General features: G+C 65.2%; 46 protein-coding genes and 7 pseudogenes (1 of these 53 running past the window's edge). 40 read left to right on the top strand and 13 right to left on the bottom strand.

Annotation, left to right across the window (positions count from 1 at the left end; translation table 11 throughout):
* From M4578_RS15765 to M4578_RS15735, 7 genes and pseudogenes are all read left to right on the top strand, one after another.
* On the top strand, positions 1-1,027 hold a 1,027-nt coding region (locus M4578_RS15765), incomplete at its 5' end, for a HipA domain-containing protein (protein ID WP_258094244.1).
* Positions 1,028-1,292: 265 nt separating this feature from the next.
* On the top strand, positions 1,293-2,507 hold the full coding sequence (repA, locus tag M4578_RS15760) for a plasmid partitioning protein RepA (protein WP_258094243.1): 1,215 nt from the start codon (positions 1,293-1,295) through the stop codon (positions 2,505-2,507).
* Complete coding sequence (repB, locus tag M4578_RS15755; protein ID WP_258094242.1) at positions 2,504-3,511, top strand: plasmid partitioning protein RepB; 1,008 nt, start codon at positions 2,504-2,506, stop codon at positions 3,509-3,511. The genes repA and repB overlap by 4 nt, the downstream gene beginning before the upstream one ends.
* Before the next feature lie 179 nt (positions 3,512-3,690).
* Entirely contained in the window at positions 3,691-4,917 is a 1,227-nt protein-coding gene (repC, locus tag M4578_RS15750; RefSeq protein ID WP_258094241.1) for a plasmid replication protein RepC, read from the top strand.
* Between the two features lie 651 nt (positions 4,918-5,568).
* Positions 5,569-5,928 (top strand): DUF1403 family protein, encoded by a 360-nt coding sequence (locus M4578_RS15745; protein WP_258094240.1) that lies wholly within the window; start codon positions 5,569-5,571, stop codon positions 5,926-5,928.
* A gap of 97 nt (positions 5,929-6,025) precedes the next feature.
* Positions 6,026-6,328, top strand: a complete 303-nt coding sequence (locus M4578_RS15740) for a DUF1403 family protein (protein WP_258094239.1) — start codon at positions 6,026-6,028, stop codon at positions 6,326-6,328.
* Between the two features lie 30 nt (positions 6,329-6,358).
* Positions 6,359-6,586 (top strand): annotated as a pseudogene (locus M4578_RS15735) (SMC-Scp complex subunit ScpB); the annotation flags it as partial.
* Here M4578_RS15735 and M4578_RS15730 read toward each other — a convergent pair.
* A pseudogene (locus M4578_RS15730) lies at positions 6,574-7,588 on the bottom strand (IS3 family transposase); the annotation flags it as partial. The pseudogenes M4578_RS15735 and M4578_RS15730 sit on opposite strands and share 13 nt — an antisense overlap.
* 94 nt (positions 7,589-7,682) lie before the next feature.
* On the opposite strand from M4578_RS15730, the pseudogene M4578_RS25805 reads away from it, so the two are divergent.
* Positions 7,683-7,787, top strand: a pseudogene (locus M4578_RS25805) (helix-turn-helix domain-containing protein); the annotation flags it as partial.
* Here M4578_RS25805 and M4578_RS15725 read toward each other — a convergent pair.
* The 3 genes and pseudogenes from M4578_RS15725 to M4578_RS15720 form a co-directional block, all read right to left on the bottom strand.
* A pseudogene (locus M4578_RS15725) lies at positions 7,770-8,021 on the bottom strand (transposase); the annotation flags it as partial. The pseudogenes M4578_RS25805 and M4578_RS15725 sit on opposite strands and share 18 nt — an antisense overlap.
* Positions 7,988-8,338 (bottom strand): annotated as a pseudogene (locus M4578_RS25800) (ISL3 family transposase); the annotation flags it as partial. The pseudogenes M4578_RS15725 and M4578_RS25800, both read right to left, overlap by 34 nt.
* A 454-nt stretch (positions 8,339-8,792) precedes the next feature.
* The gene (locus M4578_RS15720) at positions 8,793-9,485 is read right to left on the bottom strand and encodes a TetR/AcrR family transcriptional regulator (protein WP_258094238.1); all 693 of its coding nucleotides are present in this window, start codon (positions 9,483-9,485) and stop codon (positions 8,793-8,795) included.
* 182 nt (positions 9,486-9,667) lie between these two features.
* Here M4578_RS15720 and M4578_RS15715 point away from each other — a divergent pair, with 182 nt between their 5' ends.
* From M4578_RS15715 to M4578_RS15575, 29 genes and pseudogenes are all read left to right on the top strand, one after another.
* Positions 9,668-11,767 carry a hydantoinase/oxoprolinase family protein gene (locus tag M4578_RS15715; protein WP_258094237.1) on the top strand — a complete coding sequence of 700 codons (2,100 nt, stop codon included), beginning with the start codon at positions 9,668-9,670 and terminating at the stop codon, positions 11,765-11,767.
* Positions 11,764-13,374, top strand: coding sequence for a hydantoinase B/oxoprolinase family protein (locus M4578_RS15710; protein ID WP_258094236.1), 1,611 nt, complete (start codon positions 11,764-11,766; stop codon positions 13,372-13,374). The genes M4578_RS15715 and M4578_RS15710 overlap by 4 nt, the downstream gene beginning before the upstream one ends.
* A gap of 72 nt (positions 13,375-13,446) precedes the next feature.
* Positions 13,447-14,463, top strand: a complete 1,017-nt coding sequence (locus M4578_RS15705) for a TRAP transporter substrate-binding protein (protein ID WP_258094235.1) — start codon at positions 13,447-13,449, stop codon at positions 14,461-14,463.
* A gap of 9 nt (positions 14,464-14,472) precedes the next feature.
* A complete protein-coding gene (locus M4578_RS15700; RefSeq protein ID WP_258094234.1) occupies positions 14,473-15,027 on the top strand; it encodes a TRAP transporter small permease in 555 nt (184 codons plus the stop codon).
* Positions 15,021-16,313, top strand: a complete 1,293-nt coding sequence (locus M4578_RS15695) for a TRAP transporter large permease (RefSeq protein WP_258094233.1) — start codon at positions 15,021-15,023, stop codon at positions 16,311-16,313. Before M4578_RS15700 ends, M4578_RS15695 begins: the two co-directional genes overlap by 7 nt.
* 3 nt (positions 16,314-16,316) lie before the next feature.
* Positions 16,317-18,455 (top strand): hydantoinase/oxoprolinase family protein, encoded by a 2,139-nt coding sequence (locus tag M4578_RS15690; protein ID WP_258094232.1) that lies wholly within the window; start codon positions 16,317-16,319, stop codon positions 18,453-18,455.
* On the top strand, positions 18,452-20,119 hold the full coding sequence (locus M4578_RS15685) for a hydantoinase B/oxoprolinase family protein (protein WP_258094231.1): 1,668 nt from the start codon (positions 18,452-18,454) through the stop codon (positions 20,117-20,119). Before M4578_RS15690 ends, M4578_RS15685 begins: the two co-directional genes overlap by 4 nt.
* 994 nt (positions 20,120-21,113) lie before the next feature.
* A complete protein-coding gene (locus M4578_RS15680) occupies positions 21,114-22,286 on the top strand; it encodes a transporter substrate-binding domain-containing protein (protein WP_258094230.1) in 1,173 nt (390 codons plus the stop codon).
* Positions 22,286-22,894, top strand: coding sequence for an ANTAR domain-containing response regulator (locus M4578_RS15675; protein ID WP_258094229.1), 609 nt, complete (start codon positions 22,286-22,288; stop codon positions 22,892-22,894). Before M4578_RS15680 ends, M4578_RS15675 begins: the two co-directional genes overlap by 1 nt.
* 309 nt (positions 22,895-23,203) lie before the next feature.
* Positions 23,204-23,761 carry an urease accessory protein UreE gene (ureE, locus tag M4578_RS15670; RefSeq protein ID WP_338054566.1) on the top strand — a complete coding sequence of 186 codons (558 nt, stop codon included), beginning with the start codon at positions 23,204-23,206 and terminating at the stop codon, positions 23,759-23,761.
* A complete protein-coding gene (locus M4578_RS15665; protein WP_258094228.1) occupies positions 23,758-24,441 on the top strand; it encodes an urease accessory protein UreF in 684 nt (227 codons plus the stop codon). Before ureE ends, M4578_RS15665 begins: the two co-directional genes overlap by 4 nt.
* Before the next feature lie 15 nt (positions 24,442-24,456).
* Positions 24,457-25,152 carry an urease subunit beta gene (locus M4578_RS15660; protein ID WP_258094227.1) on the top strand — a complete coding sequence of 232 codons (696 nt, stop codon included), beginning with the start codon at positions 24,457-24,459 and terminating at the stop codon, positions 25,150-25,152.
* A gap of 3 nt (positions 25,153-25,155) precedes the next feature.
* The gene (ureC, locus tag M4578_RS15655; RefSeq protein ID WP_258094226.1) at positions 25,156-26,868 is read left to right on the top strand and encodes an urease subunit alpha; all 1,713 of its coding nucleotides are present in this window, start codon (positions 25,156-25,158) and stop codon (positions 26,866-26,868) included.
* Entirely contained in the window at positions 26,865-27,524 is a 660-nt protein-coding gene (gene ureG / locus M4578_RS15650; RefSeq protein ID WP_258094225.1) for an urease accessory protein UreG, read from the top strand. Before ureC ends, ureG begins: the two co-directional genes overlap by 4 nt.
* A gap of 2 nt (positions 27,525-27,526) precedes the next feature.
* Positions 27,527-28,351 (top strand): urease accessory protein UreD, encoded by an 825-nt coding sequence (locus M4578_RS15645; protein WP_258094248.1) that lies wholly within the window; start codon positions 27,527-27,529, stop codon positions 28,349-28,351.
* 49 nt (positions 28,352-28,400) lie between these two features.
* Positions 28,401-29,444, top strand: a complete 1,044-nt coding sequence (locus tag M4578_RS15640) for an aliphatic amidase (RefSeq protein WP_258094224.1) — start codon at positions 28,401-28,403, stop codon at positions 29,442-29,444.
* Between the two features lie 59 nt (positions 29,445-29,503).
* Positions 29,504-30,301: a CbbQ/NirQ/NorQ/GpvN family protein gene (locus M4578_RS15635; protein ID WP_258094223.1), complete on the top strand. Its 798-nt coding sequence runs from the start codon at positions 29,504-29,506 to the stop codon at positions 30,299-30,301.
* Entirely contained in the window at positions 30,288-32,495 is a 2,208-nt protein-coding gene (locus M4578_RS15630) for a nitric oxide reductase activation protein NorD (protein WP_258094222.1), read from the top strand. The genes M4578_RS15635 and M4578_RS15630 overlap by 14 nt, the downstream gene beginning before the upstream one ends.
* A gap of 386 nt (positions 32,496-32,881) precedes the next feature.
* The gene (locus M4578_RS15625) at positions 32,882-34,189 is read left to right on the top strand and encodes a transporter substrate-binding domain-containing protein (protein ID WP_258094221.1); all 1,308 of its coding nucleotides are present in this window, start codon (positions 32,882-32,884) and stop codon (positions 34,187-34,189) included.
* A 71-nt stretch (positions 34,190-34,260) separates the two neighbouring features.
* On the top strand, positions 34,261-35,142 hold the full coding sequence (gene urtB / locus M4578_RS15620; RefSeq protein ID WP_258094220.1) for an urea ABC transporter permease subunit UrtB: 882 nt from the start codon (positions 34,261-34,263) through the stop codon (positions 35,140-35,142).
* A 40-nt stretch (positions 35,143-35,182) separates the two neighbouring features.
* A complete protein-coding gene (locus tag M4578_RS15615; protein ID WP_258094219.1) occupies positions 35,183-36,286 on the top strand; it encodes an ABC transporter permease subunit in 1,104 nt (367 codons plus the stop codon).
* On the top strand, positions 36,283-37,044 hold the full coding sequence (urtD, locus tag M4578_RS15610; protein ID WP_258094218.1) for an urea ABC transporter ATP-binding protein UrtD: 762 nt from the start codon (positions 36,283-36,285) through the stop codon (positions 37,042-37,044). The genes M4578_RS15615 and urtD overlap by 4 nt, the downstream gene beginning before the upstream one ends.
* A complete protein-coding gene (urtE, locus tag M4578_RS15605; RefSeq protein WP_258094217.1) occupies positions 37,044-37,742 on the top strand; it encodes an urea ABC transporter ATP-binding subunit UrtE in 699 nt (232 codons plus the stop codon). Before urtD ends, urtE begins: the two co-directional genes overlap by 1 nt.
* Before the next feature lie 36 nt (positions 37,743-37,778).
* Positions 37,779-38,219, top strand: a complete 441-nt coding sequence (locus tag M4578_RS15600; RefSeq protein WP_258094216.1) for a N,N-dimethylformamidase alpha subunit family protein — start codon at positions 37,779-37,781, stop codon at positions 38,217-38,219.
* A gap of 112 nt (positions 38,220-38,331) precedes the next feature.
* Entirely contained in the window at positions 38,332-40,737 is a 2,406-nt protein-coding gene (locus M4578_RS15595; RefSeq protein WP_258094215.1) for a LamG domain-containing protein, read from the top strand.
* Positions 40,738-40,877: 140 nt separating this feature from the next.
* Positions 40,878-41,981, top strand: a complete 1,104-nt coding sequence (locus tag M4578_RS15590; protein ID WP_258094214.1) for an aromatic ring-hydroxylating oxygenase subunit alpha — start codon at positions 40,878-40,880, stop codon at positions 41,979-41,981.
* Positions 41,978-42,676, top strand: a complete 699-nt coding sequence (locus M4578_RS15585) for a tetratricopeptide repeat protein (RefSeq protein WP_258094213.1) — start codon at positions 41,978-41,980, stop codon at positions 42,674-42,676. The genes M4578_RS15590 and M4578_RS15585 overlap by 4 nt, the downstream gene beginning before the upstream one ends.
* Positions 42,677-42,692: 16 nt before the next feature.
* Positions 42,693-43,064: a hypothetical protein gene (locus tag M4578_RS15580; RefSeq protein ID WP_258094212.1), complete on the top strand. Its 372-nt coding sequence runs from the start codon at positions 42,693-42,695 to the stop codon at positions 43,062-43,064.
* A gap of 152 nt (positions 43,065-43,216) precedes the next feature.
* Positions 43,217-43,360: pseudogene (locus M4578_RS15575) on the top strand (IS30 family transposase); the annotation flags it as partial.
* Positions 43,361-43,485: 125 nt separating this feature from the next.
* Here the strand turns inward: M4578_RS15575 and M4578_RS15570 are convergent.
* The 8 genes from M4578_RS15570 to M4578_RS15535 all read right to left on the bottom strand — a co-directional run bounded on the left by M4578_RS15570 (position 43,486) and on the right by M4578_RS15535 (position 52,490).
* Positions 43,486-45,096 carry a GMC family oxidoreductase gene (locus M4578_RS15570; protein ID WP_258094211.1) on the bottom strand — a complete coding sequence of 537 codons (1,611 nt, stop codon included), beginning with the start codon at positions 45,094-45,096 and terminating at the stop codon, positions 43,486-43,488.
* Positions 45,097-45,309: 213 nt separating this feature from the next.
* Entirely contained in the window at positions 45,310-46,350 is a 1,041-nt protein-coding gene (locus M4578_RS15565) for a TRAP transporter substrate-binding protein (protein ID WP_258094210.1), read from the bottom strand.
* An 86-nt stretch (positions 46,351-46,436) separates the two neighbouring features.
* A complete protein-coding gene (locus tag M4578_RS15560; RefSeq protein ID WP_258094209.1) occupies positions 46,437-47,870 on the bottom strand; it encodes an aldehyde dehydrogenase family protein in 1,434 nt (477 codons plus the stop codon).
* A gap of 62 nt (positions 47,871-47,932) precedes the next feature.
* On the bottom strand, positions 47,933-49,216 hold the full coding sequence (locus M4578_RS15555) for a TRAP transporter large permease (RefSeq protein WP_258094208.1): 1,284 nt from the start codon (positions 49,214-49,216) through the stop codon (positions 47,933-47,935).
* Between the two features lies 1 nt (position 49,217).
* Positions 49,218-49,835, bottom strand: a complete 618-nt coding sequence (locus M4578_RS15550; protein ID WP_258094207.1) for a TRAP transporter small permease subunit — start codon at positions 49,833-49,835, stop codon at positions 49,218-49,220.
* 87 nt (positions 49,836-49,922) lie between these two features.
* A complete protein-coding gene (locus M4578_RS15545; RefSeq protein WP_258094206.1) occupies positions 49,923-50,702 on the bottom strand; it encodes an SDR family NAD(P)-dependent oxidoreductase in 780 nt (259 codons plus the stop codon).
* 37 nt (positions 50,703-50,739) lie between these two features.
* On the bottom strand, positions 50,740-51,591 hold the full coding sequence (locus M4578_RS15540) for an SDR family NAD(P)-dependent oxidoreductase (RefSeq protein ID WP_258094205.1): 852 nt from the start codon (positions 51,589-51,591) through the stop codon (positions 50,740-50,742).
* Positions 51,592-51,608: 17 nt separating this feature from the next.
* The gene (locus M4578_RS15535) at positions 51,609-52,490 is read right to left on the bottom strand and encodes an enoyl-CoA hydratase/isomerase family protein (protein ID WP_258094204.1); all 882 of its coding nucleotides are present in this window, start codon (positions 52,488-52,490) and stop codon (positions 51,609-51,611) included.
* Between the two features lie 594 nt (positions 52,491-53,084).
* Between M4578_RS15535 and M4578_RS15530 the strand changes: the two genes are divergently transcribed.
* On the top strand, positions 53,085-53,870 hold the full coding sequence (locus M4578_RS15530; RefSeq protein WP_258094203.1) for a GntR family transcriptional regulator: 786 nt from the start codon (positions 53,085-53,087) through the stop codon (positions 53,868-53,870).
* A gap of 106 nt (positions 53,871-53,976) precedes the next feature.
* Here the strand turns inward: M4578_RS15530 and M4578_RS15525 are convergent.
* Positions 53,977-54,605 (bottom strand): annotated as a pseudogene (locus M4578_RS15525) (transposase); the annotation flags it as partial.
* 23 nt (positions 54,606-54,628) lie between these two features.
* On the opposite strand from M4578_RS15525, the gene M4578_RS15520 reads away from it, so the two are divergent.
* A complete protein-coding gene (locus M4578_RS15520; RefSeq protein ID WP_420854816.1) occupies positions 54,629-55,474 on the top strand; it encodes an HAD-IC family P-type ATPase in 846 nt (281 codons plus the stop codon).
* Positions 55,475-55,671: 197 nt separating this feature from the next.
* On the top strand, positions 55,672-55,865 hold the 5' portion of the coding sequence (locus M4578_RS15515; RefSeq protein WP_258094202.1) for a hypothetical protein. 130 nt of this gene lie beyond the right edge of the window; 194 of the gene's 324 nt are visible here — the first part of the coding sequence; its start codon is at positions 55,672-55,674; its stop codon lies beyond the right edge, outside the window.

Below are 55,865 nucleotides of genomic sequence, written 5' to 3'. Positions count from 1 at the left end.
CGGCGCGCCGCCCGACCCCGAGCGCTGGTCTTACGTTCCGCTGACTGCGTTCTATGACGACCCCGACCCGCAACGCGCCCTGGCCCGTCATTTCGACGATCTCGAACAGCGCCCCTTCCTCGCCGGTGAAGAGGGCGTGCGCCTGTCGCTGGCCGGCGGGCAGAAAAAGACCGCGCTGGCGGTTCTGGCGCCGGACGGCACCCCCGTTCTGCGGCTGCCCCGCGAGGGCGACGCGCTGGCCGTTCCCCTGAACGGCGCGCCCTCGACCGTCATCCTCAAGCCCGACAATCCGCGCCTGCCGGGCCTCACCGAAAACGAAACCTACTGCCTGCATCTCGCCACAGCCATCGGCATCGACACCGCACGCGCCTGCATCCTTTCGGCGCAGGACCGCGCCGCGATCTGCGTGCTGCGCTATGATCGCGCCCTCACGGCCGCAGGCGGCATCCGCCGCGTGCATCAGGAGGATTTCGCCCAGGCCAACGGCCTGCCGCCGGGGCGCAAATACGAACGCGGCAGCCTGCCGGGACTGACCCTCGCGCAGCTCTTTGCCACGCGGCACAGGCTGGCGCAGCCCATTGGCGATGCGCTTCTCGATCAGGTGCTGTTCAACGTCCTGGTCGCCAATACCGACGCCCACGCCAAGAATTACAGCCTGCTCTTTCCGCTGAACGCACTGCCCGGGCTGGCCCCGCTTTACGATGTCTCGACCGTCCTGCCCTGGGACGGGCGCGGCGGCGGGCCCAGGGTCGTCCAGACCTATGCCCAAAAGCTGGCGGGCAAGGCACGGCGGCCCGGCGATCTCGCCCCGCGCCACTGGGAACGGATCGCCGGAGATGCGGGCATGCGCGCCAGCGTACTCAGAAACCGCATCGTGGATATGGTCGACCGGATGGTCGCCGCCCGGATCGCCACGACCGGCACCGTCGCGCAGATGCAAGGCGCGGCCTCCGGCTATGTCGCCGAGGCGGCGGAGGCGCTGGAAGGCAATGCGCTGCGCATCCTCGGTCGGCTGACCGCAGACTGACACAAAGACACCCTTCCCGGCGCATGCGCCGTCAGCTGGGTGCGCGCAAGCCCCCATCCCTGGCAGGGGCTGCAGACTCTATCCACCGAATATTGTGGAAAACTCTTGCACGAATCCGGCGATTTCGCCAATAGTCACGGAAAAGCGTCCGAACACGCCAATTTCCGTGAACACGAAGCGGTGACACAACCGACCGTTCCGGAACCCGGCGTGATGAAACGACAAGACACACACGCGCGCAAGACGCGAGAGGCGGCAGGAGCAGATGGAAGATTTCTTCGTTCAGGAAGACCTCAATACCGTTATCCGTGAGCATTCCGAAATGCTCGCCACCCAGCTCCACGCGCAGGGAGAGAGCCTGTTTCCCCCCGATGCGTCGAAAACCATGCGCAAGTTCACCTCCGGCGAGGCGGCGGCGATGCTGGGCGTCAACGACAGCTATCTGCGCAAGCTCCATCTCGAAGGCCGCGGCCCCTCGCCCGAGCTGACGCCGGGCAATCGCAGGCTCTATTCCGTCCAGGACATCAAAGAGCTCCGCGAGCTTCTCGAGAAAACCGCCCGCAAGCCCGGGGATTACCTGCCCGGACGGCGCCTCGCCCCGGAAGGGAGCGACCAGAAATATATCGACCGCATGCAGGTCATCGGCGTGATGAACTTCAAGGGCGGATCGGGCAAGACCACCAGTTCTGCACATCTGGCGCAGCGGCTGGCTCTGCTCGGCTACCGCGTTCTGGCCATCGACCTCGATCCGCAGGCCTCGCTCACCGCCCTGCACGGCGTGCAGCCGGAATACGACCTGACCGACGGCGGCACGCTCTATGACGCCATCCGCTACGACGATCCGGCGCCGATCTCCACCGTCATCCGCAAGACCTATATCCCCGGGCTCGACCTGATCCCCGGCAATCTCGAACTGATGGAATTCGAGCACGAGACCCCGCGCGCGCTGGCGCAGGGCAATGCCGGGCTGTTCTTTTTCCGGGTGAAAGAGGCTCTGTCCCAGGTCGATTCCGACTATGACGTGGTGGTGATCGACTGCCCGCCGCAGCTCGGTTTTCTCACCATGTCGGCGCTCTCCGCCGCCACTGGAGTGCTGGTAACCATCCACCCCGAGATGCTCGACGTGATGTCGATGTCGCAATTCCTGCGCATGACCGCCGACCTCATGGACGTGATCGCCGAATCCGGCGCCGACATGAAGCACGACTGGATGCGCTATCTGCTAACGCGGTATGAACCCACCGACGCCCCTCAAAACCGGATCGTCGCCTTTCTGCGGACCATGTATGGCGAGAAGGTGCTGAACGCGCCGATGCTGAAATCCACCGCGATCTCGGATGCCGGGCTGACCAAACAGACACTCTACGAGGTCGAACGCTCGGCCTTCACCCGGTCCACCTATGACCGCGCCATCGAAAGCCTGAATGCGGTCAACGATGAGATCGCCGCGCTGATTCAGGCGACATGGGGACGCAAATGACCGATACCCGCAAGAAACGTATGTCCATGCTCGACAGTCTCGCCGCCGCCGGAGCCGGCAGCGCCGCGCCGTCGATGATGTCCACCAACCGCGCCCTGCGCTCGGCGCGCAACGCGGTTGACAGCCACCATGTCTGGGAGCTCGACCCCGGCGCCATCGAAGACGACCGCCTGCGCGACCGGCTCGACCCGGCGGATGTGCTCGACCTCCGCCACGCCATCGAGCAGAACGGCCAGACCGTGCCGATCCTGGTGCGCCGCCACCCGAGCGAGCCCGACCGCTATCAGCTGGTCTATGGCCGCCGCCGGCTCGAGGCGATCCGCCAGTCCGACAGCGTGACCAAGGTCCGCGCGCTGGTGGCCAGTCTCGACGACAGCGCCGCGATGCAGGCGCAGATCTCCGAGAACATGGCCCGGCGCGATCTCTCCTATATCGAAAAGGCGCTCTTCGCGCAGGAGCTGGTGGAATCGGGCTTCGGCAACCAGGCCCGCGTCGCCGAGGTTCTGACGGTGACGAAATCCTCCGTCTCCATGGCCATGGCCATCGCCGGCAGCGTCGGGCGCGAGCTGATCGAGGCGATCGGCGCCGCACATGGCATCGGGCGCCCGCGCTGGGAGGCCCTGTCGCGCGCCATCGACGACACCGGCGCCGACCGCGCCGAACTCGCCGCTCTGGCCGAGCGCGTGCATACCGATGCGGAAACCGCCCTGGTGCGGCAGGAGCCCGTGCCCGAGGATGTCTCCGTCGCCGCCTTCGAGGCGGTGCTGAAAGCGGTGAGCGCCTCCCCTGCCCCGCGCCGGAGCGCCGTGCAGAGCACGGGCAAATCCGCGCCCGCAAAACATCCGATCACCATCGGTGGCCGCAAGGCTGGCAGCGTCAAACGCACCGCCAAGGGCCTCGCCATCGACTTGGACGAACCCGGCTTTGCCGACTGGCTCGAAGCCGAGGCGCAAGAGGTGATCGAAGAGCTTCACGCCCGCTGGAGAACCCGGGCGGAAGACTGAGGAAGAGCAGCAAAACCAAAAAAGGAGGCACGGCACAGGCAAAAGAAAAGGTCCCGCAAAGACGGCGCTTCACGAGACCCAGACTTGTTTTTCGCACTCTCAAGCTAGTGGTCGGCAACGCTCCCCGCAAGTCCAAAGTGATTCGCGGACCGGGATTTTTTTGTCTTCGTGATAAATTCATGGACTATCGACCCATCACGCCTTTCGGGCGGACGCTCGAGGCTGGCCAATTGCAGGCCAGCCTCCGGCACCGCGACGCGGAAACCACCCCCTGCCCCGCCATCGACAAATGGCAGGCCCTGCGCAGCCTTTCCGCCGCGCGCGAACTCTACGGTCTCTCGGATCGCGACCTCGCGGTGTTGCAGGCGCTTATCAGCTTTCACCCCGAGACCCGGCTCGACCCGAGCGCCGGCGCCCCGGTGGTCTACCCGTCCAACGCCTCGATCTGCGAGCGGCTGAACGGCATGCCCTGCTCGACCATGCGACGCCATCTCGGCCATCTCGTCGCCGCCGGCATCCTCCTGCGCCGCGACAGCCCGAACGGCAAACGCTACGCCCGCCGCCTCGCCGGAACCAAGGTCGCCTACGGGTTCGACCTGACCCCGCTCGCGCATCGCTTTGCCGAGTTCCAGGACGCCGCCGACCGGCTGAAGGCCCGCGATGCCCGGCTCCGGCATCTGCGCGAGATCGTCAGCCTGATGCGCCGCGACCTTGCCGCCCTCACCGAGTTCGGAGCCTTGGAACACCCCGGCGCCGCGCCCTGGGACGCTTATGACGATCTGGCCCGGCTCACCGCCCGAGCCCTGCGGCGCAAGCTCGACGAAGACAAGCTGACAGCGATTCAGACGGCACTGAACGACGCATTGACCGCCGCGCAACGCGCCCTCGGTCTCGTGAAAACAGAAGATCTGAGCAGCAATGACGACCAGATTGAGCAGCACTATCAGAATTCAAATAAAGACTCTTTTGAATCTGAAAAGAGCAATGAAGATGATCCGATTTCGTCTGAGGACAGCCCCGCGCCTCGAGATACGCAAAGAAAGGTCGTGACATCGGGAACGGTCGTTCCGTTGCCAAAGCAACGCACGCCTCCTTTACGAATGGTTCTATCTGTTTGCGCAGAATTCCAGAGCTACAGCCCCGAACCCATTCGCGACTGGCCCGATATGATTGCCGCCGCACAGCGCCTCTACCCGATGATGGGCATCTCGACCGCCTGTTGGGAGGAGGCCGTACTGAAAATGGGCCGAGACCAAGCCTCCATCGCGTTGGCCGCGATGCTGGAGCGCTTTTCCGAGATCCGCTCACCGGGCGCATATCTGCGACATCTCGCAAAGATGGCCTCGGAGGGCCGGTTCTCCACCGGTCCAATGGTGACAGCCCTTTGCCGCAAATCCGCCGCCTGACCAAGTTCACAGGTGTGAACATGCGCAAAGGTTCACACCTGTGAACGTCACGGGGTCTGAGTGATGCAGGGTGAAGTCAGCCCTTTCAACCCGCGTTCAATCACAGCGACCCAACGGAAAGGGAAGGGGCCCAAAAGCCAGATTGGTGAGATCAAGACCAAGTAAGGCGCCACGTCGCGAGCCTCATCCACCCGCTGGCGGAATGTGCCGAAACCGGCGAGTCAGGATCGCACACTGATAGGCTCGTCACCGAGGCAAGATCACTTTCGTTGTCCTGTTGAACAACGACTTGTTTGACACCTTATCGCACGATTTCTAGTTGCTTTCAGACGTGTCGTGGAGCCTGACCATATATGCCGGTTAAGAGGCCTTATTGGACATAGAAATGAGCGGCAGGGTGGGGCGGTTTGTGCATCATGCCGTAGTCGAAAGCGCCGCGAGGGGTTAGTCTTGCGGCATGATATACCAGCCCGCCATGATCTCCGACGACCTGCTGCCCAGCCTACCGAAGTTACCCGGCTGGGTCACCTACGGGCGCGAGGAAACCCTTGAAACTGTGGCATTTAGGTCCGGGGTGGCGCTGACATTGCTCGACCAGCTAATCAACGATGAGCGGCATGGCTGCCGGTCAAACTGCTTGCGAACCGGCTCGTGCTGAGCTCGGCAAATGCGACGTCGAAACTGGAAGGGCGGCTGGCGCGGGAAGCAGATATCCGCGATGCCTACGATCTGACGCCGCCGAGCGAGGCGCGGGGACCCGATGGCCATCTGCCGGCGTTCTGGCGCGACACGGTGCGGCTTCGGCTGAACAGACCCGGCGAAATCGCAAACCTGATCGGGCCCGATCGCTCGGAGGATGTGGCTTGCTGGCTAGACGCCGGGCAAGAACGTGCACGAACCCTAGGGTCGCTGGCTGGCGGCTCGGCGGGCCTGCGCCCTGTGCTCGACGTGGACAACCGGGCGGAGCGGGTCGCCTGCCTGCTGTCGGACATCATCCTGGCTCGGGGCTGAACTGGAAGACCGTGTTGCCTGTCACTGCTCAGCGTTTGACAAAGACGGCGCTGCGCGACCTAGACTGCAAGTTAAGGGGCCCCAGCTTGCAGTCTAGGTGCGGATTCTCGAATCCATCGAAGAGACGATCCGGTTGGCACGAGATCTTGCCCGCCATGCGGAAGCGCTTCGAGCCATTGCGCCAAAGCTCCGCGCGAAAGGATCGGATGCTGCGGTCGATTTGTTCCTGACCGAAGATACCGTGGCACCTGCGTCGATGCTGTCACCGTGCATACGCGGCACCATCATTCCGATGACGGACCGTGCTGCGCGGCGGTTCTGCGATCGACTGGTCGAGATGGGTGTCGCGCGGGAGCTGACCGGGCGGCCGACCTTCCGTCTCTACGGGATCGGGCCATGACAACGGCGACTCGAAAACGTAAGCCGGCGGATTGAGGGCGCCGCCGCCATTGATCGAGAACTTGAAGACCTCCCGCAAGAACTACGTTGGCGCGAATGGATGGGACGGATCGAGGCGGTGCTCTTCGCCAGTGCCTTGCCGGTCGGTCGCTAGGATCTGGGCCGCGTGGTGGGGCAGGGGGCCTCGGTCGAGATGCTGATCGAGGACATTCAGGTCGAGTTGGCCGGTCGCCCTTACGAGCTGGTCCAGGCGACCGGCCAGATCAGTTCCGACTTGATGGTCTTGAAGAACGTGTCGACCATCGAGGTGTCGTAGCAATTCCCCTTGCCGCTCATCGAGATCAGGATGCCGCGTTTTCGGAGCACGACCTGATAGTCGACAGAGCAATACTGACTGCCGCGATCGGAGTGCTGGACCAGCCCCGGCGCAGGGTCGCGGTTCGCAATGGCGCGCCGCAGAGCCTCGACGGCGAGGCTGCGCCTTAGTCGGTCACTCGTTGCCCATCCAACGACCCGCCGCGAGTGGAAGTCGAGCACGACCGCAAGGTAGAGCCAGCCCTGCGACGTCCAGATGTAGGAGATGTCGGCCCCCCACTTGCGCCCGGCTGCTCGGCTTCGAAGTCCTGACCGAGCAGGTTTGGGGCGACAGGCCAGGCGTGTTCGCTGTCCGTGGTTCGCTTGAACCGCCGCTTTTGACGGGCCACGAGGCCATTCTCCCGCATCAGCCGGGACGTTCGGTGGCGCCCGATCCGGTGGCCGTCGTAGATGAGATCCCGGTGCATCCGCGGGCTGCCATAGGTGCCGTTCGACATGGCGAAGTCCGTGCGGATATGCGCGAGATAGATGATGTCCTACCGTTGGCGTCGGCAAGCCGGACGGTCGCGCCAGGCGAAGAACCCGCTCTGGCTAACGCCCAGGACATCGCACATTCGGTGGATGGGAAAGCTGGCCTTCTCCGCTTCGATGAAGGCAAAGCTCATCGACTTGCGTCTTTCGCGAAGAACGCTGCAGCCTTTTTTAAGATATCGCGCTCCTGCTTGAGCACCGCGCTCTCCCAGCGAAGCCGCTTCAGTTCCGCCCGCAGATCGGGATCGTCCTCCAAAGGTTCGTCTGCATCTCGATCCTGCCTCACCCACCGCGTCAGCGTAGATAGGCCGATACCGAGATCGTCGGCGATCTCTCCTCGTGTACGCCCGCTTGTCAGCGCCAGTCGCACCGCTTCACGCCGAAACTCCGTCGTCGGTCGTTTCCCGTTGCACATAGAACACCTTCTGCGATACCGGGCCGATTGTCGGTGGATTCACATCCTAAGTGCAAATTCTGTATGAAAACAGAATATTGCATGGAGGTCGTCAATGGGCCGCTGCTATCCTCACCTGAGTTTCCAAGACCGGATCAAGATTGCCAAATGGCGGGATGGCAAAATGCCAGTCCCGGAAATAGCGGATCGGTATGATCGGCTCCGCGCCGCACTCAAAGATTGGGGTATGGCAGCGCGGTGTGCCGTATACTCCTTCCGCAGTGACCGACTCGATGTCTTTGGTGGCCGAGATCTGCGACAGCAGGTCCGGCAGGATCGGGCTGTCGCCTTGGTGGCTGGAGGTGAACTTGACCGCACGGATGTTCCCTGTCGCGGCGTCCATCGCCAGGTGAACCTTACGGCGCCGCCATAGCCGCCGTTGCGATTGCGGGTGACAACCTCGATCCCGGGGCGGGCCCGCAGCCAAGCCTCGACAGTGGCAGGTTCCCAATCCGGCAGCAGGTCGATAACTTGGCGCCGCTCCAGGTCACAGATCAACGTGCTATATCGCTGCCCCTTGCGTCATGTCTAGTCGTCGATGCCGATGAGGCGGAGCTCGCTGGTCGTGTCTCGAACGCTGCGCAGGAAGGTGTCCTTCCTAACCTGCAGAAGGAGCCGTCCGGCAAGTGCTTGGGCGGGGCGTCCGCCGAGAGCAAGGCCCAAATGGCGGACCAGTCTTTGCAGGCGTGACCTGCGCCGCGCATGTGGTTGCCAAGGCGATCATCACGCTGGCCAACATGGTCTACAACATGGGACGATTGCGGTGGCCGATCAGCCGAGCTGCACCCGCCTGACGCCCGATGGCTGAAAACCAACCCATCAACTCCACCTCAGTCGTGATAGCGGCCACATCAGGTCGATCTTCGGGGCCGCTGTATGCAATAAAGCGGGTTGTCGGAGGTCTCCAGCTTCGGAAACGACTGATATCTTTCGTTCTTCGAGCACTCGGTCTCGCGTGCGATACTGGTCATCCTCGCGCTGACCTTCGGGCGCAGCCTTTGGGTCTGCGGCAAGCGCTCGCTTCCCTGACAGGGGTGCGGCGCTGCCATGCGTGCCTATCAGGTCCGATGTTGCAGGTCGGGCTCTGGCGGATCTCAACCCGCACTCTTTCGCCGATCCGGCCGGCGGGCGTGTTCGTCCCGCACCGGGCCCATGGGCGTCCGGGTCAGCCTGCGGTGGGCTGCTTGGCGGATCTGGCGAGAAGCGCGTCGATCCGGGGCTCGTCGAGCACAAAGCCCAGAACCGTGTGCTTGATGAGGGCGACGCGCTGTTCGATCTCGGCCCGGGCAAGCACATCGACCTGAAAGGTGATGCCAAAGGTGTGTCGTGTGGCGACGGTGAACCAGCATTGCGACGAAACCACGAGGTACAGATCGACAGGATCGATCCCCTGCCGGAACAGCCCGGCATCGGTGCCGCAGCGGATCACGGTCCGGTAGCGTTCGACAAGCCTTTCGACCTTCAGGACGTCGCGCGCCACCTCGCGCAGATGGACGCCTCCGTTCAGGTTCTCTATCCCGACGAGAACGAGGAAATCGGGGTGTTCAATGTAGTAATTCAGCGTGAAGCAGATCATCGTGTCCAGCGCCGCGACCGGATCCTCGGGCAGATGGATCTGCGCTTCGGCCTCGCGGATCTGGCCATAGGCCCGCGCCAACACCTCGCGGTATAGCGTCTCGCGGTTGCCGAAATGGCGATAGACAAGCGACTTGTTCACCCCTGCCTCGGCCGAGATCGCTTCCATCCGCGTGCCTTCGAGCCCGTTGGCCACGAACTGGGTATGAGCGGCCTCGACGATTCGGGCACGGGTCGCCTGGCTGCGCAGCTCGTGCTGGGTAAGAGGTTTGTCCTTCGTCATCGCATCGCTCGCTTTTTAGACAGACCCTGCCATCTCGCTTCCGTCATAACGTCAAATCCACGGGGCCAAAAGATCGCAGCCCATCAGGTGCCGGCGCATTTTCCCTCGGGCAGAGATTTTTATTGACAGGTTCAGCATTCCGATTTTTACTAACTAAAACGTTATCGTTACAGGATTGGACCGTGACCGTCGATCAAAGATTTCGTGTGGCCTCCGATGTGGGCGGCACCTTTACCGACAGCATCGCCTATGATGCCGAAACCCGTTGCATTACGGTGTCGAAGGTATCGACCACCCCGGGCAACCGGGCGCTTGGCACGGCCGAGGGGCTGAAAAAGGCGCTGGCGCTGCAGGATGCGACGGGCGCGGATGTGGCCTATGTCGGGCACGGGATGACCACGGCGACCAACGCGGTGATCCAGCGCAACGGGGCAAAGACCGCCTTTCTGACGAATGAGGGGTTCCGCGACTTGCTTCAGATCGGGCGGCAGAACCGGCCGACGCTGTTCGACATCACGGTGGTGCATCCCGAGCAGCTGGTGCCGCGCGAGCTGTGCTTTACCGCGGGTGGGCGGATCGACCATCTGGGGCAGGAGCTGACGCCGCTGGACGAGGACGCGGTGCACGCAGCGGCCACGGCGATGGCGGCGGCGGGTGTCGAGAGCGTTGCGATCCTGTTTCTGCATTCTTACACGAACCCGAGACACGAGCGGCGTGCGCGCGAGATTCTCGAGGCGGCGCTGCCGGGCGTGGCGGTCTGCGCCTCGACCGACATCAATTCCGAGTTCCGCGAATACGAGCGCGCCTCGACCGCAGTGCTGAACGCCTATCTCCGTCCGGTGATGGAGACCTATCTGCGCACCCTGTCGGGTATCCTGCAGGACAGCGAGGACGGGCTGGGTCTGTCGCCCGAAAAGCCGGTCATGGTGATGGACGCAGCGGGGGGACTCATGAGCCTCGACAGCGCGCGTGAGAAGCCGGTGCACACGGTGCTGTCCGGCCCGGCGGGCGGCGTTGTCGCGGCGGCGCATGTGGCGGCAAGCGCGGGCGTCGGTGACATCATCACGATGGATATCGGCGGCACCTCGACCGATATCAGCCTGATCCGGGGCGGACGGCCCGAAATCACCCGCGCCGCTTCGCTCGAGACCGTGCCGATCCAGTTGCCGGTGATCGACATCAACGCGATCGGCGCGGGCGGTGGGTCGATCGCCTGGATCGACGAGGGCGGGGCGCTGCGCGTCGGGCCGATGAGCGCCGAGGCGGTGCCGGGGCCGGTGTGCTACGGGCGCGGCGGCGACAGGCCCACGGTGACGGATGCGAATATCGTGCTCGGGCGCTTCGACGGACGTTCGCGGCTTGGCGGCACGATGGAGATGGACGCCGCAGCCGCCGCACGGGTGATCCGGCGCGACATCGCCGAGCCTCTGGGCCTCAGCCTCGAGGAGGCGGCGGCGGGGATCCTGCGCGTCGCCCATGCCAATATCGTGCGCGGCATCCGGGTGGTGTCGGTCGAGCGCGGTTACGATCCGCGCGATTTCGCGCTGGTCCCCTTCGGCGGGGCCGGGCCGATGCATGGAAGCCCGGTGGCGCGCGAGCTGAAGATGCCCAGCGTTCTGGTGCCGCCCACGCCGGGAATTCTCTGCGCGATGGGGCAGCTGATCTCGGATCTGCGGCACGATTTCGTCGAGACCCATGTGGTGCCCTTTGGCGCCCTGGGCGAGGCGGGTGCGGCAGAGATCATCGACCGGCTGGTCGCGACCGCGCGGCGGCATCTGGACGAGGATGGCGTGCCCGCCGGCCGGCAGATCTTTGAGGTCAAGATCGACCTGCGCTACGAGGGGCAGAGTTTCGCCCTGCCGATCCATGCCGACCCCGGCACGCCCGGCTGGTGGGCCGGGCTGCCCGAGGCGTTCAACGCCGCGCATGAGGCGCGCTTCGGCCATGCCGACCCGGCCGCGCCGCTCGAGGTCGTGGGCTTCAACATCACCGGCATCGGCAAGATCGAAAAGCCGCATCTCCCGGAGGTGCCGGCGGGACAGGGCGCCGCGCCCGACGCGGCGCTGCGCGGCGAGCGGCAGGTCTATTTCGAACCCGGCGACGGCGGCGGAGAGGGCGCCTGGCACAGGGCGCGGGTCTGGTCGCGCGAGGGGCTGCTTGCGGGCAATGTGATCGACGGTCCGGCGGCCATCGAGGAAGTCTCGTCCACCACCATCCTTTACCCCGGCGACCGCGCCCGCGTACTCGCCTCCGGCTCGATCATCGTGGAGGTGGCGCAATGAGCACATTCGATCCGATCCGTCTGGAAGTGCTGCGCAACGCGCTCGAGGCGACGGCGCAGGAAATGGGCGCGGTGCTCAAGCACACAGCCTTTTCGCCCAATATCAAGGAGCGGATGGACGCCTCCTGCGCGATCTTCACCGCCGGGGCCGAGTTGGTCGCGCAGGCCGAGCATGTGCCGGTCCATCTGGGCTCGATGCTGCGCGCGGTCCGTCCGACGCTCGACCGCACCGGCGATCTGGCCGAGGGCGACGTGGCGATCGTGAGCGACCCCTATGTCGGCGGGGCGCATCTGCCCGATATCACGCTGATCGCGCCGGTGTTCATCGACGGGCGGCGGGTCGCCTATGTCGCCTCGCGTGCGCACCATTCGGATGTGGGCGGGATGGAGCCCGGCTCGATGCCGGGGCGGTCGACCGAGATCTATCAGGAGGGGCTGATCATCCCGCCGGTCCGGCTCTACCGCGACGGACAGCTACAGCCGGACATCATGGAATTCGTGCTGACCAACGTGCGCACCCCCGACGAGCGGCGCGGCGATCTGAACGCACAGCTTGCCGCGCTGCGCATCGGCGCGCGCCGGATGGCGGAGCTTGCCGAGCGCTTCGGCGCCGATCTGCTGGAAGAGGGTCTGGGCGCGATCCTGGACTACACCGAACGGCGGATGCGGGCGCGGCTTGCCGAGCTTCCGATCGGGGTCTGGACGTCGGAGGATTGTCTCGACAGCGACGGCTCGTCCGACGATCCGGTCTGGATCCGGCTGCGGGTCGAGCGCACGCAGGAGGGTCTGAGCTTTGATTTCACCGGCACCTCGCCGCAGGTGAAGGGCAATGTCAACGCGGTCGCGCCGATGTGCTGGTCGGCGATCTTCTATTCGCTCAAGCTGCTCACCGACGCGAGCCTGCCGCCGAATGCCGGCGTGCTGCGACCGATCCGCGTGCATATTCCCAAGGGCTGCTTCCTCGACGCGCAGCGCCCGGCGGCAGTTTGTGCGGGCAACACCGAGACCACGCAACGGCTTGCCGATACCGTGCTACGCGCCTTTTCGCAGATCGCGCCCGAACGGATCGCGGCGGCGTCGAACGGCACGATGAACCTGCTCGGCATCGGCGGCACCGACCCGCGCAACGGCCGCCCTTATACCTATATCGAGACCTCTGGCGGCGGCCAGGGCGGCCGACCGATGGGGCCGGGCATGTCGGGCGTCCACGCCAATATGTCGAACACGCTCAACACCCCCATCGAGTCGCTCGAGATCAGCTATCCGCTGCGCTGCCTGCGCTATGAGCTGCGCGAGGGATCGGGCGGTCAGGGGCGGAATCCGGGCGGCGACGGGCTGATCCGCGAGATCCAGATTGTCGGCCACGATGCCCGCGTGTCGCTTCAGACCGACCGGCGCCGCTTTGCCCCCTACGGGCTTCATGGCGGCAGCGCGGGGCTTTCGGGCCAGAACTGGACCACCGGCAGGGACGGCGTCCGACGGGAAGCCGCCGCGAAAGGGTCGATCACTCTGGGAGACCGGGAGACCGTCACGCTCGAGACCCCCGGCGGCGGCGGATGGGGAAAAGACGCGGCCAGTGATGCGCCTGACGACATCGCGGCCGGCTGACCGAGAACAATCCATAATCCGGGTGGAGCCAACCGCCCTCACGACCGCAACATCAATCATAGGACCAACAGGATGACGACATTCAGCAAAGACTGGGCCAAACGCGCCCGGACCGGATTGCTTGCCACAACCGCCGTGGCGCTCATGGCGGGCATGGCCCATGCCGAGACCTGGCGTTTTGCCCACAAGATGCCGGCGGACAGCCCGGAAGGCATTGTGTTCCAGTTCTTCGCCGACCGGGTCGGAGAGCTGACCGAGGGCGATGTCGAGGTACAGGTCTTCCCGTCCGAGCAGCTTGGCAAGGAGGATGCGATCCTCGAACAGCTCGAGCTGGGGACGGTGAACCTATATGCCGAAGATGCCTTCTTCCTTCAGAAATGGGTGCCGGACATCAAGTGGATCGCGCCGCATTTCCTGTTCCAGAACCGCGAGGACTGGGTCGCCTTCACCGAGACCGATCTGGTCAAGAGCTGGCTCGACGAGGTCGAGGAAATCGCCGGGGTGCGCCCGCTGGGCAATCCGGTTGCCGTGGTGCGCGGGCCCTATCGTGTCCTGATCTCGAAAAAGCCGGTCGAGACTTATGAGGATATCGCCGGACTGAAGCTGCGCATGTATCCCGACGAGCTGGCGATTTCCGTGTGGCAGCACCTTGGCGCAGATCTTCAGATGCTCTCCTGGACCGAGGTCTATCAGTCTCTTCAGTCCGGCGTCGCGGATTCGGTGACCAGCCCCGCCGCGCTTGTCGAGGCGATGAAGTTCTACGAACAGGCCCCCTATATCACCCGCACCAACGAGTTCTGGCAGGGTCTTGCCTTTGCGATGAACGCCGAAGCCTTCGACGCGCTGCCGGAAAAGGATCAGGCCGCGCTTTTGCAGGCGCATGAGGAAACCGCCGCCTATTCGCTGAAGCTGATGACAGAGAATGCCGATGCGATGCAGGGCAATCTCGAGGCCCTTGGCGTGACCTTTACCGACATGCCGCTGGAGCCGCTCTTTGCCAATATGGCCGAGTGGTATCGGCAGCTCGATGCCGCGGGCGACATGCCCGAGGGCCTGCTCGAAGCGGCGCTGCCGGCGGCGGGCAACTAGGGTCCGGCCATGATCAACGGGACCGCGACCCTGCGCGGTGGCCCGGGATGGTTCAGGGGCGTCGATCGTGTACTCGATGCGATCGCGTCCCTGTTCCAGACGGCTGCCGAGGCGATGCTGACCTTCATGCTGCTCGCCAACCTCGCCAATATCATCCTGCGCAATTTGGGCGAGCCCAGTCTGCTTTGGGTGTCGCCCTGGACCGGGGTCCTTATGGTCTGGTCCGTCTTTCTGGCCTTCTACGTGATGTACCGCCGCCACCTCGATATCGCCCTGACCATCCTGGTCGGGCGGTTCGGGCAGCGGGGCATGAAACTGTCGCGGGTGTTGACGGCCGTTGTCGGGTTGCTGGTGGTCGGGATCCTGGTGGCCGAAGCGCCGCAGATCCTTGCCCGTCAGCGCGGCACGATGGAGATCGTCGGGCTGACGCGTTACTGGCTCTCGGTCCCGCTCATCGCGTCGAGCGCCATGCTCGTCATACATTTCATCGTCGATCTGGTCGCGCTTTTTGCGGGCTGGGCCGCGCCGGTGCCCGCCGGAGACGAGGAGGCCGCGCAATGGTAGCTCTTACGATCTTCGGCATCTTCTTCGTGCTCATGCTGCTGGGCGTGCCCGTGGTGGTGGCCCTGGCCGCCGGAACGCTGGCCGGATTCTGGCAGATCGGGCTCGCCGAGAGCCTGCGGATTCTCTATACCTTCCCGCTCAATATCCTCGAAGGGGTCAACACGCCCGCGCTGACGGCGGTGCCCTTCTTTATCCTTGCCGGGCATCTCATGTCCGCGATCGGGCTGACCGACCGGATCTTCACGCTTGCCAACACGCTGGTCGGGCACATGAAGGCCGGGCTTGCGCAGGTCAACGTGATGACCTCCCTCCTGTTCGGAGGGGTCACCGGATCGGCCATCGCGGATGTCGCCGGGATCGGCAACCTGGTCATCGCGCAGATGGAAAAGCACGGCTACCCGCGTGCCTTTTCCGCCGCGCTGACCTGTGCCAGTTCGGTGATCGGTCCAACGATGTGGCCGTCGGTGCCGCTGCTCATCTACGCCTTCTCGGCGCAGGTGTCGGTCGAGCGGATGTTCCTTGCCGGCATCGGGCCTGGCATCGTGCTTGTCGTCACGCTGATGATCTACAACCGGTCGGTGGCCAACCGGTTCGACGTGCCGGTGATGCCGCGCCCGAAACTTGCCGTCATCGGGTCGGAACTCAGCCGCTCGGGCTGGGCGCTGCTGGCGCCGGTGATCATCATCGGGTCGGTCACCACGGGTGTCGCCACGCCGGTCGAGGCCGGGGTCATCGCCTGTACCTATACGCTGATCCTCGGCCTCGCCTATCGGACGCTTGCCTTCTCGCGGCTCCGGCGCGCGGTGGGCGAGACGGTGATCCTCTTCGGGTCGATCCTGATGATCATCGGGGTCAGCCATGCCATGGGCTTTGTGCTGACCTACGACCGGGTGCCCCAGCGCGTCGCCGAGGCGGTTCTGACGGTGACCGAGAACAAGCATGTCTTCCTGTTCCTCGTCATCATCTTCTTTCTGCTGCTGGGCATGATCCTCGAGAACATCCCGGCGATGATCATCCTCATCCCGATCATGCTGCCGCTTGTGGATCACTTCGGCATCGACCGGGTGCATTTCGGGCTGATCATGGTCTACGGGCTGCTCATCGGCATCGTGACCCCGCCGGTCGGCGTTGCCCTCTTCATCGTCACACGTATCGCGGACATTTCGTTCGAGCGGGTCTGCTGGGCCGCGCTGCCCTTTCTCGTGCCGCTGATCGTCGTGCTTTTCATCATCACCTATGCGCCGGGGATCGTGCTGTTCATCCCCGACGTGCTTCTGGGAGGCTGACCCATGCCCCAAGCTGAAACACCGGAACCCGCCCGCGGGGCGCTGCGGATCGCCGCGGATATCGGCGGAACCTTTACCGATGTCGCGCTGATCCGGGGCGACGGCACCATCGCCACGCGCAAGGTCGCCTCGACCCCCGACGATTACGCGCGCGGCGTGGCCGAGGGGATCCTGGAACTGGTCGCGGTCGAGACGCTGGCGCCCGAGGAGATCGGCGAGGTCATGCATGCCTGCACCGTCGCGACCAACGCAATCCTCGAAGGCAAGGGCGCGCGCACCGCGCTGATCACAACCGAGGGCTTTCGCGACGTGCTCGAGATGCGGCGCATCCGGGTGCCGAAGCTTTACGATCCGCTTTACGAAAAGCCCCCGGCGCTGTCGCCGCGCAAGTGGCGCTTTGAGGTCGAGGAGCGGATGGATTTCCGGGGCGCGGTCCTGACGCCGCTGTCCGAGGCGAGCGTTCTGGCGGCGATCGAGGCGATCCGGGCGGCGGGCGTCGATGCGGTCGCGGTCTGTCTGCTTCATGCCTATGCGAACCCGGCGCATGAGCGGCGGATCGGCGAGTTGCTGGCCGAGCATCTGCCGGGGGTCTATGTGTCGCTGTCGGTCGACGTGCTGCCCGAGATCCGGGAATACGAACGAACCTCGACCACGGTCATCAATTCCTTTGTCGGCCCGCCGGTGAAAACCTATCTCAACGCGCTGCGGGACAGGCTGGCCGAGGCCGGACTGCCGTCCGATTTCTTCATGATGCATTCCGCCGGGGGCATCGTCGACGCGCGCACCGTCATGGCCAAGCCGGCGCAGATCGTGGAATGCGGACCGGCAGCGGGCGTTATCGGGGCGCGGGCGGTGATGCTCGATGTCGGGCACGGCGATGCCATCGCTTTCGACATGGGCGGCACCACCGCCAAGGCCTCGCTCATCGAGGGGGGGCAGCTTCTGCGCGCCGACGATTACGAGGTGGGCGGGGGGATTTCGCTGTCCTCGAAGCTGGCCAAGGGCGGCGGCTATGCGCTGAAGCTGCCGGTGATCGACATTTCCGAGGTCGGCGCGGGCGGCGGTTCCATCGTCTGGCGCGACCGGGCCGGTGCGCTCAAGGTCGGCCCGATGAGCGCGGGCGCCGCGCCCGGGCCCGCCTGCTACGGCACCGGCGGCACCGAGCCCACGGTGACGGATGCGAACATGGTTCTGGGGTTTCTCAACCCCGAGGCGCTTGCCGGCGGGGCGGTGCCGGTGGACCCGGAGCTAAGCCGTGCGGCGCTGTCGCGGGTGGTGGCGGAGCCGATGGGCATCGGTCTCGACGAAGCCGCGCACGGGGTGCATGAGCTGGTCTCGACCGTCATGATGCGGGCGGTGAAGTCGGTGACGACATTCCGGGGCCGCGACCCGCGCGATTTCGCCATGATCGCCTTTGGGGGCAATGGCGGCATACATTCGGTCTCGCTCGCCCGCGCCCTTGGCGTGACCGAAGTGATCGTGCCGCCCGGCGCGGGGGTGCTGTCGGCGCTTGGCCTGCTTTATGCGGATATCGAGACATCGGCAGCCTCCGCCCTGCTGGCCCGGATCGATGCAGTCAGCGCCGAGGCGGTGGCCAACGGTCTGACCGCGCTCGAGAATCAGGTGCTGCACGAACTGTCGCGGGGCAGGGATGCGGTCGAGCTGATCCACGAGGCCGACCTGCGCTACAAGGGGCAGGCCTTCGAGCTTACCCTGCCGCTTGACGAGGGGCGCGACCTGACGCCCGAGGCGGTTGCGCGGCTGCGGGAGGCGTTCGAGCTTGCCCACGAGCGGGCCTATGGCTACCGGCTCGCGGATACGCCGGTCGAATTCGTGAGCCTTCGGGTGACCGCCCAGGTGCCCAAGGGATCGGGGGCGCTGCCGGAATATCGCAAGGTCGCGCCCGCGCCGGAGCGCAGGCGCCAGGTCTATTTCGGGCCGCAATGGGGTCGGATCGAGACTGCGATCATCGACCGCGCGGCGCTTGCCGCCGGTCCGCGCCAGGGTCCGGCGATCATCGAGGAATACGAGGGTACGACCATCGTGCCGCCGGATTGCTCGGCCCGGATCGACGGCAAGGGCAACATCATCCTGACCCTGCCCGCCGCCACGGCCGCGGGCGCATTGGAGGCCGCCGAATGAGAAAGATCGACCCTATCCGGCTCGAGGTGATGAAGAACGCCTTCGATTCCATCGCCGACGAGATGGCGCTCATGCTCATGCGGGCGGCGCATTCGCCGATTGTGCGCGACAGCATGGATTACTCGACCGCGATCTGCGACGCAAAGGGGCAGACGCTGGCGCAGGGTGTCACCACGCCGATGCATCTGGGCAGCTTCTACGATGCCATGCAGCATTTGATGGAGCGCTATGCGGGCAACATCCACCCCGGCGATGTCTTTATCGGCAACGATCCCTACGCGGCGGCGGGGCAGCATCTGCCCGATATCTACATCATCGAACCGATCTTTCACGAGGCACGGATCGTCGGCTGGACCACGACGCTCGCCCACCATGCCGATGTGGGGGGCATCGTCCCCGGATCGAACGCTCTGGGCGCGCGGGAGATCTATCAGGAGGGGCTGCGGCTGCCGTTCCTCAAGCTCTACGACAAGGGGCAGTTCAACGCGGCGGTCTGGGAAATCATCGGGCTCAACGTCCGGGTGCCCGACATGGTGCAGGGCGACCTGCGGGCACAGATGGCGGCAAGCCGCGCGGGGCGGCGGTCCTTTGCGGATCTGATCACCCGCTACGGGGTGGACGAGGTGCTGGCCTGCGCCGAGGAACTGCATGACTACGCCGAGCGGCTGGGCCGGGCCGAGATCCGGGATCTGCCCAACGGCACCTATCACTTCACCGACCATATGGACGGGCTGGGCGCCGATCCGGTGCCGATCGTGATCCAGATCGCGCTGACCATTGCGGACGAGAGCATCACGGTGGATTTCGCGGGATCCTCGCCCCAGGTCGAAGGCGGGGTGAACACGCCGCTGCCCTTCACCAAGGCATCGGTCTATACCGCGCTGCGTTCGATCATGCTGTCGGACATTCCGAACTGCCACGGCTTCGAGCGTGTGGTCACGGTGACCGCGCCCAAGGGCACGGTGGTGAACTCGGTCCATCCGGCGCCCTGCGGCGCGCGGGGGATCACCGGCTACCGGGTCATTGACGGCATGTTCGGCGCGCTGGCGCAGGCCTTGCCGGACCGGGTGACGGCGGATGGCATGGGCGGGTCGAGCGTGCCCACCTTCGCGGGCTATATCGACGGAAAACCCTTTGTCTTTACCGAGACGGTGATGGGCACCTGGGGCGCGTCCTCGGCCCATGACGGGCAGGTCGGCGTGCCGCATATGGGCGCCAATCAGGCCAATGTGCCGGTCGAGATGATCGAGGCCTCCTATCCGCTGCGCATCCGCCGCTACGGCGTCGTGCCCGACACCGGTGGTGCGGGGCGGTTCCGGGGTGGCAATGCCTTTATCCGGGAATACGAATACACCGGCGAGGAAGAGGGCGTGCTGTCGCTGCGGTCGGACAAGCGCGATCACCCTCCGCACGGGCTTTTCCATGGCGAAGCGGGCTCGGGGCCGGTGAGCATTCTGATCCGCGACGGGGTCGAGACCGAGCTTCCGGTGCTGGTGACCGAGCCCTACCACCTACGTAAGGGCGACGTATTCCGCCATATCTCGCCCTCGGGCGGCGGTTACGGCCCGGCCTCGGAGCGGGCCGAGGACCGGGTGCGGGCGGATCTCGAGGCGGGGCTGATCAGCGATCGTGTGGCGCGCGAGGTCTATGGCCTATCCGGGTAGGCCGCGCAGATAGGCCGCGAGCGAGCGTCTTGCGAAACACCGCGCAGCGGTTCTCCGTCCTATCTTGGAGCTTGAGAAGAAGGGCGCGCCTATCAGCGCAGCGATTGGCGATGCTGCCTGGGAACCGGGTTTGGCGAAGAGCCACACCTGGTCGCTCTACCGGGGACTGAGAGAGAACGATGTGTGCGCCGCGGGGGCCGTCGCGGGCCGAAGCGGATCGTTCTCGGGGTTTATGTCACTTTCGACGAGCCGTCTGTCTTGTCGATCGCACGGTGTCGCGGCCACTGCGTGCGGCGGAAATCGATATACGTTCCGGGGACAGTGGAAGAGCTGGTTTGGCTGACGGCCGGCATCCCGAAACCGATCCACGTCGACAACGCGCAGGAGTTCCACAGCGATGCCTTCAGAACGGCCTGTGAAGATTGGGGTATAGCGGTCGAGTATCGTCCGCTTGGGCGCGCCGGGAGCACACTCTTCGTCATGGGCGCTTTGCGTGGTCGATGACCTGCCAAACCTGCGGTCAGGCCCTCGTCGCCAGGTATCCGGCACTTCTGACATGTGCGGCCTGTGGATATATTGGAATTAAGGCTACAGAAACGCCCCAAAACGCTCCGAATCCGCAGGTTCTGATTGATTGGGATACAGGGACGGCATCGCACCAGCATCATGTCGGTGGCCCTCGTCGCTGACCACGAACCGGCGCATGTTGCCCAAGGGTCTCACGCAGGAGCCGCGAAACGGCGGGCGGATCGACCAAGCAAAAATAGTCCGTTGGCGCGGATAAATAGCTTGGCCGAAGCTCTTGACGGATGTGGGCCCTTTGCCCAAGTCCTGACCCTAGAGCTGAATCCGTCCGTTCTTTAGGCAATGGCAATGGATTTGGGCAGAGCCGGTTGGGTGCGGCTTGCGCGACGAAATTGGATGGGCTAGCGATAGGGCGTGACCGACCTGCCAGGATCCATTGCATCGCAATGGGCATACAATGGAAATTCATATGAAATCGACGGATGCGCCGGTCACACTCGGCTTCCTTTTTTCTGATACAGGCGCGACCTCGGTCATCGAGCGGGCGCAGAGACTTGCGGCGACGCTCGCCATCGAGGAAATCAACCAGAACGGCGGCATTCTCGGTCGTGAGGTGCGGATTGCCGGGCGCGACCCCGGATCCGATCCGGTGCGCTTTCGCGCCGAAGCCCGCCGACTGCTGACCGAGGAGCATGTCGAAGCGCTGTTCGGCTGCTACATGTCCTCGACCCGCAAACCTGTGCTGCGTGAGGTCGAGGCGCATCGTTCGATGCTGTTCTATCCGACCCATTACGAGGGGTTCGAATATGCTCCGGGCTGCATCTATTCCGGCGCAGCCCCGAACCAGAATGCCCGCTGGCTGGCGGATTACATGACCGAAACCTACGGCCACCGGTATTTTTTCGTCGGCTCGAATTATGTTTTCCCCTACGAGCTGAACCGGATCATGCGCGATCTGTTGTCGAACCGGAATGCCGAGGTGGTGGACGAGGTCTACATTCCGGTTGATCCCACCGACGAGGATATCGACCGAGTGATCTCGCGGATCCAGGAACGGACCCGCGACAGCGGGCCGGTGATCATCTTTTCGACAATCGTCGGGCGCGGCGCGGTGATGTTCTATCAGGCTTATCACCGGGCCGGTTTCGACCGCTCGGTCTGTCCCATCGGATCGGTCACCACCGGCGAGCCGGAAATGAAGGTGATCGGCAAGGAGGCCTCGATCGGCAACGTCAAGGCGGCCCCCTATTTCAAGGTGATCAAAAGCGAAGCGAATGCGCGTTTCGTGTCGGCCTATCTGGATCGCTACGGGCCGGATATTCCGCTTTGCGCGGAATCCGAGGCCGCCTATTTCCAGGTCAAGCTGTTTGCCGAGGCGGTGCGTCGGGTGCAGAGTTTCGACCGGGACGAGTTGATCTCGGTGCTGCCGACCTTTTCGCTCGAGGCACCGCAGGGGCCGGTGCGGGTGGACGAGATCACCCATCACACCTCGCTTTGGCCGCGGGTTGCCGTGGTGCGCGAGGATGGCGAGTTCGAGATCGTCCGCGAAGCCCCGGCGCCGGTCGCCCCGGCGCCCTATCTGGTCGAGCTGGACGATCCGATTGTCGTCAGCGCGGGCCAGCTCCGGGGCAGTACTCTCTGATGGCACGGGTTCGCCTGAAGGATCTCAGGGGGCTGAAAGTCGTGGTGGTTCACCCGCCGGATTCAGACGGAATGATGATGCGCGAACAGCTGATGCGGATCGGCTGCCGGACGGACCTGATCTGGCCGGTGCCGCGCAGCCTGCCCGCCAGGGTCGATGTGGTGTTCGCCGGGCTGTTCTTCGACAGTCAGGAGGAGATCAAGGCCATGCTGCGCCGCGCGGAAAAGCCGGGGCCGACGATCATCGGCGTGGTCGATTACGAGAACCCCGCGATGCTGGAGCTGCTGCTTGATATTCGCGCCATGGCCGCCGCGTCGAAACCGGTGAACAGCTTCGGGATGCTGACCAATCTGGTCGTGGCACGGGCCACCTGGCGCGAACAGCAGGAAACGCAGGAGAAGATCGTCAAGCTCGAGAAGAAGCTGATCGGCCAGAAGGTGATCTCGAAAGCGAAGTCGATTCTGATGGATATGCACGGCATGTCCGAGCTGGATGCGCATAAAATGATCAGACAACAGGCAATGGGCAAGCGAACTTCTATCGAAGAGATGGCCCAGGCGATCATCAACGCCAATGACCTCTTGTCAGCCAAACCCGAAGACGTATAGTCGAATCACCTTTTGGCCAATGACGTTCGAAAGGTCAGTCGGTTCATCGCCCGCGTTCCTGTTGTGTCCGGGCGGATTGACGAAGCGGGTGGCGCAGTGTCGCGCCATGGGGTCTGGCTAGTCCGGATCACCGGCCATGCAAGGGCGTGGTTACCGTAGGCATAGATGCCGCCTATCTGCGTTCGTAGAACGCATTCTGGTTCGGGCCGCTTTGGCGTTTTCCGTTCCTGTTCCCACAAACCATCGGTCACATTTCACTGCCCGCATGCCTGTGCGGGTCAAGATCAACCTATAGCGATAGAGGGCTTCATGAGCCTCGACAGGGTGCCTGAGCGCGCACCCGTGACCGGCGCCGTGGCGTCGGACCGGGAGATGTGCGTCTTTTCGACGATATTGGGTTCGGCAGCGGATGCCGAGTTTCACGAGGAAATTCATCGGCTTGAGCATGATCATGCCGTGGACCACCTGCGGCTGGCCAAGACCGATCTTTCGCGTCGGCGGCTGCGGGCCGTCACCGAGGCCGGGCGCGAGATCGCGATTGCCCTGCCGCGCCACGAGCATCTGTTCGACGGGGCGGTGCTGGAATTCGGCGCCGGGTCGGCGCTGGTGGTGCGGGTCGAGGCCGAGCGGTGGCTGCGGCTGCGCCCCACCGACGCCCCACGCGCGCTGAAGCTGGGCTATTTCTGCGGCAACCTGCATTGGCGGGTGCAATTCGACGGCGAGGATATTCTCGTGGCGGTCGAAACCGAGGAGAAGACCTATCTCGACCGGCTGGGCCCGACCCTTGAGGCGGGTGAGGCTCTCCTGATCGCCGAGCCGCACGCGGCACACCCGCATCCGCAACCCGCCGGACACCCGAAGGCATGAGCCAGCCGCTGTCCCTTTTGCGGATGCTGCAATGCGCCGACAGCGCCTTTCCCTCGGGCGCCTTCGCGTTTTCCTCGGGGCTGGAGCAACTGGCCCTCGACGGGCAGGTGCGGGATGCCGCCGATGTGCGGCAGGCTCTCGAAGACCAGATCTTTCCGCGCTGGGTCTCGTTCGACCGGGTGTTCCTGCGTCAGGCCCATGGCGCGGCGGACAGCCCCGAGGCGCTTTTGGCGCTGGATCTGCAATGCCATCTGCAATCCGGCGCCGACCGGCTGGCCCAGGCCTCGCGCCGGGTCGGGCGGTCGTTGCTGTCGGTGCACGGGCGGATCGGCACGCCCCATGTCGCGGCCTATCGCGCGGCGCTGGCCCGGGCCGGGCGGGGCGACAGCGGCGGCTATGAGCCCGTGGTGCAGGGGGCCATCGGCGCCGGGCTGGGCCTGAGCCCCGCCGAAACCGAGACCGGGGCGCTGCACGCGGTGGTCATGGCCTTTCTGTCGGCGGCGGTGCGGCTGGGCCGCGCCGGGGCCATCGAAACCCAGGCTCTGCTGGCCGCTCTGCTGCCGGCCATGGCCCGGGCGCTGGACGCGCCGGTTGCCGCCCGCGCCGGGGCCTTTTCCCCGCTTGCCGAAATCGCTGCGCAACGCCGCGCCGAAACCCACGCCAATCTTTTTGCGACCTGAGAACCGAGGCTCCGAATGCTCCTGACGCCCACAGAACTTGAACGGCTGACCATCTTTACCGCGGCAGAGCTTGCGCGCCGGCGCCGCGCCGGCGGGCTGCGGCTGAACGCGCCCGAGGCGGTCGCCCTGATCTCGGACGAGATCCTCGAGGGCGCGCGTTATGGCAGGAGCGTGGCGGAGCTGATCGGCGAAGGTTCGACGATCCTGACATACGACGATGTGATGCCCGGCGTCTCCGATCTGCTGCCGATGATCCAGGTCGAGGCGGTGTTTCCCGACGGTACCAAGCTGGTGACCGTACACGACCCGATCCGGCCCGGCCCGTCGGGCGCGCAGAGCCCGGTGGGCATCCCCGGCGAGATCCGCGCCGCCGAGGGCGAGATTGTGCTGAATGCCGGTCGCGAGACCTGCCAGCTTACGGTCAGGAACACCGGCGACCGGCCGGTGCAGGTCGGCTCGCATTACCATTTCTTCGAGACCAACAAGGCGCTGGAGTTCGACCGCGAGGCGGCGTTCGGCTTTCGGCTGGACATCCCGGCGGGCACCGCCGTGCGCTTTGAGCCGGGCCAGGAAAAGGCGGTGACGCTTTGCGGGTTCGGCGGGCGCAAGCACCTGACCGGGCTGAACAACCTGACGCAGGGTCAGACCGACGCGGCGGGCAGGGCGGCGGCGCTCGACCGCGCCCGCGCGGCCGGTTTCAAGGGGGCCTGAGCGATGGCGACGATGACCCGCGCGGAATATGCCGCCATGTTCGGCCCCACCACCGGCGATCTGGTGCGGCTGGGCGATACCGAGCTCTGGGCCGAGATCGAGCACGATTTCACCACCTATGGCGATGAATGCCTGCACGGCGGCGGCAAGACGCTGCGCGACGGGCTGGGCATGGCCGTGGGCGTGACCTCGGCGCAGGGCGCTCTGGACATGCTGATCTGCAATGTCGTGGTAATCGACGCGGTGGCCGGGATCGTGAAGGGCGATATCGGCATCAAGGACGGCAAGATCGTCGCCATCGGCAAGGCCGGCAATCCCGATGTGATGGAGGGGGTCGATCCGCGGCTGATCGTGGGCGCGGGCACCACCGTGCGCGACGCCGAGGGCATGATCGCCACGGCGGGCGCCATCGACGTGCATGTGCATTTCGACAGCGCTCAACTGGTCGAGCACGCGATTTCCTCGGGCATCACCACGATGCTTGGCGGATCGTTGGGGCCGATCACCGTGGGCATCGATTCCGGCGGCGTGTTCAACACCGGCAAGATGCTTCAGGCGGCGGAACACTGGCCGATGAATTTCGGCTTTCTGGGGCGCGGCAACGCGCACCGACCCGAGGCGATGCACGAGCAGATCGAGAACGGCTGCCTTGGGCTCAAGATCCACGAGGACTGGGGCGCCATGCCCGCTGCCATCGACGCCTGCCTCAGCGTCGCCGACGCGCTGGATTTCCAGGTTCAGCTTCATACCGACACGCTGAACGAAAGCGGCTTTGTCGAGGATACGCTGGCCGCCATCGCCGGGCGCTGCATCCACATGTACCACACCGAGGGTGCGGGCGGCGGGCACGCGCCCGATATCATCCGCGTGGCCGGGGTGGCGCATTGCCTGCCCTCCTCGACCAACCCGACCAACCCGTTCACCGTCAACACCTTCGACGAACATCTCGACATGACGATGGTGTGCCACCACCTCAACCCGCGGGTGCCCGAGGATGTGGCCTTTGCCGAAAGCCGTATCCGCGCCCAAACCATCGCCGCCGAGGATGTGCTGCACGACATCGGCGCGATCTCGATGCTGGGCTCGGACAGCCAGGGCATGGGGCGCATTCACGAGGTGATCGCGCGGACCTGGCAACTGGCGTCGAAGATGCGGGTGCAGCGCGGCCGCCTTCCGGACGAGACCGCGCGCAAGGGCGATAACCTGCGCATCAAGCGCTATATCGCGAAATACACCCTCAACGCCGCCCGCTGCTTTGGCATCGAGGATCATGTCGGGTCGATCGAACCGGGCAAGATGGCCGATATCGTGCTGTGGCGCCCCGGCTATTTCGGCATCAAGCCCGAGCTGGTGGTGAAGGGCGGCTTCATCGCCTGGGGCGCGATGGGCGACAGCGCCGCGTCGCTGATGACCTGCGAGCCGCTGATCATGCGCCCGCAATGGGGCGCCTTCGGCAAGGCGGCCCCGGCGCTTGGCGCCTGTTTCGTGAACCCGCGCGCGATCGACGGCGGGCTTTCGGACCGGCTGGGCCTGAGCAAGCCGCTGCTGCCCGCCTCGGGCTGCCGTGAGCTGCGCAAGTCCGACATGCTGCTGAACGACGCCTGCCCCGACATCACCGTGGACCCGGCCAGTTTCGAGGTCTTCGTCGATGGCGAGCTTGCCACCTGCGAGCCCGCCACGGAACTCCCCCTTGCACAAAGGTACATGCTGCGATGAACCGTCCCCTTTCCGCTTCGGATCTTTCACGTCCCGGCCCCGCCCGGATCGGCATCGGCGGCCCTGTCGGCTCTGGCAAGACGGCGCTGATCGAGGCGCTGATGCCGCTGTTTCGCAAGCGGGGGATCGAGGTGGCGGTGGTTACCAACGATCTGGTCACCAAGGAGGACGCAAGACGGCTTCAAGCCAGCGGCCTGATCGACCCCGAGCGGGTGCTGGCCGTCGAGGCAGGCGCCTGTCCGCATACGGTGATCCGCGAGGATCCGACACTGAACATCGCCGCCGCCGAGGATCTCGAGACGCGCTATCCCGAGCTCGACCTGATTATCATCGAAAGCGGCGGGGACAATCTAGCCTCGACCTTCTCGCTCGATCTGGTCGACTGGTGGATGTTCGTGATCGACGTGGGGCAGGGCGACGACATCCCGCGCAAGCGCGGCCCGGGCATCCTGCAAAGCGATCTGCTGGTGCTGAACAAGCTGGATCTTGCGCCGCATGTCTTTGTCGACGGTCCCGCCACGCTGGCCGAGGCAGAGGCCGTGCGCGCCGGTCGCCCGGTGATCGGCACGGTCTGCAAGGGTCCGGCGCAACAGGGGCTCGACGCGGTGGCGGATAGGATCGAGCGCGATCTGCTGTTCCGGGACGTGCCCGCGTGAACATGGCACCGGGCATATCCCTTGCCCCCCAGGTGGCGGCGCGGCTGGCCTTTTCGGTCTCGGCCGGGCGCAGCTATCTTGCGCGGCAGTTCACGCCGCATCCGTTCCACATCACCCGGCCCTATCACGATCCTGGCGATCCGGCGGGGATGGCGACGCTCTATCTGCAAAGCTCGTCGGGCGGGATCTATGGCGGCGACGATCTGGGCCTGTCGGTCACGCTCGACCCCGGCGCGCAGGTGCATCTGACCACCCAGGCCTCGACGGTTGTGCACGATGCCCGTGGCGGCCCCGCCGCCCGGCAAGAGGTGCGGCTGGAGGTCGGTGCCGGCGGCTGGCTGGAATATTGCCCCGACCCGGCGATCCTCATGGCCGGTGCCGCGCTGGACAACCGCGTGTCCGCCACGCTGGCCGAGGGCGCCGTGCTGATCCTCAGCGATGCCCAGCTTTGTCACGATCCGGCGGGTGCCGGGCGCGGGTTTGACCGGCTCGACAGCGAGTTGCGGATCGCGGGGCCCGAGGGTGCGCGGCTGATCGACCGGTTCGACCTGCGCGGCACGGACTGGACCGCCCGAACCGGAGGCTACGGCTGCTCGGGGCTGACGCTGGTCGCCGGCGGGGCCGCGCAGGCCGGTCCGGCGATGATCGCCGCGCTCGACGCGCGGCCCGATGTCTATGCCGGGCTGTCGCTGCTTGGCGATCGCGACCTCGCGATTGTCCGCTTTCTCACCCGCGACGGCGTGTCGCTCAGCCATGCCCTGCGCGAAAGCTGGGCCGCCGCGCGCCGCGCGCTGAGCGGCCGGGCCCCGCCTCCGCGTCGCAAATGACCGCCGTTCTTTTCAACACCGTCCAACGCACAGCCACAGGAGAAGTCCCATGTACCACGGAGATGTGACCAGCAGCAACGACACGGTCGGCGTAGCCGTCGTCAACTACAAGATGCCGCGCCTGCACACGCGGGCGGAGGTGATCGAGAACTGCCACAAGATCGCCGAGATGGTGAAGGGCATGAAAAAGGGCCTACCGGGCATGGATCTGGTGATCTTCCCCGAATATTCGAGCCACGGCATCATGTATGACGAGACGGAGATGTACGAGACCGCCTCGCAGATCCCCGGCGAGGAGACCGAGATCTTTGCCGCCGCTTGCCGCGAGGCCGATACCTGGGGCGTGTTCTCGCTGACCGGCGAGCGTCACGAGGAGCACCCGAACAAGGCGCCTTACAACACGCTCATCCTGATGAACAACAAGGGTGAGATTGTACAGAAATACCGCAAGATCATGCCCTGGGTGCCGATCGAGGGCTGGTATCCCGGCAACTGCACCTATGTCAGCGAAGGGCCCAAGGGGCTCAAGGTGTCGCTGATCATTTGCGACGACGGCAACTATCCCGAGATCTGGCGCGATTGCGCGATGAAGGGGGCCGAGCTGATCGTGCGCTGCCAGGGCTATATGTACCCGGCCAAGGATCAGCAGATCACCATGGCCAAGGCGATGGCCTGGGCCAATAACTGCTATGTGGCGGTGGCCAACGCTACCGGGTTCGACGGGGTCTATTCCTATTTCGGACATTCGTCGATCTGCGGCTTCGACGGCCGCACCCTGGGCGAATGCGGCACCGAGGAGATGGGCATCCAGTATGCGCAACTGTCGGTGTCGATGATCCGCGACGCGCGCCGGACCATGCAGTCGAACAACCATCTCTTCAAGCTCGTGCACCGTGGCTACACCGGAATGATCAATTCCGGCGACGGCGACAAGGGCGCCGTCGAGATGCCCTATGAGTTCTACCGCAAGTGGGTCGAGGATCCCGAAGGCACCCGCGAGATGGTCGAGGCGATGACCCGCAGCACTGTGGGCGTCGCGGAAAGCCCGATCGACGGCATCCCGAACGACGGCGACCGCACGCAGCACCGCTGAGCCAGACCCGGCACCGGTGCGTCTTTCGCCGGTGCCGTCCAGCCAACAAGGATCGTGCCATGACCCTCGACGCCTATCGTCTGACAGCAGAGCCCGCCTATCATCCCGGCGGCGCCGAGATCGCGCTATACGAGGCGGCCTACCAGGCGCGTCTGCCGGTCATGCTCAAGGGGCCGACCGGCTGCGGCAAGACCCGCTTTGTCGAACATATGGCCTGGCGGCTGCAAAGGCCGCTGGTCACCGTGTCCTGCCACGAGGACATGACCGCCTCGGATCTGGTGGGGCGCTATCTGCTGGGGCCCGAGGGCACCCATTGGCAGGACGGCCCGCTGACCCTGGCGGTGCGGCATGGCGGGATCTGCTATCTCGACGAGATCGTCGAGGCGCGGCAGGACACCACCGTGATCATCCACGCACTGACCGACGACCGCCGCATTTTGCCGCTGGAAAAGACTGGCGAGCTGGTGACGTCGCATCCGGATTTCCAGCTCGTGATCTCGTATAACCCCGGCTACCAGTCGGTTTTGAAGAACCTCAAGGAATCCACCAAGCAGCGCTTCTGCGCGCTGGATTTCGACTACCCGGCACCCGCTGTCGAGGCGCGGATCGTCGCCAGCCAGTCGGGTCTGTCCGAGGCCGAGGCCGCGCGGCTGGTGCGCATCGCGGAAAGGACCCGGAACCTGCGCGGGCAGGGGCTCGACGAGGGCGCCTCGACGCGGATGCTGGTGCATGCGGGGCGTCTGATGCGGACGGGTCTGGAGTTGGAGGCGGCCTGCGCCTTCGCCCTGATCACCCCTCTCACCGATGACGGTGCGATGCGCTCGGCGCTGACGGCTGCGGTCGATGCCTGCCGCTGAGCATCGGATAGCCGCTCCGGTCACGCCGGAGCTGCGGGCGGCCTTTCCGGGGCCGCTGCTCGACCGCTTTCTTGCCGCCGAGGCGCGCCTGTCCGGCGCGGGCTACGGCCCCGCCGTGCCGCGCGGCTTTCGCCGGGCCGCTATGCGGGTGGCCGAGGCGCTTGGCCCCGAGGCCGGGCTGGAGCTGGCGCGGGATGCCTCGCGCATGGCAATCCGGCTGCGCCCGCGCACCGCCGCGCTGTATCTCGACACCGCCGCCGCCGTGGCGCCGCGTCTTGACATGGCGGGGTTCGAGCTTTGGCGCGGGCTGCATCTCGACCTGCTGCGCCCCGCGCCCGAGGCGGTGCAGCCCCTGCTGGAAACCGCCCTGCGCCTGCTCGACCGTCTGACGCCCGGCGCGCTGGCCGAGTTTATCCGCACCGGCCTGCTGCTGACCGAGGGCGACGCCCGCGGCCGCGTGGCGTTTTTCCGGCTGGAGACCCCGGCGGCGCGGCAGGCGCTGGCACGCCAGGCCGGGGACATCGGGTTTCACGCGCTCGAGGCCGAGCTCAAAGCCTTTCATACCGCGCTCTGGGGGCAGGTGCCGTTGCTGCGCGAGGCGGCGGAAGAGGCGCGACAAAGCAGCTTTTCCGACAATCAGATCCGCCTGCCGGCCAGCTACCCCGATTATCGCGGGCAGGAACGCCGGATCGCGCGCGCCGCGCTTGCACATGTCGGCGCGCATCAGACCCATGGCGGCGAGCGCTTTGCCCTGGCGCAGCTCAAGCCGATGCATGTGGCGGTGATCTCGCTGATCGAGGATGCACGGGTCGAAACCCTTGCTCTGCGCGAGCTGCCCGGGCTGCGCCGGCTCTGGAGCCCGTTTCACCGCTGCGCCCCCGAAGGTGCGGCGACGGCGCCGTCGTTGTTCGAGCGGCTGGCCCGTGCCCTGTTCGATCCGGAGTTTCCGCGGCGGCACGGCTGGATCGCCAAGGGGGCGGCGCTGTTCGACGCCCATCGCGACCGGCTGGAAGACCCTGCGATCTCACGCCGGATGGGGAACCTTCTGGCCAACGATCTGGGTCAGACGCGGGTCCAGTTCAACTTTCGCGACCATCTGGTCCGGCCGGTCTATCGCGACGACAACCTCGGTCTGTGGGAGCTGCCAGACGATCCCGACGCGACGCCGGAAACCGCGAATAGCGCGCCGTCAGAGGGGCGCCGCCGGGTTTCGGGTGCGGCGAAACAGCCCCGGATCGGTGGCGGCGATCTGACCGGGCCCGAATCTGCTCCGGCGGCGCAGGCGCAGAGGCCGCGCCGCTTGGCCGTGCTGCATCTGCCGGAATTCGATCATGTGGCCGGGATCGAACGCCCCGACTGGGTGCAGGCGCATCTCTACGATCCGGTTCTGGGCGATCCGCTCTATCTCGATGCGCTGCGACAGCGCCATGCGGCGACGCTCGCCCGGCTGAAGGCGACGATCGCCGCCGCGCAATTGGGTCGGCTGCGGCGGCTGAAGCGACAGGCCGAGGGCGAACGGCTGGATCTCGACGCCGCCATCGACGCGGCGATTGCGCTGCGCGCCCGCCGGATGCCGGATCACCGGGTCTATGAGGGCCGGACCCATGCCGAGCGGTCTGTTGCGGTGCACCTGCTGCTCGACATGTCGCAATCCACCGGCGACGCGGCGGCTCCGGGGCACAGCGTTCTCGATCTCGAACGCGATGCCGCCGCCATCCTCGCTGACGCGATGGCGCGGCTGGACGACCGGCTGGCCATCACCGGGTTCAGCTCGGACGGGCGCGAGGATCTGCGGCTGGTGCCGGTCAAACGATTCGACATGCCCTTCGATCTGATGACCGGCATGGCGCTTGCCGGTCTGCGCCATGGCTATTCGACGCGGCTGGGCGCCGCGCTGCGCTATGCGGGGCGCAGCCTGAGCGCCGAGCCCTGCCACCACCGGCTGGTGCTGGTGCTGAGCGACGGCGAACCGTCCGACATCGATGTTCGCGAGCCGGGATATCTGGACGCCGATGCCCGCCGCGCGGTGCAGCAGCTTCGCACGCGGGGCATCGCAGTTCATTGCTTGGCGCTTGGCGGCGGCCATGACCGGCACCACGAGGATATTTTCGGATCGCGCGGTTTTACTCGGATCCATGAATTGAAAACGCTGCCTTCCATGCTCTCGGCAGTTTATCTGAAGATGACGGGGTAGGGGAATTATGCGCCAGATCTAGATGTGAGTGACCTCTTTAATCAGGAATTCGATTAATTCGATATATCCTGATTTCTATTTGGCGAAAAGCGATATTTCGTCAGCTTCGATATTCAATGCGAATTTCGGAAGGTTTCTATTATTGTCGTGTAATATCAATGCACTAAGATTCTAAATTGGGCAAATAATATGCAGCTTTGGGCAAAAATAATGCGCCAAGGTTTGCGTTCGTTGCCGTGTTGAAAATTTTCCTGAGAGAAATAAAAATTTCCTAAAAATCACTTGACCGAAGATGAAAATGCAGTCCAAATCGGGGTGTAGAAGGAAATAAAACAATCGGCTCGTACAAAATATCGGGCCAGTCCATCTCAATAGGAGGTACTATCATGTCATGGACTCGCAGAACGTTTCTGAAGAATTCTTCCCTTGCCGCGGGCGCGCTGGCGGCGCCTGCCGTCTGGCTGCCGACGGCGCGGGAATCCTGGGGCGCGACCCTGTCCGAAGGTGAGCCGATCAAGATCGGCCTGCTGTTCTCGCTGACTGGCGGGCTCGCGGTTCCCGAAGAGGATTCGACGCTGGTGATGCAATACGCCATCGACGAGATCAACACGGCGGGCGGCATCGCGGGCCACCCCATCGAGCCGGTGATCGTCGATGCGAAATCCGACTTCTCGGTCTATACCGAAAAGGCGCGAGAGCTGATCCTGCGCGACAAGGTGATCTCGATCTTCGGCTGCTACACCTCGGCCAGCCGCAAGGCTATTTTGCCGACCATCATGGATCGCGATAACCTGCTGTTCTATCCGACCTGCTACGAAGGCGCGGAATGCACGCAGAACACCGTCTGCACCGGCCCGCTGGCCAACCAGCACTCCAGGGATCTCATCCCCTTCATGGTCGAGAATTTCGGCAAGCGGGTGTTCTTTGTCGGCTCCGACTACGTCTGGCCGAAGGAATCGAACAAGAACGCCAAGATCTGGCTCGAAAACGCGGGCGGCGAGCTTTTGGGCGAGGAATACGTGCCGCTGGGCTCGTCGGAATTCGGGCCGGTGCTGGCCAAGATCCGCGCCGCCAAGCCGGACTTCATCTTCTCGACCGTGGTCGGCGCCTCGGACATCGCCTTCCACCGCCAGTTCAAGCAGGAAGGTTTCTCGGCCGATGACATGCCCATCGCCTCGCTGACCACCGGCGAGATCGAGACCAAGGCCATGGGGGCCGAGAACGGTGCCGGGCATTTCCTGTCGGCCCCGTATTTCCAGGGGCTGGAGAACGAGACCAACCAGAAATTCGTCGAGAAGTTCCTGTCGAGCCCTTACGGCAAGAACGGCGTGACGCATTACAACATGGAAGAGACCTATACCTCTGCCTATGTGTTCAAGAACGCTCTGGAAAAGGTCATCGCCGAGCGGGGCATCGAAGAGGTGACGCCGACCGCGATCCGCAATGCTTGCGCCGGCATCAAGGTCGGCGCGGATATCTCGCCCGAGGGTGAGATCTGGGTGGACGAGAACAACTTCAACACCTGGCTCGTCCCCAAGATCGGCCAGTGCCAGGCGGACGGCAGCTTCAAGATCGTCAAGCAGGCCGACGCCCATGTCGAGCCCGACCCCTATTCGATCTACCCCGATGTCGGAACCTGCACCGCCGAGGGCCTGCTGGCGCCCGACGGGACGCTGCGTACCGACGTCATCTGAACGGCATCAACGACCGGCGGCGGGGTGCGGCCCGCCGCCGGCTGTTCTCACGATCAGCCCAGGGGAACATTGTGGACATCTCAACCGTCGCCATGGCGAACGCGCTTATCCTGGGGATAAGCATCGCCAGTATCTTTCTCGTCGCCGCCATCGGCCTCACGATCATCTACGGCACCGCCGGGGTCATCAACATGGCGCATGGCGAATTCATCATGCTGGGGGCCTATGCCACCTATGCGATGCAGACCTATTTCGGGTTGCCCTACTTTCTGTGCATCCCCTGCGCCTTTGTGATCGTCGGAGCGATCGGCTTTGTGATCGAGAAGCTGTTGATACAGTATCTCTATCACAGGCCGCTCGACACGCTGCTGGCGACCTGGGGCGTCTCGCTGGTGCTGATCCAGGGCACCCGCCTGACCTTCGGCAGCGATCCCAAATACATCCAGATGCCCGGCTTTCTGTCGTCGAATATCGAGCTGGGCGGAGTCAGCCTGGCAGCGTTCCGGATCTTTGTCATTCTGGCGGCGCTCGCGCTGATCGCGCTGGTCTGGTTCGTGTTCTACAAGACGGATTTCGGCATCAAGGTGCGGGCCGTGACCCAGAACCGCGAGATGGCCGCGGCCTTCGGGATCAACTCGAAACAGGTCTATTCCTTTACCTTCGCCTTCGGTGCCGGCCTGGCCGGTGTCGCCGGAGCGCTGTTCGGGGTGCTCAACATCGTCCTGCCGACCATGGGCACGGGCTATGTGGTGCAAGCCTTCCTGATCGTTGTCACCGGCGGCGGCGCGCTGATGGGATCGGCCATCGCCAGCATCGCCACCGGCGAGATGCAGTCGATCTTCGCTATGCTCCTGAACGATAGCTTCGCGCGCTTCCTGATCTTCATCCTGATCGTCGTCTTCCTGCGTTTCCGGCCCCAGGGCCTGATTTCCGCGGGCGGTAGCCGGCGCTGACGAACAGACCGGCCCGTCCGGCGAAACATGCGGAACCCCAATGCTTGACAATCCATATCACAACAAGACGCTGCAATGGCTTGCCTATGCCGCCGTCTTCCTGCTGATCGGCATCGTGCCTCTGTTGACCGATGACGACTTCCTGCTCAACCAGCTGGCCACCTACGGCGTCTACGGGCTGCTGGCCGTCTCCATCAGCCTGTGCTGGGGGTCGGGCGGAATCCTGAACCTGGGCCAGGGCATCGCCTTCGGGCTGGGCGCCTATGGCATGGCGATGACCATGCAGATGCAAAGCCAGGCGCCCGGCACCATCCCGCCCTTCATGGCCAACAACGCGCTCGAGACCCTGCCAATTTTTTGGGAGCCGTTCTGGAACACCGGGCTGGGCATCGCGCTGGCGCTGCTGGTGCCGACGCTGTTCTACCTGATCTTCGGAGGGCTGATGTTCGTCGCTCGCGTGTCGGGGCCGTTCTTCGCCATCATGACGCTGGCGATCCTGAGCGCGCTGGCCACGGTGTTTGTGGCGCTGCAACCCTATACCAATGGCGTCAACGGCATCTCGCCGCCGACCGGGCTGGTGATCGCGGGGACCAAGATCGACCCCTATTCCAGCACCGCCTACTGGCTGGTCTTTGCGCTGTTGCTGATCTGTACCTTTACCGCCAAGCTGCTGACCCAGAGCCGGTTCGGGCTGGTGGTGCGCGCGCTCAAGGACGACCCCGAGCGGGTGCGGTTCCTAGGTTACAACGTCGCCGTCTACGAAACGCTGGTCTATGCGCTCTCGGGGCTGATGGCGGCGGCGGCGGGGGCAAGCTTTGCGGTGCTGACGCAATATGTCTCGCCGGCGCAGTTCGAGGTCGGGTTCTCGATCTCGGCGGTGATCTGGGCGGCCATCGGTGGGCGCGGCTCGCTGCTCTGGGCAATGCTGGGCGCCTTCACGGTGCAGGGCGCGCAGAGCTATGCGGGGGATGCCTTCCTCAATACCTGGATCCTGATCCTGGGCTTCTCCTTCATCCTCGTGGTGCGCTTCCTGCCCGGCGGCTTTGCCGGACTGGCCGAGCTGCTGCTGGGGCGCCTGGCCAGCCTGCGCGGCGGGCGACGCGAAGAGTTCGGCCAAGCCCCGGCGAAAGGAGCGGCAAAATGAGCGGCGATATGATTGGCGGCTTTCTCAAGATCCGCAACCTGCGCAAAAGCTTTGGCGGCAACCAGGTGATCAACGATTTCAGCCTGGATGTCACCGAACGGCGCCTGCAATGTCTGGTCGGGCCGAACGGCGCCGGAAAGACCACGACGATCGATCTGATCAGCGGGCGCCAGAAGCCGGACTCGGGCCATATCTGGCTGCGCGGCGACGACATCACCGGGCTGGGCGAGCATGAGATCGCCCGGCGCGGGGTCGGCCGCAAGTTCCAGATCCCGGCGGTGCTCAAGGGCCTGTCGGTGCGCGAAAACCTCGAGGTCGCCTTCAGCCGCGAGACCAGCGCCCTGCGCAACATGTTCCGGCTGCGCGCGCCGGGATGCGACGAAAAGCTGGCCGAGGTCGCGCGGACCGTGCGGCTGACCGGGCGGCTGGACACCGAGGCGGGGCTGCTGTCGCATGGCGAGACCCAGTGGCTCGAGATCGGCATGGTGCTGATGCAGGACCCCGAGATCCTGCTGCTCGACGAGCCGGTGGCGGGCATGACCGAGAACGAGATCGAGCTGACGGTCGAGATCCTCAACCGGCTGAAAAAGACCCACACCATCATCCTTGTCGAACATGACATGAACTTCGTTCGCAAGATCGCCGACATCGTGACGGTGCTGCACATGGGCGCGCTGCTGGCGCAGGGCAGCCTGGAAGACATCGAAAAGGACGAGCGCGTGCGCGCGGTCTATCTCGGCACAGAGGATGCACACTGATGCTTTTGCAACTCGACAAGATTTCCGCGTTCTACGGTCGCACCCAGATCCTGCGCGACATTGATTTCGCCGTGCCGAAGGGCAGCTGCGTCTGCGTGCTGGGGCGCAACGGTATGGGCAAGACCACGCTGCTGCGCACGATCATGGGGCTGGTCGACAAGATGACCGGCACCATGTCGATGGGCGGCGAGGATCTGAGCGGCGCGCGCACCGACGAGCGCGCCAAGCACGGCTTGGGCTATATCCCGCAGGGCCGGCAGATCCTGGGCAAGTTCACCGTGCGCGAGAACATCCTGCTTGGCACCTTTGCCAAGCCGGGGCGCGACGGCACGATCCCCGAGATCTGCCTCGAGCTGTTTCCCTATCTGCGCGAGAATCTCAACCGCCGCGCGGGCGAGCTGTCGGGCGGGCAGCAGCAGCAGCTTGCCATCGCCCGGGCGCTGGCGGTCGATCCGCAGCTTCTGCTGCTGGACGAGCCGACCGAAGGCATCCAGCCCAACATCGTCGCCGAGATCGGCGAGACGCTGGCGATGCTCAACAAGAAAATGGGGATCTCGATGATCCTCACCGAGCAGCACATCAAGGTGGCGCGGCAGCTCGGCGACCATTTCGTCATGATGGACAACGGACGGATCGTGGAATCCGGGCCGATTGCCGAGCTGACCGACGAGATGGTCGATCGCCATATGACCGTTTAACCGCCCGCTGGTTCGGGCATCAGCAAGGAGAAGACTATGGAATCCATACCGCCGAAGGGCTCGCCGGAACGGGAGGCTCTGATCAAGGAGCATCTGGACTGCACCGAGTCGATGAAGGGTGTCGCCGGATTTTCGATCCTGAAATGCGAGACGCCGGGCGACACGACGCATCTGTCGGGCGGCGTGCACGAAAACCCCAAGCTGCGCCGTGTTTTGCTGCGGATGCGTGGCGAGTCGATGGCCGGCAAGCTGATCATCGTCTGCACCGAGGTCGAAAAGAGCTGGCGCATCGCGCGCCTGTCGGGGATCCGCGGTGTGCCGCCGGAATTTGTCGATGACCGGGTGTTCGACGACGAGCAGGATGCGCAGCACGCGATTTTCCTGATGCGGCTCGACGAGTTGCCGGAAACCGCCGGTATGCCCGAGCATTACGAGGAAGGCTGGAAGCACCGCGACGACAACTGGCCGGTCACCTGACCGTTCGCCCCAGCGATACAAGACGCCCGGTTCCGGGCTTTCAGACGAACCGCGAAGGCGGAAGTGGTCCAGACTTCCAGGTGTCTTCGCGTGAGCAAACAAGGATAGAGACATGTCTGCAGCGATGCGACTCGTGGGATATGCCGACAAGTTCGGCGTTCATCCCGGCGAGACAATCAAGTTCCTGATCAACTGTGACGGGCCCAAGGAATTCAAGGCCGAAATCGTTCAGATGATCAACGGCGACACCAACCCCCGCGGTCCGGGCTTTATCGAAAAAGCCGTGCCCGGAAGCATAAGCACGACGGTGCCGGGCCGCAAGCAGGTGATCCACAGCGGCTCCTACGGCTATGTCGACGACTGCCGGCAGCTGCGGGTGGAAAGTTTCACCCTGCAATGCTGGATCTGGCCGACCGCGCCCAAGACCCACCCGAAATACTGGAAGCATGGCGCCCAGGGGCTTGTGACCAAATGGAGCGACGGCAAGGGCTATGGTCTCTTCATCAACGAGAAGGGCCATGTCGAGGTGCGCGTCAATGGCACCACGCTGGAAAGCCCGCAGCCGGTGCGCGACCACGCGTGGCATTTCATCGCCGCGACCTTCGACGCCAAGACCGGCGAGCTGATCCTCTATCACGAACCGCAGGTGCAATATGCGCTCGACCCGGTGATCGAGCCGGTCAAGACGACGGTTTCCGGCCCGATCGAGCATCTGCCGATCCCCGCCGCCGTCGCCGCCTATACCGAGGCGTTGTCGGACGATCCGACGGCAAAATCGTCGGTGCCGGCGGGCGTGGTGTTCACCGGCAAATACAATGGCAAGATCGACACGCCGCGCATCTGCAAAACCGCCCTGTCGCGGCAGGAGATCGAGACGATGAAGCTGGGCGCCCAGCCCGGCCTGACCGAGCGGCGCCATTCCGGCCCGACCGGTCCGCTTTCAGAGGTGATCGTCGCGGCGTGGGAGTTCTCGGACGGGATCGACACCATCAAGGGCACGGATTTCGGCCCCTACCGGCTGGATCTGGAATTCGTCAACCTGCCGACGCGCGGCATGACCGGGCATAACTGGGGCGGTACCACCTTCGACTGGAAACAGGCGCCGAAGGAATATGGCGCGATCAGCTTCCATGACGACGATATCGACGATGCCCGCTGGGAGGTCGATTTCGAATGGCAGGTGCCGGCGGATTGCAAAAGCCGCTTTTACGCCGCCAAGCTGACCACCGCCGAGGGCGACGAGGATTATGTGCCCTTCTGGGTCGTGCCCGAAATCGGCAAGGAACAGTCCAAGATCGCGGTCATGGTGCCGACGATCAGCTACATGGCCTATGCCAACGAACATGTGGCCTGTAACGCCGGTGCCGCCGAACTCTTCGTCTACCGCGTGCCGATCATGCAGCATCAGAACATGTTCCTGGCCGAGCACCGGGAATATGGTGGTTCGATCTACGACACCCATACCGACGGCACCGGGATCTGCTTTTCCTCGCGCCTGCGGCCGATCCTGTCGATCCGTCCGAAATACGACCACTTCCTGGCCCAGGCGCCGTGGCAGTATCCGGCGGATCTGCATCTGATCTACTGGCTCGAAACCATGGGCTACGAGTACGATGTGTTCACCGACGAAGACGTGACCTATGACGGGCTCGCCCGGCTCGAAAACTACAACGTCATCATCACCGGCTCGCACCCCGAGCACAATTCGGGCACCCAGCTCGACGCGCTGCACAACTACACGCAACGCGGCGGCCGCCTGATGTATATGGGGGCCGACGCCTGGTACTGGGTGCATTCCTATCATCCGGCCTATGAAGACAAGGGCCGCGGTGTCATCACCGAGATGCGGCGCTGCGAAAGCGGCATCCGCACCTGGCGCGCCGATCCGGGCGAATACTACCACCAGGGCACCGGCGAGCTTGGCGGGATGTGGCGCTACCGCGGCCGCTACCTGCATTCGGTCGCGGGCGTGGGCATGTCCTCGGAAGGGTTCGACGTGTCGAGCTATTTCTCGCGCACGCCGGACAGCAACAACCCGCGCGTCTCCTGGGCGTTCGAGGGCATCGACTATGACGAGCCGCTGGGCAATTTCGGTCTGGTCGGTGGCGGCGCCGCCGGGCTGGAGCTCGACATCGTCGACTTCACGCTGGGCTCGCCGCCGCACACGCTGACGGTTGCAACCTCGGCGGGGCGCCATACCGAAGCCTATCTGCTCGTGATGGAGGATTTCGGTTTCAACCAGCAGGGTCTCGACGGCACCACCCACCCGCGCGTGCGGGCGGATATCGCCTTCCACGAGACGCCGAATGGCGGCGCCTGCTTCTCGTTCTCTTCGATCGCCTATTGCGGGTCGTTGCCGTGGAACAACTGCGACAACAACATCTCGAAGATGACCAAGAACGTCCTCGACCACTTCATGGTCGACGGGCCACTGCCCGCCGCGCCGGACGAGGAAATCCGGCCGCGCGGCCGGGCAGACGGCGACCCGGGCAACAGCGCTTTGCTCCCCGCGGAATAAGCCCGGGTCGCTTTGGACGGGCCGGTTCATTCCCCATGCCGGCCCCTACCGCGGGAAGGATCCGCACTTTCCCGCCTCCCGTCCGGGGTTTCCGGGCGGGAGCATCGACCGAATATCACGACGCGCGACAGGAGGCCGACATGGTGCGCAGACCCGATCTTGGATATGGCGACGAAGGGCTGGATTTTGGAGATCCGGCGAGTTTCGAGCCGCAGCGCAGAGAGTTCGGCGCCGCCCGCGTCATGCCCCGCCTGGCTTACCGCTCGTTGCAGTTTCTCTATCTCGAGGACGAGGCGATCTGGACGCGGGCCTGGATTCCGGTGGGCAGCGAACACGAGATAACGGACGAAGGCGATTTGCTGCCTTTCACCCTCGGCTATCACGGGGTTCATCTTCAGCGGATGGCCGAAGGGCGGCTCGAGGCGCGGTTCAATATGGCCCAGCACGGCGGGTGCCGCGTGGTGCCGACCCAGTGCCAGCAGGGCAAGCGCACGAGCTGTTCCTTTACCTCCTGCGGCTATAGTCGCGACCGGGGGCCGATCCAGGCGGATGAAGGGCGCGAGCAGACCCGCTTGATGTATCAATACCTTGGCTTACGGCCCGAACGGCTGCATCCGGTGCAGGTGGCGCAGGCCGGCGCGCTTTTGCTTCTCAATATCGACCCGGACCCTGCGGGGGGGGTGCCGCAGGTCGCTGGCCTGCCGCCGCAGCTTACCGATCCAGAGGCAGTGCGGGTCTACCGGAGCTGGACCGAGGGCAATGCCAACTGGAAACTCGCCGGTCAGGCATTGGCCCGGGTCGACAGGATCGCCGCTGCCGATCCGCTGCACATGACCGGCCATCGCGCCGCGCTGGACGGCAGCCCGCTCGAGGTGCATTGGCTCTTCCCCAATGCGGTGCTGCTGGTCAGCGCCGGAGACTGCTGCCTCATCGTGTTGCAGCACACGGCCATCGACCAGACGATGTTCCGGATCGAGATCCTGTCCCGGCACCCGCTGAGCGACGCGCGCCAAACCTTCTGGGAGGCCGAGCTGTCGGCGGCGCGCACCCGTGCCGAAGAGCGTCAGCGCGCGGTGCCGAAAAAAGCTGCGCTCGATCTACCCGTCGCCCCTTCGGATCTGCCTGTGCAGACCGAACCCGCGGCGTGGTGGTTCCAGAATGCGCTGATCGACCGGGTGGCGGCGATGCCCCGGGTCGACAGCGATGTCCCGATTTTCCGCAATGTGGAGCATTACCTGATATGAACGACATGACGACAACCGCCGCCCTTTCCCCGGCGCTTCGGGACGGCATCGACCGCTATGAGGCGGGCCAGTACGACCGTGCCTATGCGCTGTTCCAGACTCTGGCCGATCGCGACGATCCCACCGCCTGGTTCTGGCTTGCGGTGATGCAGGCCAATGGCGACGGCATGCCCACCGACAAGGCGCAGGGCGTCCGGTTTTGCCAGCGCGCCGCCGAGCTGGGCAACATCCAGGCGATGACCAATCTTGGCGTCAGCTATGTGCAGGGCGAGGGCGTCGCGGCCGATCCCGAAACCGGGCTGCGCTGGCTGTGCCGCGCTGCCGATGCCGGCGATACCGGTGCGCAGTTCAACGCGGCGACGCTGCTGTCGGCGGGCAAGCTGGTGGAAAAGGATCTGCCGCGCGCGGTCGATTATTACCGGATGGCGGCGGAGGCCGGGTATTTTCCCGCGCAGGCCCGGTTGGGGTTTTGCTATCGCAACGGGTCCGGCACCGCGCGCGACCGGCGCAAGGCCTTTCTGTGGCTGACGTTGGCGGCGCAGCATGGCGCGGGCACTGCGATCAACATGCTCGAAGGGCTGGTGGCCGAGATGTCGCCCGACGAGTTGCATGACGGGCAGGAGCTGGTCGAGACCTGGATGGAGCGACACGGCCATCAGGGGGCCGCACCGCGCTTTCAGGTCGAAACGAAATAACCCGGCGGAGGATCCGATGCTCTACAGCATCCAGCAGATCAAGTATGAGTTTCTCTATGCGATCAAGGAGTTCGATTCCGATGGCCGACGATGGCGCATTGCGGTGTCGGATCTCCCCCCGGCCGAGACGCTCGCCCGCGAAGGCATCGACCCGCAGGACTGCGTCTTTGTCGGCAAGCCCGCAGGCACGCCGCGCGCGGCACAGCTTGTGCGGGATTTCTTTCTGGATCGCTACGATGTGCCGGATGTCGGCCGGTTGGGCGAGGGCGGTAGCGCGCTTAGCTGGGTTGTGCTGTTCCGCCCCAAGGCAAGCCTGCCAAGGCCGGCGGTGGATCTGACCGGGGAGGAAGAGGAGGTCACGGGGTTTCGGACCAGATGCCGGGGCTGAACACCTAGTTACTCGCCCATGTCTTCGGTTTCCAGAGCCGCGTAGAAGTTACGGGCCGGGACTCGTTCTCTCTCAAAGCCAAAAGACTATGGGCGCTGAGCCACTCCCCGATCGTTGGACAGGATCCGGCGTATTTAAGCGGTTCCGTCGCCGCCATGACCGAACGCGAGCTGAAGCAACTCTGCGACCGGCTCAACAACACACCCCGCAAGTGCCTCGGCTTGAGGGCCCCGGCTGAGGTTTTCTGTGAAAAGATGATGGAGGAAAACGGCCGGCGCCCCTACCGTCGCAGGTAATGGGAGATGCGCTTCGAATAGCGCACACACCCAGAACCAAGCGGGGCCAGTGCACGGCTTGCGCCGGTGCACCTGGCGCGGTGCAGGAGCCGTAACGGATCCCGGCCCCGGGAGGGTGGCCCCCGTCACGCGGGCGGGCCCCCGAGTATCAGATCGGCGGCCTTCTCCGCGATCATCATCGACGGCGCATTGGTGTTGCCGCCGACAATCGCAGGCATGACCGAGGCGTCGACGACCCGCAGCCGGTCGACCCCGCGCACCCGCAGGTCGGTATCCACAACCGCCTGCTCATCCGTGCCCATCCGGCAGGTTCCCACCGGATGGTGGATCGTCGTCGCCATCGCGCGGATATAGGCGTCGATCTCCTGGTCCGTCTCCGCCTCCAGACTTTCCCGCGCGACCATCGTGGCCAGCGGCGCCTGTCGGTTCAGCGCCTGCGCCATCCGCAGTCCCCGCCGCAGCCCCCGCAGATCGGCATCGGTGCTCAGCAGGTTCTGCCGAATGCGCGGTGCCGCCGTTGGATCGGCGGAGCGCAGCGTCACCGCCCCGCGACTCTCCGGGCGCAGCAGCGCGATACGCCAGTCGAACGTATCGGCGGCGGGCCGGGTGAAGGGCGGCAGATAGGGCTTGCTCAGCGGCGACCCGGCAATCGACATCACCTGCAGGTCTGGCAGCGCCTCCGCACCGGATTTCACAAAACCCATGGTTCCGAAGGGCATGTCGCTGGCGATCCCCCGGCCGAAGAGATAGGCGCGCGACATTTCGGTGGCGATCCGGTCGAAGCGCATGGCGCGCTGCAACGGGCCGCCCTCCCGCCGGATGGCGGTGAGATTGACCGCCGCATGGTCCTGAAGATTGGCGCCGACGCCGCGCAGGGGCACCCGCACCCTTATATCGTGATCGCGCAGCGCCTCGGGGCAGCCCAGACCCGACAGCATCAGGATCTGCGGCGAGTTGATCGCCCCGGCGGAGAGGATCACCTCTCGCCCGGCAAACACCTGCATCACCCCGCCCTTCGTCCGGTATTCCAGCCCGCAGACCGCCGCCCCGTCGAAAAGCAGCCGCGTGACCAGCGCCCCGACAACGATCTCGAGCCCGCCCCGCCGCAGCGCCGGGCGCAGATAGGCATCCGCCGCGCTGCACCGGCGTCCGTTGCGGATGGTCATCTGCCAGCGCCCAAAGCCGTGCTGATCGGCGCCGTTATGATCCTCGGTCCAGGGATGGCCAAGCGCCAGACCCGCCGCGAGGCTGGCCGCGCTCAGCGGATCTTCGAAACGGGTCCACTGGGTTCTGAGCGGCCCGGTCCCGCCCCGATAGGCATCCGCCCCGCCCTCCCAGCTTTCCTGCCGCCGGAAATAGGGCAGCACATCCGCATAGGACCAGCCCGGCAGCCCCATGGCGGCCCACCCGTCATAATCCGCCCGGTGCCCGCGCACATAGGCCATTCCGTTCGTCGAGGAACAGCCGCCGACCACCTTGCCGCGTGCGCATTCGATGCGGCGCCCGCCCAGCCCCGGCTCCTTTTCGGTGAAATACTTCCAGTCGTGATGCCGCCGGGCGAGGATATGCCCGCAGCCGAGCGGCACGCGGATCATCGGATCTCGGTCCCACGGGCCTGCCTCGACCACCAGCACCCGCGCCTGCGCGCTGAGCCGGCTGGCCAGGACGCAGCCGCTGGAGCCGGCCCCGACGATGATGAAGTCATACGCGTCGGATCGCGCTGTTCTGCGTGCCATGATCGGACATCCCACCTGTTCGGGGCCGGAACGGCCCCTGCCTCGCACCCGGATCGTAAAAGCGTCCCCGTGCCCGCGCGGGAGGCGGCGCGGACACGGGCGTCCGGCCAATGCCTTCGGGGGCATCGCGGACCAGCATCCCACTCCCGGCACGTTCCGGCCGGAAGGGGCTGCCGCCCGGACGGGTCCGGGACGGCACTCCGCAGGGGCGGATCAGTCGGAGGCCAGCGTCTTGGCGAAATCCTCCAGCGCCTGGGTGGCGGGAATGCCGCGCTTATCCTGATTGGCGGCCCATTCCTGCCCGACGCCCTGGAAGATCGCGTCCAGCGCCGCCTTCTGTTCGTCCGTCCAGGTGTAGAACGTCATCCCCCCGGCCTTCAGCTCCTCGATCCGGGCGGCTTCGTTCGCATCGGTGTAGGTGCAGAAATTCTCGGTCGCCATGCGCCCCGCTTCCAGCACCGCCTCTTGAATCTCGGGCGGCAGGTTCTGATAGCTGCGCTCGTTCATCACCATGATCGAACCCGGAGTGCCGAAACTGTAGCCGGTGACACCGTAAGGCGCGACCTCCTCATAGCCAAAGCCCTTGGTGGCCAGAAAGGAGTACATGGTGGCATCGACCGTGCCGCGCGACAGCGCCTCGTACAGCTCTCCCGCCGTGGCCTTTACCGAAACCCCTCCCGATTTGATCGCCGACAATTCGTTGATGGCCCCCGCCGTGCGCATCTTCTTGCCCTTGAGATCGTCGAGCGAGGTGATGCTCACGCGGGACATGATGCCATAGGGCGGATAGATGAAATAGGAGATCGGCCGCATCCCCGCGGGCTTGAACCCGCTTTCATAGATCACCCCGCCGGGCGAGGCGAGTTCGCGCAGCGCCGCCCCGCCCTGACAGGAGGACGACACCATGCCCGGAACCTCCAGAATGCTGAGCAGCGGAAGCTGTTCGATGCCCACATATCCCGAGCCGAATTCGACGATGTCGAAAACCCCCGCCTTCAGCAGATCGAACATCTGCCCCGCCTTGCCGCCCTGCTCGGCGGGAAAGTAGGAAAACTTCACCCGGCCGTCGGTCAGCTCGGTCAGGGTCTCCATGAAGGGCATGGTGCCCTGCTGCTGCTGGAAATGCGTGGTCGGCAGGAAGGTCGCCACCTTCAGCTCGATGCTGTCCTGCGCCTGCGCGGCGCCGCCCGACAGGCCCACCGCCGTCACCAGCGCGGCGATCGCCCTCCGGGCCGTCTTTGCGAATGCAGTCATTGTCCTTGTCTCCTCCATCTGTGTTTTCATGACAGTCTCCTCCTCGTCTTCCGCGCGGGCCGCCTGCCGGCGACACTGCGCCCGGTTCAGGCCCTGCAGCCGAGCACCGTCTTGACCTCCAGGTATTCCTCCAGTCCCGGCACGCCCTGTTCCCGACCGTTGCCGGACTGCTTGTAGCCGCCGAAGGGCACCGAAAGATCGTGGGTATAGGTGTTGATGTAGACCCGGCCCGACTGCATCCGCCGCCCCAGAGCCATCGCCCGCGCCTCGTCCCCCGAATGGATGTAGGAGGCGAGCCCGTAGATCGTGCCATTGGCGATCTCCACCGCCTCCTCGTCATCGCGGTAGGGGATGATCGGCAGCACCGGCCCGAAGATCTCGTCCTGAGCGATAGACGCGCCCGGATCGACACGGGCAAAGACCGTCGGACGCACGTAATGCCCGGTCTCCAGCCCCTCCGGTTTGCCGGGACCGCCCGCGACCAGACGCGCGCCGGAGGCGATGCCGCTCTCGATCATCGACTGGATCCGCTCGTATTGCCGCCGCGACACGACCGGCCCCATTTCCGTCTCCTGACGGCTGGGGTCGCCGAGTCTGAGCCCGGCGGCAACCTCGCGCGCGACGTCGACCGCCTCGGCCATCTGGCTTTCGTGCACCAGCATCCGGGTCGGCGCCTGGCAGGACTGCCCCGAATTGGCAAAGGCGCGGCGGATCCCCAGATCGACGGCGCTGCGCAGATCGGCGTCGGGCAGAATGATATTGGCGGATTTGCCGCCCAGCTCCAGCAGGACGCGCTTCACCGTGTCGGCGGCGGTCTTGGATATGTCTATTCCCGCCCGCGTCGATCCGGTGAAGGACACCAGATCCACCCCCGGATGCGCCGAGATCGCCCGCCCCACCCCGGCGCCATCGCCGTTGACCAGATTGAACACGCCTTCGGGCAGGCTTGTGGCGTCGATGGCGTCGGCCAGAACGGCGGCGCTGAGCGGCGCGATCTCGCTGGGTTTCAGCACCACGGTACAGCCCGCGCCCAGAGCATAGACCAGCTTGGTCATGATCAGGATCACCGGCCAGTTCCAGGCGGTGATCAGCCCGCAGACGCCAATCGGTTCGTGCAGGATGCGGGCCTGCTTGAGCGGATGCTCGAAGGCATAGCCCCGGAGCACCCCGATCACCTCCTGAACATGGGCCAGCGCGTTCCCGGCCTGCACCTCCCGTGCGAAGGTGATGGGCGCGCCCATCTCCAGCGAGATCGCCCGCGCCATTTCGGGCAGACGCGCCTCGATCTGGGCGCCGATCTCTTCCAGCCAGGCGATCCGCTGCGCCACCGGGCTGCGGCTGTAGCTGCCGAAGGCCTGCCGCGCGGCCCGCACCGCCGCATCCACATCCGCCGCGCCGCCCAGGCTGATCGCCCCGACGCTCCGCTCGGTCGCGGGGTTTTCGACCGCCAGCCGCAACGCGCCGGGTGCGGGCGCGCGCCAGGCGCCGTCGATATAGAATGAGAGGCGGTCTGTCGTCATGTCATCGTCTCCATGTCATCGGCAGCCGGCCCCCGACCCGGCGGCGCAGGGGCGGCGCGATCTCAGTTCATCGTTCCGGGAAGCCACAGGATGATCTGCGGAAAGGCGGCCAGGATGGCGACCAGCACCAGATGCGCCAGCACATGCGGATATGAGCCGCGAAAGACCTGTCCCACCGGGATATTGGTGTATTTCGAGATGACGAAGCAGTTCAGCCCCATCGGCGGGGTGACCATCCCCACCTCGCCCATGATGATCGTCAGCACGGCGAACCAGATCGGATCGTAGCCCAGATGCACGATCAACGGCGACACGATCGGCACGGTCAGGATGAGCATGGTGATCAGATCGACGAAACAGCCCAGCACCAGATACATGCCAAGGATACAGATCAGGATGACCGTGCGGTCCACCTGCGATTCCGCCAGGAACGTGATCAGGTTCTGCGCCACCTGGGTCAGCGTCAGGAAATAACCGAAGATCAGCGCGCCGAAGACGATGAAGGCGATCATGCAGCTTGCCGACACCGCCCGCACCGTGGCCTCGGCAAAGACCCTGAGGTTCGGCCGCCGGATCACCGCCAGCACGAAGGCGCCGAGCGCACCGAGCGCGGAGGCTTCGGTCGGCGTGCCGATCCCCAGATAGATCGTCAGCGTCACCAGCGAGAAAAGCAGCATGAAGCTCCAGGCGGTGCGCAGCGATCTGATCTTTTCCCGCAGGGAATAGCTCTGCGCGGCGGGGGCGTGATCGGGACGCAGCCAGACAAGCAGCAGCACGGTCAGGATGATCGTCAGCGTGATCAGCAGCCCCGGCACCAGCCCCGCGATCAGCAGCTTGGCAATGCTCATCTCGGCCAGCAGCGCATAGATCACCATCGCGGCGCTTGGCGGGATCAGCATCGCCAGCGTGCCCGAGATCGCGGCAACGCCCGAGGCCAGCTTCACATCGTAACCCTGCCGGATCATGCCCGGTATGCTGGTCGAGGCCAGCGTCGCCGCCGCCGCCGTGCTCGAGCCGGAAATGGCCCCGAAGGCGGCACCCGTCGCCGCGGTGGCATGGGCCAGCCCGCCCGGCGTGCGGCCCATCCACTTCTTGGCGATGTCGAACATGTCGTCGCCGACACCGCTGACGAGGATGAAATTCGCCATCAGGATAAACAGCGGGATCATCGCGAATTCATAGCTGTGCATGGCGGATTCGGCGGTGGAGCCGATGATGCCGATCACCACATGGCTGCCCCCGATCAGGTAGAGCCCGACCGCGCCGGACACCGCCAGAGAGATCGCCACCGGAATGCCCAGAGCCAGCATCACAAACAGGACCACGAGGCCGGATGTCAGGACCATCTCACTTTTCCCCCGGATGCGGCTGCGGTCCGGCGGCGTCCGGCGCCTCGGTCACAGCGGACAGATGATCGCCCCAGACCGGGCGCGCGGAGACCGCCGCCGACAGGTTGGCGACCGCGAAATGCAGCACCCGCACCGAGATCACCGCGAAGGACACCAGAATGACGGCGGACTTGACCCAGATCGGCCAGGCGATCTGCGCCGCCGAGCGCAATCCCGACACCCAGCTTTCATGGGTCTTGATCCACATCTCGTTGGCGATGAGCACGAACAGCGGCAGGGCGACGAGAAAGCCGATGCCCAGGGCCAGATGGCGCAGCCGCCGGGGCAGGTTGTGGGCCAGAATGTCCAGCGTCACATGTTCCCCGGCCCGCAGCGCATAGGGCACGACAAAGAACATCGCCGCCGGCAGCAGATACATGATCACCAGATCGTAGGTGAAGGTCAGCGGCTTGTTCAGCAGGTAGCGCGACAGCGCGTCGGCCGAGATCAGCCCCATGATCATCAGCAGCGCCACACAGGCGACCGCCAGCAGCGCGGCCTCGGCCTGGCGCAGCCATCGGTCGCTCGCCAGAATGATCCGGTCGAGGGCATGGGGCGTCGGTCTGGCGCGCGTCATCGGGTCTCTCCTGCCGCCGGATCCGGCCCGGCTGTCGTTGCTCTGGGCGCGGCCGCCGCTGTAGGTGGTGGCACCCATCCCCGCGCCTTACGCCATGCCCGAGGCGGTCCAGCCGCCGTCCACGGCCAGCGACGCCCCGGTGATGAAACTCGCGCGAGGCGAGGCAAGATAAGCGATGGCGTCGGCGATCTCCTCGGGCCGTGCCAGCCGCCCCATCGGCGTGCTCCCGGTCATCCTGGCGGAGTCGAGCGTGCCGCTCTCCTCCAGACGGCGCACCAGTTCGGTGCGCACATAACCTGGGATCACCGCGTTCACCCGCAGCCCCGATCCGGCCCATTCGCAGGCCATGGCCCGCGTCATGGCCAGCACGCCCGCCTTGGCGGCGCCATAGCCGTTGCGCCCCGGCACACCCCGGATCGCGACAATGGAACTGACATTCACGATGGCGCCGCTTTGCTGGCGCAGCATGATCCGGGCGGCCTCGCGGCTCATCAGGAACAGCCCGCGCAGATGCACGTCGAGAATGCGGTCGAACCTGTCGAGATCCTGCTCCAGCGTGGGCAGCGACTGCTCCGGGATCCCCGCATTGTTCACCAGAACGTCGATGCGGCCACAGGCGGCCTCTACCGCCGTCATCATCCGGGCCACATCCGCCTGGTCCGAGACATCGGCGCCGAAGGCCAGATGCGTCCCGCCCAGCTCGGCGCGGCGCGCCTCCGCCGCGTCGGCCCGCAGATCGACCAGCACGACCCGCGCGCCCTCGGCCGCAAAGGCCCGCGCCGTGGCCCAGCCGATCCCGTCCGCCGCGCCGGTCACCAGCACAACCGGCGCCTGCGCCGGAGCGGATATGCCTGGGGATGCCGCCATTGATCTTCCTTTCATTCACGGGAGGACGACGCGCCGCCTAGCGCGCCATCAGCCCGCCGCCATCGACATTGAGAGATTGCCCGGTCACATAGCTGGCCTGCTCCGACGCGAGGAACGCCACCGCGTTGGCGATCTCGGTCACCTCGCCCGCGCGGCCCAGCGGCACCCCGGCCCGAAACGAGGCGATGTGCAGCTGCCGCGCCTCCTCCAGACTGACCCCCCGCTCCTCCGCGATGCGCAGGATGTTTCCGTAATTGATGTCCGTGGGCACCCCGCCGGGGCAGACCGCGTTGACCCGAATGCCCTTTGGCGCCAGCTCGATGGCCATGGTCTGGGTCAGACCCAGCACCCCCGCCTTCGCCGCCGTATAAGAGGCCATGCCGCGCACGCCGGTCTTTGCCACCCAGGAGGCCAGCAGGACGATGGACCCGCCCCGGCCCTGATCCAGCATCGCCCGTGCCGCCGCGCGGGCGATGTAGAACGCGCCGTAAAGATCGACCTTCACCACCCTGTCCCAGACCGCATCCGGGAGATCGGTGGCGGGCACATCGACCGGGCCGGTGATCGCGGCGCTGTTCACCAGAATATCCACCCCGCCAAGCCCCTCTCGGGCGCGGTCCACCGCACGCGCCACCGCGCCGGGGTCGGTCAGATCGCAATCGAGCGCGAGCGCCGGAACGCCCGCCGCCTCGAGCTCCGCCACGACGCTGGGCAGGCCGCGCCATCCCGCCGCCCGAGCCTCGGGCGTGAACCCGCGGGGCGCGTCGGGATGATCCAGCACCGCGACCGACACGCCCTCTTCGGCCAGACGCCCGGCTATCGCGCGGCCCATGCCACGGATCCCCGCAGCGCCGGTGACGATGGCCGTTTTTCCCCTCAGATCCCGCATCCGACGATCCCCCACATTCATCCGCGCGTCTTGGCGGCGGTGGCGGCATCTTGCGGCTCGGTCAGGGATCTGGGATCGCCGTCATAGCCAAGGTGCTGGATCTGGCTGAAATTCAGCGCCTCATAGGCCACCGCCGCATCCAGCGTCAGATTGGCCTGCTGGGCCACATGCCGGTTCATGATCCGCTTGGTCCAGGCCAGCGCAAAGGCCGAACGCTTCAGCAGCGCGGCGATCACCTCATCCGTCACCGCATCCAGCTCCGCCGCAGGCACCGCGCGGTTGACGATGTTCATCTGCGCCAGTTCCGCCGCCGTATAGCTCCTGGACAGCATCATGTATTCCTTGGCCTTGGTCGGCGGCATGAAGAGCGGCATCAGCGCCCCCGCCCCGTCCCCCGGCACGGTCGCAAAAGGCAGCCCCACGCGCCTGCCACCGCTGGTGACCACCTCGGACATGCCCAGATGCGCATCCGAGATCACCGCATCCTCCCGCGCGAGGATCAGGTCGCAGCCCAGGGCAATGCTTTGCCCGAAGCCGATCGCATCGCCGTTCAGCTTGGCGATCACAGGCTTTTCGATCTCGGTCAGCGCTTGGCAGCAGCGCAGCATGCCGTTCGAGACATTCCAGATCCCGTAGGGATCGCCCAGCCGCGCCGTCGCCCGCTCGCTGGTGTAGTAGTCGTTGGGTGGCGGCACCAGAAACTCGCCGTCATAGGCCCCGGTCAGCACGACGATTCGCACGCTGTTGTCGAGGCGCAGCTGTTCGATGGCGCGCGGCATCTCTGTGTGCACATCCACGGGGTCATCCATCACCAGCGTGTCTCGCAGGGGCAGAATGCGGATCGTGGCCACCTGGCCGTCCTGGGAAATCTCGAGGGCGCGGAAACGATGATCGGTCATGGCGGTGGGTTCAGTCCCTGCAGCAAAGGGCGGCCAAGGCACACCCGGTCTCTGCGCCCGGCCAGTGCCGGGCGCGTTTGTCGGATAGGTCTGTGCGAAACGGCCCGGAGCGCGGGCCCTTGCGCGCTCCGGTCAGAACCGCAACGCGGACGGGGGATGCGTCGGGCGCGGCTGGTCTGGCGTCATGTCTGTCCTCCCGGTTTCCGCCCCGGACATCTCCGGCTCCTCTGGCGGTGTGAGGCCAGAAGAGCCCGGATCGCGGACATTTGTCAATAAAATGTACGGATATTTATGGGAGGCCTCTCCAAACTTATCGCCAAAAATCGACGCTCTTACGCATCACCCCGGACATTTTCAAGTTGGTGATTGCGATCCCGCATCTCACATATTTTTCGAGATTCATGAAGTTTATTGATTTATGTAAATTGCTTATGAGGTGCCTTCGCCGACTCCATCGCAGGGCCAAAACAGCTCTTTCGCAGATGTTCAGAAAATTTTCGGACATTTTCTGGATATTTTGAAAAATCTATGCTTCTAATTATCTGGATATTTTAGCTGCATGGCGACACCTGCCGTCGCATCGAAAGGACCGCCTTGACCAAGTCCACCCCGACTCACCGGAAGATCGCGGATGAGATTCGCCGCCGAATCATCGCCAATGAATATCAGCACGACCAGCTGCCTCCCGAGCGCCTGCTGATCGCGGAATTCAAGGTAAGTCGGCATACGATCCGCGCCGCGCTCCAGCAGCTGGTGAACGACGGGTTGATCACCCGCACGGCCGGGCGCGGAACGCAGATCGTGCGCGAAGGGCGCGGCGGCTATTGGGCGATTGGCGCGCTCGAGGATCTCACCGGCGAATTTCGGGTCGATCAGCAGCTCACGATCAGCGCCCAGCTGGAGCCGGCCGAGCACTTCCCTAAAGTCAGCAAGATGTTCGGGCTCGGCAAGGACGATCAGATCTTTCGGGTGCAGCGCATTCTGACCAACAATGGGCTGCCCTATTCCTTCTCGCATCTTTTTGCGGAAGCGCGGATGACAAAGGACATCCCCGACAACCGCCTGGGCACCGCGTTCTTCGTCGATCTGGTGCAGGAATACAGCGGCCGTGTCGCCACGCGCGCGCGTCAGGCCATCACCGCGGCGCTCGCCGATGCCGAGATTTCCCGCCGTCTGGGCATGGAGCAGGGGGCGCCGGTGCTGATTGTGCGCCGGACCTACTTTACCGCCGACGACCACCCGCTGGTCTATGTCGAACTGTATTGCCGGCCGGACCGTTACGAGCAGGTCGTGAACCTCATCCGGGACAGCCGCCTTCCGAATGCGCAGACTGGCGTACCCGGCGTCCCGTCGGGGGAAAGGCCGGGCGGGCCCCTCTAGCAGGCCGCTGAAAAAAGCCTCGCGTTTGGAACGGCTTCCTGTGGACGGAGCTGTCGTGGGGGCCTTGGGCGCGGGCAAATGGCCGCTTCGGCCGCTTTCCGGCCCAGGCGGCGAGTAATTTGGGCAGCCTCGCGAGGTTGCACGCCGCCATCGCCAGCGTGAAGCGAGCCCGCACACGTTCGATGCCGCGATACAGGGTCTGCGCCATGCCGCCGACGGTTTTGACCCAGCCAAAAGGTTCCTCGATCTTCTTCCTGCGCCACTGCGATTGGGCGTAGCCGGGGTGCCGAGTGGTTCTGCCGTCGATGGCGGAGTGCCGGGACTTCTGGGCGACATGCGGCGTGACCACCATCTGGCGCAGCTCGGGGACAAAGTCCGCGCTGTCGTAGCCGCGGTCCGCTGCCAGTGTCAGGCGCCGGGTCGAACTGGGCGAGTGGCGGTGAAGCATGTCGATGGCAGCACGCCGTTCGGCGTGACCGTTTGCTTGCGTCAAGTCGGCCTGAACGATCAGGCCGGATCGGTCATCGAAGCATGGGTCGCGTTTGACCGTCGTTCGCCACGGAAGTCGACTTCGGCATTGCGGTTGCGGCGTGTAGGGCGGGTCATCGGGTCGGGCTCGGCGGTGGACTGGTCAGAGGAGGACGTGGGCGGCACACAGCTATCTGGCGGATCGCTGGGACCCTCGTCCCCGTCGGACGTCGCTCTTTCCTTCGGCTGGAAACGCTTCATCGACGCCTAGGTGTTTGACCCACGGTTTGATGGTGCGATCCATTCGCTGGAATGGAAGGAAGTACTATGGGACCAGTTCGTCACGGCTGCGCCACGTACTATTACCCGACAGGCGATTTGTGAAACAAATCTGCCGAGAGGGCACGCACGCCATCCGAGCTGCAATACAGCGATCGCAAGCTTCGACCGCAGCGCTGAGCCGGGAACTCGGGATCGCGACCGGCGCCTTCGCCGACCGGGCCAGGGCGCTTCAGGGCGAGGGCAAGACCGCCATGTTTGTCTCGGCAGACGGCCAGATGGCGGGGATCGTTGCGGTGGCCGACCGGATCAAGGAAACCACGCCCGGGACCATCCGCGCGCTGCACGATCTGGGCCTGCGCATCGTCATGGCCACGGGCGACGCCGAAACCACGGCCCGCGCCGTGGCAAAGGAACTGGGCATCGACGAAATTCACGCCGAGGTCAGCCCCGAGGACAAGAACGCCCTTGTCCGACGGCTCCGGGACGAGGGATTGTCCGTCGCCATGGCCGGGGATGGGGTGAACGACGCCCCTGCGCTGGCAGAGGCGGATGTGGGCATCGCCATGGGCACCGGGGCGGATGTCGCGGTGGAAAGCGCGGGCATCACGCTGGTCAGGGGCGACCTCACCGGCATCGTCCGGGCGCGCAGGCTGGCGGAGGCGACCATGCGCAACATCCGCCAGAACCTGTTTTTCGCCTTTGTCTACAACACGGCGGGCGTGCCGGTGGCGGCGGGCATTCTCTACCCGTTCCTTGGCGTGCTGCTGTCGCCCATCGTGGCGGCGGCAGCCATGAGCTTGTCCTCGGTTTCGGTCATCGGCAACGCGTTGCGGCTGCGCGTGACACGGCTCTGACCTGTGGTCCGGGTTGGGGAAGGTCACGACCTCGTGACTTTACCTTCCAGTGGCAGGAAGCCTCATTAGGGAAACCGACAGCGCAAATGACGGTATTCGCAGATCGACCGAGAGCGGGGCAGTATGACCCGGCATGAGCGGTTGACCCCGTGTGGTCTTGTAGGGCAGATTTGTTTGCGCATGGAAACGGAGCGGCCTTGCGTATCTTTGTCCTGATCCTTCTCGCGGCATTCCTCACGCTGGTGGCGTTGCCGCGTTCCGGCGTTGCGATGCCTATGGCCGGACATATGGATCATATCCATGGCTGCGCCGATTGCGTGGAAGAGGTCGCGGCGCAAGATCAGGGCTCTGTGGACCACCCCGAGTGTCATCACATGGCGAGCTGTGCCGC

The organism is Salipiger pentaromativorans (genome assembly GCF_024721115.1).
Taxonomy (GTDB): Bacteria; Pseudomonadota; Alphaproteobacteria; order Rhodobacterales; family Rhodobacteraceae; genus Salipiger; species Salipiger pentaromativorans.
This window is presented reverse-complemented; position numbering and strand designations above follow the sequence as displayed.

Coding starts and splice junctions, on each gene's coding strand:
- M4578_RS15720 (WP_258094238.1), bottom strand. CDS start 9,485: ATGACGAAGGACAAACCTCTTACCCAGCACGAGCTGCGCAGCCAGGCG.
- M4578_RS15545 (WP_258094206.1), bottom strand. CDS start 50,702: ATGGCGGCATCCCCAGGCATATCCGCTCCGGCGCAGGCGCCGGTTGTG.
- M4578_RS15680 (WP_258094230.1), top strand. CDS start 21,114: ATGAAATCGACGGATGCGCCGGTCACACTCGGCTTCCTTTTTTCTGAT.
- M4578_RS15570 (WP_258094211.1), bottom strand. CDS start 45,096: ATGGCACGCAGAACAGCGCGATCCGACGCGTATGACTTCATCATCGTC.
- M4578_RS15595 (WP_258094215.1), top strand. CDS start 38,332: ATGTCTGCAGCGATGCGACTCGTGGGATATGCCGACAAGTTCGGCGTT.
- M4578_RS15635 (WP_258094223.1), top strand. CDS start 29,504: ATGACCCTCGACGCCTATCGTCTGACAGCAGAGCCCGCCTATCATCCC.
- M4578_RS15705 (WP_258094235.1), top strand. CDS start 13,447: ATGACGACATTCAGCAAAGACTGGGCCAAACGCGCCCGGACCGGATTG.
- ureE (WP_338054566.1), top strand. CDS start 23,204: ATGAGCCTCGACAGGGTGCCTGAGCGCGCACCCGTGACCGGCGCCGTG.
- M4578_RS15710 (WP_258094236.1), top strand. CDS start 11,764: ATGAGCACATTCGATCCGATCCGTCTGGAAGTGCTGCGCAACGCGCTC.
- M4578_RS15665 (WP_258094228.1), top strand. CDS start 23,758: ATGAGCCAGCCGCTGTCCCTTTTGCGGATGCTGCAATGCGCCGACAGC.
- M4578_RS15685 (WP_258094231.1), top strand. CDS start 18,452: ATGAGAAAGATCGACCCTATCCGGCTCGAGGTGATGAAGAACGCCTTC.
- M4578_RS15555 (WP_258094208.1), bottom strand. CDS start 49,216: ATGGTCCTGACATCCGGCCTCGTGGTCCTGTTTGTGATGCTGGCTCTG.
- M4578_RS15625 (WP_258094221.1), top strand. CDS start 32,882: ATGTCATGGACTCGCAGAACGTTTCTGAAGAATTCTTCCCTTGCCGCG.
- M4578_RS15660 (WP_258094227.1), top strand. CDS start 24,457: ATGCTCCTGACGCCCACAGAACTTGAACGGCTGACCATCTTTACCGCG.
- ureC (WP_258094226.1), top strand. CDS start 25,156: ATGGCGACGATGACCCGCGCGGAATATGCCGCCATGTTCGGCCCCACC.
- M4578_RS15565 (WP_258094210.1), bottom strand. CDS start 46,350: ATGACTGCATTCGCAAAGACGGCCCGGAGGGCGATCGCCGCGCTGGTG.
- M4578_RS15560 (WP_258094209.1), bottom strand. CDS start 47,870: ATGACGACAGACCGCCTCTCATTCTATATCGACGGCGCCTGGCGCGCG.
- urtD (WP_258094218.1), top strand. CDS start 36,283: ATGAGCGGCGATATGATTGGCGGCTTTCTCAAGATCCGCAACCTGCGC.
- M4578_RS15550 (WP_258094207.1), bottom strand. CDS start 49,835: ATGACGCGCGCCAGACCGACGCCCCATGCCCTCGACCGGATCATTCTG.
- M4578_RS15585 (WP_258094213.1), top strand. CDS start 41,978: ATGAACGACATGACGACAACCGCCGCCCTTTCCCCGGCGCTTCGGGAC.
- M4578_RS15630 (WP_258094222.1), top strand. CDS start 30,288: ATGCCTGCCGCTGAGCATCGGATAGCCGCTCCGGTCACGCCGGAGCTG.
- urtE (WP_258094217.1), top strand. CDS start 37,044: ATGCTTTTGCAACTCGACAAGATTTCCGCGTTCTACGGTCGCACCCAG.
- M4578_RS15590 (WP_258094214.1), top strand. CDS start 40,878: ATGGTGCGCAGACCCGATCTTGGATATGGCGACGAAGGGCTGGATTTT.
- M4578_RS15690 (WP_258094232.1), top strand. CDS start 16,317: ATGCCCCAAGCTGAAACACCGGAACCCGCCCGCGGGGCGCTGCGGATC.
- M4578_RS15580 (WP_258094212.1), top strand. CDS start 42,693: ATGCTCTACAGCATCCAGCAGATCAAGTATGAGTTTCTCTATGCGATC.
- M4578_RS15540 (WP_258094205.1), bottom strand. CDS start 51,591: ATGCGGGATCTGAGGGGAAAAACGGCCATCGTCACCGGCGCTGCGGGG.
- repA (WP_258094243.1), top strand. CDS start 1,293: ATGGAAGATTTCTTCGTTCAGGAAGACCTCAATACCGTTATCCGTGAG.
- M4578_RS15695 (WP_258094233.1), top strand. CDS start 15,021: ATGGTAGCTCTTACGATCTTCGGCATCTTCTTCGTGCTCATGCTGCTG.
- M4578_RS15645 (WP_258094248.1), top strand. CDS start 27,527: ATGGCACCGGGCATATCCCTTGCCCCCCAGGTGGCGGCGCGGCTGGCC.
- M4578_RS15535 (WP_258094204.1), bottom strand. CDS start 52,490: ATGACCGATCATCGTTTCCGCGCCCTCGAGATTTCCCAGGACGGCCAG.
- M4578_RS15615 (WP_258094219.1), top strand. CDS start 35,183: ATGCTTGACAATCCATATCACAACAAGACGCTGCAATGGCTTGCCTAT.
- M4578_RS15640 (WP_258094224.1), top strand. CDS start 28,401: ATGTACCACGGAGATGTGACCAGCAGCAACGACACGGTCGGCGTAGCC.
- M4578_RS15600 (WP_258094216.1), top strand. CDS start 37,779: ATGGAATCCATACCGCCGAAGGGCTCGCCGGAACGGGAGGCTCTGATC.
- M4578_RS15520 (WP_420854816.1), top strand. CDS start 54,629: ATGGTGCGATCCATTCGCTGGAATGGAAGGAAGTACTATGGGACCAGT.
- repC (WP_258094241.1), top strand. CDS start 3,691: ATGGACTATCGACCCATCACGCCTTTCGGGCGGACGCTCGAGGCTGGC.
- ureG (WP_258094225.1), top strand. CDS start 26,865: ATGAACCGTCCCCTTTCCGCTTCGGATCTTTCACGTCCCGGCCCCGCC.
- repB (WP_258094242.1), top strand. CDS start 2,504: ATGACCGATACCCGCAAGAAACGTATGTCCATGCTCGACAGTCTCGCC.
- M4578_RS15675 (WP_258094229.1), top strand. CDS start 22,286: ATGGCACGGGTTCGCCTGAAGGATCTCAGGGGGCTGAAAGTCGTGGTG.
- M4578_RS15700 (WP_258094234.1), top strand. CDS start 14,473: ATGATCAACGGGACCGCGACCCTGCGCGGTGGCCCGGGATGGTTCAGG.